Annotated in this window: 55 protein-coding genes, 5 tRNA genes and 1 riboswitch (2 of these 61 cut by a window edge); of the genes, 30 read left to right on the forward strand and 30 right to left on the reverse strand. The window is 71.3% G+C overall.

Going from position 1 to position 54,942, the window contains the following annotated elements:
- Positions 1 to 106 carry the 3' end of a M1 family metallopeptidase gene (locus tag ACTOQ2_RS26605; RefSeq protein WP_440103097.1) on the forward strand. It extends 1,187 nt beyond the left edge of the window, so 106 of the gene's 1,293 nt are visible here — the last part of the coding sequence; its start codon lies beyond the left edge, outside the window; it ends in the stop codon at positions 104 to 106.
- Between the two features lie 54 nt (positions 107 to 160).
- Positions 161 to 475 carry an L-rhamnose mutarotase gene (locus ACTOQ2_RS26610; RefSeq protein WP_440103099.1) on the forward strand — a complete coding sequence of 105 codons (315 nt, stop codon included), beginning with the start codon at positions 161 to 163 and terminating at the stop codon, positions 473 to 475.
- A 165-nt stretch (positions 476 to 640) separates the two neighbouring features.
- On the opposite strand, the gene ACTOQ2_RS26615 is transcribed toward ACTOQ2_RS26610, so the two are convergent.
- Positions 641 to 1,072 (reverse strand): ester cyclase, encoded by a 432-nt coding sequence (locus ACTOQ2_RS26615; protein ID WP_440103100.1) that lies wholly within the window; start codon positions 1,070 to 1,072, stop codon positions 641 to 643.
- A 540-nt stretch (positions 1,073 to 1,612) separates the two neighbouring features.
- Between ACTOQ2_RS26615 and ACTOQ2_RS26620 the strand changes: the two genes are divergently transcribed.
- The 4 genes from ACTOQ2_RS26620 to ACTOQ2_RS26635 all read left to right on the forward strand — a co-directional run bounded on the left by ACTOQ2_RS26620 (position 1,613) and on the right by ACTOQ2_RS26635 (position 4,893).
- Positions 1,613 to 2,257, forward strand: coding sequence for an SRPBCC family protein (locus ACTOQ2_RS26620; protein WP_440103102.1), 645 nt, complete (start codon positions 1,613 to 1,615; stop codon positions 2,255 to 2,257).
- A 23-nt stretch (positions 2,258 to 2,280) separates the two neighbouring features.
- On the forward strand, positions 2,281 to 3,450 hold the full coding sequence (locus ACTOQ2_RS26625) for a zinc-dependent alcohol dehydrogenase (RefSeq protein ID WP_440103104.1): 1,170 nt from the start codon (positions 2,281 to 2,283) through the stop codon (positions 3,448 to 3,450).
- A gap of 138 nt (positions 3,451 to 3,588) precedes the next feature.
- On the forward strand, positions 3,589 to 4,050 hold the full coding sequence (locus tag ACTOQ2_RS26630; protein WP_440103106.1) for a DUF2809 domain-containing protein: 462 nt from the start codon (positions 3,589 to 3,591) through the stop codon (positions 4,048 to 4,050).
- 33 nt (positions 4,051 to 4,083) lie between these two features.
- Complete coding sequence (locus ACTOQ2_RS26635; protein ID WP_440103107.1) at positions 4,084 to 4,893, forward strand: Fpg/Nei family DNA glycosylase; 810 nt, start codon at positions 4,084 to 4,086, stop codon at positions 4,891 to 4,893.
- Positions 4,894 to 4,957: 64 nt separating this feature from the next.
- Here the strand turns inward: ACTOQ2_RS26635 and ACTOQ2_RS26640 are convergent, their stop codons facing one another.
- Positions 4,958 to 5,812, reverse strand: a complete 855-nt coding sequence (locus tag ACTOQ2_RS26640; protein WP_440103109.1) for a tryptophan 2,3-dioxygenase — start codon at positions 5,810 to 5,812, stop codon at positions 4,958 to 4,960.
- A 149-nt stretch (positions 5,813 to 5,961) separates the two neighbouring features.
- On the opposite strand from ACTOQ2_RS26640, the gene ACTOQ2_RS26645 reads away from it, so the two are divergent.
- On the forward strand, positions 5,962 to 6,387 hold the full coding sequence (locus ACTOQ2_RS26645) for an Lrp/AsnC family transcriptional regulator (protein ID WP_440064739.1): 426 nt from the start codon (positions 5,962 to 5,964) through the stop codon (positions 6,385 to 6,387).
- A 79-nt stretch (positions 6,388 to 6,466) separates the two neighbouring features.
- On the opposite strand, the gene ACTOQ2_RS26650 is transcribed toward ACTOQ2_RS26645, so the two are convergent.
- Positions 6,467 to 7,756, reverse strand: coding sequence for an alpha/beta hydrolase (locus ACTOQ2_RS26650; RefSeq protein ID WP_440103111.1), 1,290 nt, complete (start codon positions 7,754 to 7,756; stop codon positions 6,467 to 6,469).
- Between the two features lie 28 nt (positions 7,757 to 7,784).
- Positions 7,785 to 8,471 (reverse strand): GntR family transcriptional regulator, encoded by a 687-nt coding sequence (locus tag ACTOQ2_RS26655; RefSeq protein ID WP_440103113.1) that lies wholly within the window; start codon positions 8,469 to 8,471, stop codon positions 7,785 to 7,787.
- 134 nt (positions 8,472 to 8,605) lie between these two features.
- Between ACTOQ2_RS26655 and ACTOQ2_RS26660 the strand changes: the two genes are divergently transcribed.
- From ACTOQ2_RS26660 to ACTOQ2_RS26680, 5 genes are all read left to right on the forward strand, one after another.
- Positions 8,606 to 9,991: an MFS transporter gene (locus ACTOQ2_RS26660; RefSeq protein ID WP_440103115.1), complete on the forward strand. Its 1,386-nt coding sequence runs from the start codon at positions 8,606 to 8,608 to the stop codon at positions 9,989 to 9,991.
- Between the two features lie 233 nt (positions 9,992 to 10,224).
- Positions 10,225 to 11,244 carry an SPFH domain-containing protein gene (locus ACTOQ2_RS26665; protein WP_440103117.1) on the forward strand — a complete coding sequence of 340 codons (1,020 nt, stop codon included), beginning with the start codon at positions 10,225 to 10,227 and terminating at the stop codon, positions 11,242 to 11,244.
- A gap of 237 nt (positions 11,245 to 11,481) precedes the next feature.
- Positions 11,482 to 12,039 carry a GNAT family N-acetyltransferase gene (locus tag ACTOQ2_RS26670; RefSeq protein WP_440103118.1) on the forward strand — a complete coding sequence of 186 codons (558 nt, stop codon included), beginning with the start codon at positions 11,482 to 11,484 and terminating at the stop codon, positions 12,037 to 12,039.
- A 260-nt stretch (positions 12,040 to 12,299) separates the two neighbouring features.
- The gene (locus ACTOQ2_RS26675) at positions 12,300 to 13,115 is read left to right on the forward strand and encodes a sirohydrochlorin chelatase (protein WP_440103119.1); all 816 of its coding nucleotides are present in this window, start codon (positions 12,300 to 12,302) and stop codon (positions 13,113 to 13,115) included.
- A gap of 66 nt (positions 13,116 to 13,181) precedes the next feature.
- A complete protein-coding gene (locus ACTOQ2_RS26680) occupies positions 13,182 to 13,589 on the forward strand; it encodes a nitroreductase family deazaflavin-dependent oxidoreductase (protein ID WP_440063518.1) in 408 nt (135 codons plus the stop codon).
- A gap of 78 nt (positions 13,590 to 13,667) precedes the next feature.
- Here ACTOQ2_RS26680 and pgeF read toward each other — a convergent pair whose 3' ends face one another.
- Entirely contained in the window at positions 13,668 to 14,354 is a 687-nt protein-coding gene (gene pgeF / locus ACTOQ2_RS26685) for a peptidoglycan editing factor PgeF (RefSeq protein ID WP_362843411.1), read from the reverse strand.
- Positions 14,355 to 14,449: 95 nt separating this feature from the next.
- Here pgeF and ACTOQ2_RS26690 point away from each other — a divergent pair, with 95 nt between their 5' ends.
- Positions 14,450 to 14,815: a PH domain-containing protein gene (locus ACTOQ2_RS26690; RefSeq protein WP_440063519.1), complete on the forward strand. Its 366-nt coding sequence runs from the start codon at positions 14,450 to 14,452 to the stop codon at positions 14,813 to 14,815.
- A gap of 38 nt (positions 14,816 to 14,853) precedes the next feature.
- Here ACTOQ2_RS26690 and glgA read toward each other — a convergent pair whose 3' ends face one another.
- Positions 14,854 to 16,044 (reverse strand): glycogen synthase, encoded by a 1,191-nt coding sequence (gene glgA, locus ACTOQ2_RS26695; protein WP_440103121.1) that lies wholly within the window; start codon positions 16,042 to 16,044, stop codon positions 14,854 to 14,856.
- A 48-nt stretch (positions 16,045 to 16,092) separates the two neighbouring features.
- Between glgA and glgC the strand changes: the two genes are divergently transcribed.
- Complete coding sequence (gene glgC / locus ACTOQ2_RS26700) at positions 16,093 to 17,319, forward strand: glucose-1-phosphate adenylyltransferase (protein WP_350966885.1); 1,227 nt, start codon at positions 16,093 to 16,095, stop codon at positions 17,317 to 17,319.
- Between the two features lie 273 nt (positions 17,320 to 17,592).
- On the forward strand, positions 17,593 to 18,678 hold the full coding sequence (locus tag ACTOQ2_RS26705; protein ID WP_440103123.1) for a DUF5685 family protein: 1,086 nt from the start codon (positions 17,593 to 17,595) through the stop codon (positions 18,676 to 18,678).
- Between the two features lie 30 nt (positions 18,679 to 18,708).
- Here the strand turns inward: ACTOQ2_RS26705 and ACTOQ2_RS26710 are convergent, their stop codons facing one another.
- The 6 genes from ACTOQ2_RS26710 to ACTOQ2_RS26735 all read right to left on the reverse strand — a co-directional run bounded on the left by ACTOQ2_RS26710 (position 18,709) and on the right by ACTOQ2_RS26735 (position 26,908).
- Positions 18,709 to 19,857 carry a mechanosensitive ion channel family protein gene (locus tag ACTOQ2_RS26710; RefSeq protein WP_440103125.1) on the reverse strand — a complete coding sequence of 383 codons (1,149 nt, stop codon included), beginning with the start codon at positions 19,855 to 19,857 and terminating at the stop codon, positions 18,709 to 18,711.
- Between the two features lie 61 nt (positions 19,858 to 19,918).
- Positions 19,919 to 20,914 carry a ribonucleotide-diphosphate reductase subunit beta gene (locus tag ACTOQ2_RS26715; RefSeq protein ID WP_440082478.1) on the reverse strand — a complete coding sequence of 332 codons (996 nt, stop codon included), beginning with the start codon at positions 20,912 to 20,914 and terminating at the stop codon, positions 19,919 to 19,921.
- A gap of 56 nt (positions 20,915 to 20,970) precedes the next feature.
- Complete coding sequence (locus ACTOQ2_RS26720; RefSeq protein ID WP_440103126.1) at positions 20,971 to 23,181, reverse strand: ribonucleoside-diphosphate reductase subunit alpha; 2,211 nt, start codon at positions 23,179 to 23,181, stop codon at positions 20,971 to 20,973.
- Between the two features lie 116 nt (positions 23,182 to 23,297).
- Positions 23,298 to 23,498: riboswitch (cobalamin riboswitch) on the reverse strand.
- A 4-nt stretch (positions 23,499 to 23,502) separates the two neighbouring features.
- Positions 23,503 to 24,522 (reverse strand): tripartite tricarboxylate transporter substrate-binding protein, encoded by a 1,020-nt coding sequence (locus tag ACTOQ2_RS26725; RefSeq protein WP_440103128.1) that lies wholly within the window; start codon positions 24,520 to 24,522, stop codon positions 23,503 to 23,505.
- Positions 24,523 to 24,767: 245 nt separating this feature from the next.
- Positions 24,768 to 26,588 (reverse strand): glutamine--fructose-6-phosphate transaminase (isomerizing), encoded by a 1,821-nt coding sequence (gene glmS / locus ACTOQ2_RS26730; RefSeq protein ID WP_362683654.1) that lies wholly within the window; start codon positions 26,586 to 26,588, stop codon positions 24,768 to 24,770.
- A 44-nt stretch (positions 26,589 to 26,632) separates the two neighbouring features.
- On the reverse strand, positions 26,633 to 26,908 hold the full coding sequence (locus tag ACTOQ2_RS26735; protein WP_440103130.1) for a hypothetical protein: 276 nt from the start codon (positions 26,906 to 26,908) through the stop codon (positions 26,633 to 26,635).
- Between the two features lie 153 nt (positions 26,909 to 27,061).
- Here ACTOQ2_RS26735 and ACTOQ2_RS26740 point away from each other — a divergent pair, with 153 nt between their 5' ends.
- The 5 genes from ACTOQ2_RS26740 (at position 27,062) to ACTOQ2_RS26760 (ending at position 29,842) form a co-directional block, all read left to right on the forward strand.
- Complete coding sequence (locus ACTOQ2_RS26740) at positions 27,062 to 29,353, forward strand: N-acetylmuramoyl-L-alanine amidase (RefSeq protein ID WP_440103132.1); 2,292 nt, start codon at positions 27,062 to 27,064, stop codon at positions 29,351 to 29,353.
- An 87-nt stretch (positions 29,354 to 29,440) separates the two neighbouring features.
- Positions 29,441 to 29,512: transfer RNA gene (locus tag ACTOQ2_RS26745), tRNA-Gly, on the forward strand.
- Positions 29,513 to 29,537: 25 nt separating this feature from the next.
- Positions 29,538 to 29,608, forward strand: a tRNA-Cys gene (locus ACTOQ2_RS26750).
- Between the two features lie 74 nt (positions 29,609 to 29,682).
- Positions 29,683 to 29,754 (forward strand) — tRNA-Gly (locus tag ACTOQ2_RS26755).
- A 13-nt stretch (positions 29,755 to 29,767) separates the two neighbouring features.
- Positions 29,768 to 29,842: transfer RNA gene (locus tag ACTOQ2_RS26760), tRNA-Val, on the forward strand.
- A gap of 35 nt (positions 29,843 to 29,877) precedes the next feature.
- Here ACTOQ2_RS26760 and ACTOQ2_RS26765 read toward each other — a convergent pair.
- The 12 genes from ACTOQ2_RS26765 to ACTOQ2_RS26820 form a co-directional block, all read right to left on the reverse strand.
- Entirely contained in the window at positions 29,878 to 30,411 is a 534-nt protein-coding gene (locus ACTOQ2_RS26765) for a hypothetical protein (protein ID WP_440103134.1), read from the reverse strand.
- Complete coding sequence (locus ACTOQ2_RS26770) at positions 30,408 to 30,899, reverse strand: MauE/DoxX family redox-associated membrane protein (protein ID WP_440103136.1); 492 nt, start codon at positions 30,897 to 30,899, stop codon at positions 30,408 to 30,410. Before ACTOQ2_RS26770 ends, ACTOQ2_RS26765 begins: the two co-directional genes overlap by 4 nt.
- Before the next feature lie 3 nt (positions 30,900 to 30,902).
- Positions 30,903 to 31,415: a hypothetical protein gene (locus ACTOQ2_RS26775; RefSeq protein ID WP_440103138.1), complete on the reverse strand. Its 513-nt coding sequence runs from the start codon at positions 31,413 to 31,415 to the stop codon at positions 30,903 to 30,905.
- A gap of 48 nt (positions 31,416 to 31,463) precedes the next feature.
- Entirely contained in the window at positions 31,464 to 31,616 is a 153-nt protein-coding gene (locus ACTOQ2_RS26780; protein ID WP_440082470.1) for a hypothetical protein, read from the reverse strand.
- The gene (locus ACTOQ2_RS26785; protein WP_440082469.1) at positions 31,613 to 32,110 is read right to left on the reverse strand and encodes a hypothetical protein; all 498 of its coding nucleotides are present in this window, start codon (positions 32,108 to 32,110) and stop codon (positions 31,613 to 31,615) included. The genes ACTOQ2_RS26780 and ACTOQ2_RS26785 overlap by 4 nt, the downstream gene beginning before the upstream one ends.
- 5 nt (positions 32,111 to 32,115) lie before the next feature.
- On the reverse strand, positions 32,116 to 32,643 hold the full coding sequence (locus ACTOQ2_RS26790; protein WP_440103139.1) for a hypothetical protein: 528 nt from the start codon (positions 32,641 to 32,643) through the stop codon (positions 32,116 to 32,118).
- The gene (locus tag ACTOQ2_RS26795; protein WP_440103141.1) at positions 32,628 to 33,299 is read right to left on the reverse strand and encodes a hypothetical protein; all 672 of its coding nucleotides are present in this window, start codon (positions 33,297 to 33,299) and stop codon (positions 32,628 to 32,630) included. The genes ACTOQ2_RS26790 and ACTOQ2_RS26795 overlap by 16 nt, the downstream gene beginning before the upstream one ends.
- A gap of 66 nt (positions 33,300 to 33,365) precedes the next feature.
- Positions 33,366 to 34,115, reverse strand: coding sequence for an AfsR/SARP family transcriptional regulator (locus ACTOQ2_RS26800; RefSeq protein ID WP_440103143.1), 750 nt, complete (start codon positions 34,113 to 34,115; stop codon positions 33,366 to 33,368).
- Between the two features lie 23 nt (positions 34,116 to 34,138).
- Positions 34,139 to 34,234: transfer RNA gene (locus ACTOQ2_RS26805), tRNA-Sec, on the reverse strand.
- A 13-nt stretch (positions 34,235 to 34,247) separates the two neighbouring features.
- Positions 34,248 to 34,418, reverse strand: a complete 171-nt coding sequence (locus ACTOQ2_RS26810; protein ID WP_440103145.1) for a SelB domain-containing protein — start codon at positions 34,416 to 34,418, stop codon at positions 34,248 to 34,250.
- Positions 34,409 to 35,695, reverse strand: coding sequence for an L-seryl-tRNA(Sec) selenium transferase (gene selA, locus ACTOQ2_RS26815; RefSeq protein WP_440103147.1), 1,287 nt, complete (start codon positions 35,693 to 35,695; stop codon positions 34,409 to 34,411). The genes ACTOQ2_RS26810 and selA overlap by 10 nt, the downstream gene beginning before the upstream one ends.
- Positions 35,692 to 35,859: a hypothetical protein gene (locus tag ACTOQ2_RS26820; RefSeq protein WP_440103148.1), complete on the reverse strand. Its 168-nt coding sequence runs from the start codon at positions 35,857 to 35,859 to the stop codon at positions 35,692 to 35,694. The genes selA and ACTOQ2_RS26820 overlap by 4 nt, the downstream gene beginning before the upstream one ends.
- Before the next feature lie 76 nt (positions 35,860 to 35,935).
- Here ACTOQ2_RS26820 and ACTOQ2_RS26825 point away from each other — a divergent pair, with 76 nt between their 5' ends.
- From ACTOQ2_RS26825 to pcp, 8 genes are all read left to right on the forward strand, one after another.
- Positions 35,936 to 36,961 carry a LacI family DNA-binding transcriptional regulator gene (locus ACTOQ2_RS26825; RefSeq protein ID WP_440103149.1) on the forward strand — a complete coding sequence of 342 codons (1,026 nt, stop codon included), beginning with the start codon at positions 35,936 to 35,938 and terminating at the stop codon, positions 36,959 to 36,961.
- Between the two features lie 1,026 nt (positions 36,962 to 37,987).
- On the forward strand, positions 37,988 to 39,436 hold the full coding sequence (locus ACTOQ2_RS26830) for an arabinofuranosidase catalytic domain-containing protein (RefSeq protein ID WP_440103151.1): 1,449 nt from the start codon (positions 37,988 to 37,990) through the stop codon (positions 39,434 to 39,436).
- Between the two features lie 142 nt (positions 39,437 to 39,578).
- Entirely contained in the window at positions 39,579 to 40,850 is a 1,272-nt protein-coding gene (locus ACTOQ2_RS26835) for a YibE/F family protein (protein WP_440103152.1), read from the forward strand.
- A gap of 138 nt (positions 40,851 to 40,988) precedes the next feature.
- Positions 40,989 to 41,909, forward strand: coding sequence for a hypothetical protein (locus ACTOQ2_RS26840; protein ID WP_440103153.1), 921 nt, complete (start codon positions 40,989 to 40,991; stop codon positions 41,907 to 41,909).
- Between the two features lie 31 nt (positions 41,910 to 41,940).
- On the forward strand, positions 41,941 to 43,035 hold the full coding sequence (locus ACTOQ2_RS26845) for a hypothetical protein (protein ID WP_440103155.1): 1,095 nt from the start codon (positions 41,941 to 41,943) through the stop codon (positions 43,033 to 43,035).
- A gap of 106 nt (positions 43,036 to 43,141) precedes the next feature.
- Positions 43,142 to 44,995: an endonuclease/exonuclease/phosphatase family protein gene (locus ACTOQ2_RS26850; RefSeq protein ID WP_440103157.1), complete on the forward strand. Its 1,854-nt coding sequence runs from the start codon at positions 43,142 to 43,144 to the stop codon at positions 44,993 to 44,995.
- A 28-nt stretch (positions 44,996 to 45,023) separates the two neighbouring features.
- Complete coding sequence (locus tag ACTOQ2_RS26855; protein WP_440103158.1) at positions 45,024 to 45,461, forward strand: thiol-disulfide oxidoreductase DCC family protein; 438 nt, start codon at positions 45,024 to 45,026, stop codon at positions 45,459 to 45,461.
- Positions 45,458 to 46,084: a pyroglutamyl-peptidase I gene (gene pcp / locus ACTOQ2_RS26860; protein WP_440103159.1), complete on the forward strand. Its 627-nt coding sequence runs from the start codon at positions 45,458 to 45,460 to the stop codon at positions 46,082 to 46,084. The genes ACTOQ2_RS26855 and pcp overlap by 4 nt, the downstream gene beginning before the upstream one ends.
- A 151-nt stretch (positions 46,085 to 46,235) precedes the next feature.
- On the opposite strand, the gene ACTOQ2_RS26865 is transcribed toward pcp, so the two are convergent.
- Both ACTOQ2_RS26865 and ACTOQ2_RS26870 read right to left on the reverse strand, forming a co-directional pair.
- The gene (locus ACTOQ2_RS26865) at positions 46,236 to 47,282 is read right to left on the reverse strand and encodes a hypothetical protein (RefSeq protein WP_440103160.1); all 1,047 of its coding nucleotides are present in this window, start codon (positions 47,280 to 47,282) and stop codon (positions 46,236 to 46,238) included.
- An 89-nt stretch (positions 47,283 to 47,371) separates the two neighbouring features.
- Positions 47,372 to 48,805, reverse strand: coding sequence for a glutamate--cysteine ligase (locus ACTOQ2_RS26870; RefSeq protein ID WP_440063546.1), 1,434 nt, complete (start codon positions 48,803 to 48,805; stop codon positions 47,372 to 47,374).
- Positions 48,806 to 49,033: 228 nt separating this feature from the next.
- Between ACTOQ2_RS26870 and ACTOQ2_RS26875 the strand changes: the two genes are divergently transcribed.
- Positions 49,034 to 50,071 carry an alcohol dehydrogenase catalytic domain-containing protein gene (locus ACTOQ2_RS26875; RefSeq protein ID WP_440103162.1) on the forward strand — a complete coding sequence of 346 codons (1,038 nt, stop codon included), beginning with the start codon at positions 49,034 to 49,036 and terminating at the stop codon, positions 50,069 to 50,071.
- 32 nt (positions 50,072 to 50,103) lie between these two features.
- Here ACTOQ2_RS26875 and ACTOQ2_RS26880 read toward each other — a convergent pair whose 3' ends face one another.
- The gene (locus tag ACTOQ2_RS26880; protein WP_440103163.1) at positions 50,104 to 51,177 is read right to left on the reverse strand and encodes a class I SAM-dependent methyltransferase; all 1,074 of its coding nucleotides are present in this window, start codon (positions 51,175 to 51,177) and stop codon (positions 50,104 to 50,106) included.
- 239 nt (positions 51,178 to 51,416) lie between these two features.
- On the opposite strand from ACTOQ2_RS26880, the gene ACTOQ2_RS26885 reads away from it, so the two are divergent.
- Entirely contained in the window at positions 51,417 to 53,348 is a 1,932-nt protein-coding gene (locus ACTOQ2_RS26885; protein ID WP_440103164.1) for a S9 family peptidase, read from the forward strand.
- 80 nt (positions 53,349 to 53,428) lie between these two features.
- On the opposite strand, the gene ACTOQ2_RS26890 is transcribed toward ACTOQ2_RS26885, so the two are convergent.
- From ACTOQ2_RS26890 to ACTOQ2_RS26900, 3 genes are all read right to left on the reverse strand, one after another.
- Complete coding sequence (locus ACTOQ2_RS26890) at positions 53,429 to 54,367, reverse strand: MBL fold metallo-hydrolase (protein WP_440103166.1); 939 nt, start codon at positions 54,365 to 54,367, stop codon at positions 53,429 to 53,431.
- 111 nt (positions 54,368 to 54,478) lie between these two features.
- Entirely contained in the window at positions 54,479 to 54,925 is a 447-nt protein-coding gene (locus tag ACTOQ2_RS26895; RefSeq protein ID WP_440103168.1) for a MerR family transcriptional regulator, read from the reverse strand.
- Positions 54,922 to 54,942, reverse strand: partial view of a hypothetical protein gene (locus tag ACTOQ2_RS26900; protein ID WP_440103169.1) — the final stretch only. The gene runs 342 nt beyond the window's last position; 21 of the gene's 363 nt are visible here — the last part of the coding sequence; the start codon falls outside the window, past its right edge; the stop codon is at positions 54,922 to 54,924. The genes ACTOQ2_RS26895 and ACTOQ2_RS26900 overlap by 4 nt, the downstream gene beginning before the upstream one ends.

Raw genomic sequence — 54,942 nt, forward strand, 5'->3', positions numbered from 1 at the left:
CACCACCGGCGCCTTCACCGCGCTGGCCGCGGGCCGCACCACGCGGCCGCTGGACGAGCTGTTCGCCGGCTGGCTGCAGGACCGCCGTCTGCCCGCCCTCCCCTGAGCCTCACACATCGGATGACTGCTATAACGGTCTACAACTTCGTGGAGGTACGGCATGCGCGTCGCGTTGCACACCCGGGTCAAGCCGGGCAGGGAGCCGGAGTACGACCAGGCGCACCGGGAGGTGCCCGCCGAGCTGACCGAGGCCATCAGGAGGGGCGGCGCGCACCAGTGGACGATCTGGCGCAGCGGCCAGGACCTGTTCCACGTGATCGACTGTGACGACTACGAGGCGCTGCTGTCGTCGCTGGCGGACCTGCCGGTGAACATCGCCTGGCAGGCCAGGATGGCCGAGCTGCTGGAGGTCGTGCACGACTACTCCGGGGAGGGCGCGGGCAAGGGCCTCCCGGCGGTGTGGCGGCTGCCCTGACGCCTCTCCGGAAAGCCCGGGTTTCCGGAAAGCCCGAGGCTTCCCCTCGGGAAGGCCGGAGGCGCCCCGGGAATACCCGAGACCCTTCCGGATTCCCGGGAGGACCTGAGGCCTGTCCGCTCTGGATTCCCGGGAGGACCTGAGACCCTGGCCAGGGAAACGAGGTCAGGCCGGCGCGGTCGCGAGACAGAAGCCCAGCTGGTCGTACAGCTCCAGCTGGTCGTAGTAATCCCGGTGAGTGACGACCTTGTCGTCCTCGATCGCGCATAGGCCGCAACCCCGGAAGATGATCTTGCGGCCGGTTCCCTCCGCCACGTGACCGTCGGGCAGGAGGAAGGGCCCCGCGTGAGTGCCCGTGAACGTCCACTCGGTGACGGCGGGGTCGTCGCAGCACACCTTGTACCAGGGGGTGACGTGCATGTCCGGGAAACCTTCCAGCAAGTGCTGGTAGTACCAGAAGATCTGTTCACGACCTTCGGCGATGCCCGCCGGCGTAACGAAGACGGCGTCCTCGCTGTAGAACTCCATCAGCTTGTCGATTTTATGCTCGTTGAGCGCGTCGAACAGCCTGTCTTTGATATCGCGAGCATCGGACATGCCATACCTCCCTGGCCGTCAGGACCACGGTATAACCGATTTTTTGGCAGCGGAAGGGCGACGGCGGCGTCCGCCACGAAACCAGAACATGCGCGCTGAGCAGCGACGATGTGAAGAAATTCAGGGGATCGCGGCGGGCCACGATACCCCTGAAGCCTGAAGCCTTTCAAGGCACGGTCACCCCCGAATCGGCAAAAAAATACCCGCGGAACCCGCGGGGAATTTCCAGAGGATCTCCCATCGGCCACACCGGGCGGGCGGCCGCGACGGTCCTTCATGGAATTCACCGGAGTGGTCGCAGAACGATTTTTTGACGATGATGGCCTGCCGGTGACCCGGACTGATTCGGCGGCAAGGAACTTGAACAGATATCTCCCCCCGCCTCTTTTCCGTGCCCGGCATTGATGACAGCCTGAAAAGGCCGGATTTCCCACCGCACGCCGGGCACGGTCGCGGCGGGCCGAACGCCGGAGAGGCCCCGGGCGGCCGGAACGGCCCCGGTGGGTGGGGCCGAGGGGCGGCCAACCCTACGGAGGCGAAATGAGCGGAAAGAACGATCGCACGACCAACCGGCTCGCCCGCGCACTGGGCTGGACCGGCCTGGGGCTGGGGCTGGGATACGCCGCGGTACGGATGAACCGGCACCGCTCGGATCGAGGGCGCGAGGGCCCGATGAGCCTGCACGCGGCCATCACGATCAACCGTCCTCGCCCGGAGGTGTACCGGTACTGGCACGACTTCGAGAACCTTCCTCGCTTCATGACGCACCTGGACTCGGTGGAGACGACCGGTGACGGGCACTCGCACTGGAAGGCGAGGGGCCCCCTGAAGCCCGTCGAGTGGGACGCGGAGATCGTCGAGGACAGGTCCGACGAGCTGATCTCCTGGCGGTCCATGCCGGGCGCCCTCGTCGGCAACAGCGGTTCCGTGCGCTTCTCCGACGCCCCCGGCGGGCGCGGCACGGAGGTGCGGGTGAACCTCGCGTACGACCCGCCGGGCGGCAGGGCCGGCCTGGCCTTCGCCAGGCTGCTCGGCGAGCACCCCGAGCAGCAGGTGCGCGACGACCTGCGCCGGTTCAAGCAGGTCCTGGAGACCGGTGAGGTGGTCCGCTCGGAAGGCAGCCCGGAGGGCACCCGCGCGCTGCGGCAGGCCATGCAGCGTCCCGCCCAGCCCGTGCCGCTCTGAAGCCGTGACGTGAGGAGAATCCCATGAAGGCCAACTGCTGGATGGGCCGCAACACCGTCGAGGTACGGGAGGTTCCGGATCCCAGGATCCTGAACTCCCGCGACGCCGTCGTCCGTATCACCTCGACCGCGATCTGCGGCTCCGACCTGCACCTCTACGACGGCTACATCCCGACCATGAAGAAGGGCGACATCATCGGCCACGAGTTCATGGGCGAGGTGGTGGAGGTGGGCCCGAAGGTGGCGACCCTGAAGGTCGGCGACCGGGTGGTCGTGCCCTTCCCGATCGCCTGCGGCAACTGCACCTCCTGCGAGCACGGCATGTTCTCGGTGTGCGAGAACTCCAACCCCAACGCGGGCATGGCCGAGAAGCTCATGGGTCACACCCCCTCGGGCATCTTCGGCTACTCCCACATGCTCGGCGGCTACCCGGGGGGCCAGGCCGAGTACGCGCGCGTGCCCTTCGCCGACGTGGGACCGATCAAGATCGAGGACGACCTGCCGGACGAGAAGGTGCTGTTCCTGTCCGACATCCTGCCCACCGGCTGGATGGGCGCGGAGATGTGCGACATCAAGCCGGGCGACACGATCGCCGTGTGGGGAGCCGGCCCCGTCGGCCAGTTCGCGGTCGCCAGCGCCTACCTGATGGGCGCCGAACGGGTCATCTGCATCGACCGCTTCCCCAACCGGCTGAGGATCGCCGAGCGCGCGGGCGCGGAAACGCTCAACTACGAGGAGGTCGACGTCCTCGACGCGCTGCGGGACATGACCGCCGGCCGCGGCCCGGACGCGTGCATCGACGCCGTGGGGATGGAGGCCCACCACCCCACCACCGCCATGTACGCCTACGACCGGGTCAAGCAGGCGGCCCGGCTGGAGACCGAACGGCCGTACGCCCTGCGCGAGGCGATCATGGCCTGCCGCAACGGTGGGATCGTGTCCGTGATCGGCGTCTACGGCGGCGTGCTCGACAAGTTCCCGATGGGCTCCCTGATGAACCGGTCACTGACCCTCAGGAGCGGTCAGTGCCACGTCCAGCGCTACCTGAAGCCCCTGCTGAAAAAGATCCGCGACGGCGACATCGACCCCAGCTTCGTGATCACCCACCGCATGCGGCTCGGGGACGCCCCGCGCGGCTACGAGATGTTCAAGAACAAGCAGGACGACTGCAACAAGATCGTCCTGACCCCGTAGCCGGCGCTCCGTCACCCGGCCGGCGGCCGGCCGGGTGACGGAGCGGAACCGGCGGTGACGAGGGCGACGGGAGCGGGTGCGGGGTACGGGCGGCCGGGAGCACGGCTCGCGGAGCGGCGCGGTCGCTATCGTGGGCGGGTGCCTCCCGTCCCCCGTGCCCGCCCGCCCCTCTCCCACCGCGTCTCCCATCGCGTCTCCCACCGCACCCGACTGCTCGCCGCGCTCGCGGCGCTGGTGACCGTCGCCGCCGGGCTGACCGTCCGCGCGGTCACCGGCGGCTGGTTCGGCAAGTACGCGGGCGACGCCCTCTACACCGTGCTCGTCCACGCGCTGGTGGTGCTGGTGTGGCCCCGGGTCACCCCGGTGCGGGCCGCGATCGGCGCGCTGGCGTTCAGCTGGGCGGTCGAGCTGGCCCAGTTGACGCCCGTTCCCGCCGCGCTCTCCGAGGCGAGCGTCGTGGCCAGGCTGGTGCTCGGCAGCACGTTCGGCGCGGCCGACCTCGTGGCGTACGCGGCCGGGGCCGTCCTCGCCGCGTCGGCCCACACCCTGGCCGGGCACCGCTCCCGGCAGCGGCGGGAACGGGCGTCCGCGGCGCCCTGAGCATCGCCGGGCGGATCATATGATTTTCAGACCATGCCTGAAGGACACACCATCCATCGCCTGGCCAAAGAGCACCGGCGGGCGTTCGGCGGGCGGGCCGTGCACGCGGAGAGCCCGCAGGGGCGGTTCGCCGCCGGGGCCCTGCGGATCGACGGCCGGGTGCTCACCGAGGCCGACGCCCACGGCAAGCACCTGCTGCTGGGCTTCGACGACGAGCGCTGGCTGCACGTCCACCTCGGCATCTACGGCAAGTACACCTTCGGCCAGGCCCCCACGCCCGCGCCGACGGGGCTGGTGCGCCTGCGGCTGAGCAACGCGGGCGAGTACGCCGACCTGCGCGGCCCCAACACCTGCGAGCTGCTCGACCCGGCGGGCAAGGCGGCGCTGCACGCCAGACTCGGGCCCGACCCGCTACGGGCGGACGCCGATCCCGAGGTCGCCTGGCGGCGGATCAGCCGCAGCCGCGTCTCGGTCGGGGTCCTGCTGATGGACCAGTCGGTCGTCGCGGGCGTGGGCAACATCTACCGGGCCGAGGCGCTGTTCCGCCAGGGGATCGACCCGTCACGGCCCGGCCGCGACCTCACCCACGGTCAGTGGGAGGCGATCTGGGCGGATCTGGTGCTCCTGATGGCCGAGGGCGTCCGGGTGGGCCACATCGACACGGTCAGGCCAGAGCACACGCCGGAGGCGATGGGCCGCCCGCCCCGCGTCGACGGCCACGGCGGCGAGGTCTACGTCTACCGGCGCTCCACCATGCCCTGCTTCCTGTGCGGCACCGAGGTCCGTACGGAGGTGCTCGCCGGGCGCAACCTCTTCTGGTGCCCGGTCTGCCAGGTCGGCTGACCTCCGCGCAGGCCCGGGACATCGGAGCGAGGCGAGATCCCCGAAACCGGCACCGGGGAGTGCCTCACATCAGCGTCCTGGCCGTCCAGAGCTCGGGGAAGATCTCCCGCCGCATGCTCCGCTCGAGCCAGCTCAGGCCGCTCGACCCGCCGGAGCCCGGCTTGGCGCCCATCGAGCGCCGTACCGCCATCAGGTGCCGGTAGCGCCAGTCGGAGAACTGCTCGGCCAGGTCGGTCAGCGCCTCGGCCAGCGGCGCGAGCGGGCCGCCGTAGACCTCGACCCAGACCGCCTCGACCTCGGGGTCGGGCCCGTACTCGGCGGCCGGGTCGCGATCGAGCACCGAGCGGGGAACCGCGTGGCCCGCGCGGGCGAGGAAGGCCAGGACCGAGTCGTAGAGGCTCGGCCGGTGCAGCGCCTCCACGAGTTCCTCGTACGCCTCGGGGTTGCGGCGGTGCGGCCGGATGAGCGCCTCGGACTTGTTGCCGAGCAGGAACTCCACGTGGCGGTAGAAGGCCGACTGGAAGCCGGACCCCTCGCCGAGGGCGTCGCGGAAGGAGTTGAACTGCGCGGGGGTCAGCCAGCTCAGCGCGGCCCAGGCGGCGTTGAGCGCCTCGAAGTGCCGGACGGTACGCCTGATCGTCAGGGTCGCGGCGGTGACGTCGTCCGCGTCGAGCTGCCGCTGGGCGAGGCGCCACTCGGCGCGGAGCAGTCCGAAATAGAGCTCCATCACCTGGGTGGTGACCAGGAACGGCAATTCTTCCGGGACGTCGGTGACGGTGCGCTGGAGCCCGTGCAGGGTGGCGGTGCCCACGTAGTCGTCGTAGGGCGTACCGGTTTCGAAGCCCAGCGTCGGCAGCCCTTCGTTGGCCTCGGCGCGCGCCTTACGGTCCTGCTCCGTGAGCTGCTTGATGCCGGTCATCACTCCTCCTTCGTCGGTCTACCTCCATGGTGGTCTGTATCGGTCTGTACGGAAATAATAGAAGAAAGGCAATTATTGGACTGGGCCTTCGGAACGGAAGGCATCGAGCAGATCAAGTTACGACGTGACGGAGCGTGACCGTGGACGCGATGGACTGGGCGTTGCTGGCCGAACTGCAGGGCGATGCGCGACTGTCGTACAGCGAGCTCTCGCGCCGGGTGCACCTGTCGGCTCCGGCGGTGGCGGAGCGGGTGCGGCGGCTGGAGGAGACCGGGGTGATCACCGGCTACCACGCCCGGATCGACGCGGCGCGGGCCGGGCGCGGGGTCGCCGCCCTGATCAGGATGTCGTGCTACGGGCCCCGCTGCGTGCTCCGCGACGAGCAGGCGCTGGCCTGGCCGGAGATCCTGGAGGTGCACCGGGTGACCGGCGACGCGTGCTGCCTGCTGCGGGTGGCCGCCTCCTCGATGACGGCCTTCGAGGAGATGATCGACCGGCTCGCTCCGTACGGTCACCCGTCGAGCATGATGGTGCTGTCCAGCCCCGTCCCCTGGCGCCCGCTGTCCCCCACCTGAGAAACCTCCCGGAGGGCCTTCCCCCGGCGAACCCGCCTCCACCGGCGGAGGACCCGCCGGTGGAGGCGGGTCAGGAGGGTCAGGAGGGTCCGCGGTGCTCGGCGACCGCCCCGGCGGTGGCCCGCCAGATCGGTGACGCGGGATCGATGACGTCGAAATGATCGCCCGACATCTCGAGATATGTCACCCGGTCGCCTGACTCCTGGGCGGCTCGCGCGTAGCGGCGCCCGAAGTCGACCAGGTCCAGGTCGTCCCCGCCGCCCTGCACGATGAGCTGGGGCACCCCGAGGGGGAGCCGTTCCAGCGGCCCGGAACGCCGGTAGGCCGCGGGCGCCTCGGCGGCGGATCCGCCCAGCGCGACGGCGACCGCGCCGGAGCTCATGTGCCTGCGGTCCCCCTCGGCCAGGTCGAGCACCCCCGCCAGCGAGACGGCCAGGGTGATCCGGTGGTCGTCGGCGGCGGCGCGGAGGGCGAGCTGCCCGCCCGCCGAGTGGCCGATCACCACGAGCGGCCCCCAGGCGCTCTCCGCCGCGAGGGCGACGCCCCGGGCGACGTCCGAGGTGGTCGCGTCCCAGCCGTGCAGGTCGGGGCGGCGGTATTCGAGGTTCCAGGCGGCGAACCCGCGCTCGGCGAGGTCGATGGCGAGCGCGTCCATCAGGTCCGCCCCCCAGATGGACCGCCAGAAACCACCGTGCAGCAGCACCACGGTGGGCGTCCGTTCCCCGGTCCCGCGTACCGCCGTCACCGTGGGCGCCTGCCCTTCGGTCTCGTACGGCGGCGCCCCTGCGGGCATCTCACGCGGCGGAACCGGGGCGGGCGCCTGACCGGCGGCCCCGTACGGGAGGCGCACCTCCGCCCACTGGTCGGGGTGGTCGCCATAGGCGACCCGGTGCGCGGGCCGGCGCAGGCGGTGCACGGCGTGCCTGATCGCCCAGGTCAGCCCCCAGACCCCCCGCCCGTGTATGTGGGTTCCCGCCGTGCCCGTCGTGCTCCTCGCACCGCCCGGGGACCCCGCACCGCCCGTGTCCACCGCACCGCCCGGGGACCCCGCACCGCCCGCGGAGCCCGTGCCGCCCGCGCCGTCCACGGAGGCGGGAAGCGGGGCGTCGGCCTTCGTCAGGTCGAGCCAGACCGCGTCTGGACGCTCGGCGAACAGGGCGCGGGCCTCCGGATCCGGGCCGGGCAGGACGACCAGGACGTCCGGTGACCCCAGCCCCGCCCGGAAGCCGGACAGGTCCGAGGCCGCCGACACCATCCCGCTGACACCGAGAGCCGCGAACTCGCGATCGGCCACCTCGGTGAGCAGGCGAAGGTCCGCGACCAGCCCGGGACCGGTGAGCACCAGCACATGCGAATTCGGAGGAAACATCCGATTATTCTGCCCCATTACGTCGTGTTTACGGCTCGGGGATATATGCCTGCATCAGCAGTTTCTCGGCGTCGTCCAGATAGCTCTCCAGGGCCCGCTCGGCCTCGGCCGCGCGTCCGGCCTCCATGAGCTCGACCAGCTCCAGGTTGCGGGCCACGAACGGCTCGTGGAAGGCGCGGGGGTTCTTCATGACGTGGAAGACCAGGCGGAGCTCGGCCAGCAGCTGGCGCATCGCCTCGTCCAGGCGGGGACTGCCGTTCAGGGCGGCGAGGCTCTGGTGGAAGCGGATGTTGGCCGTGCCGACGTCCTGCCAGCGTCCCTCGGCGGCGGCGCGGGACGCCTCGGCGACGGCCTCCTTGATGGCGACCAGGGCCTCCCGGGGGGCGTGCGCGCCGTTCCGCACCGCGGCACCCTCGATCACCCGGCGCACCCGGTAGAGGTCGGCCACGTCCTCGGCCGACAGCACGCGTACGAACACCCCCCGGTTGAGCCGATGCTCCAGCAGACGTTCGTGACCGAGCAGCCGGAACGCCTCGCGCAGGGTGTTGCGCGAGACCTCCAGCGCCGCGCCGATGCTCTCCTCCGACAGGCGCTGACCTGGGACGAAGAGCCCTTCGGCGATCCGGTCCCTGAGGATGTCGGCGACCACCTCGGCCGCGCTGCTGCGTCCGAGGCGGCCGCGGTCGCGCTGTAGCGCCGCGGTGACGTTTTCCACGTCTCCAAGAAATCATCAAACAAACCTATTGTCGAATTGTTCAACGATTCTTATGTTGATAGGAACTCATCACGAAGCTAGCTCACGGGACATCCCCCTACAAGAAGCTCACAAGAAGCTAAGGAGCGCACGCGATGGCAAGCTCCCAGACCAGGCGGGTCATTGTGGCCGGACTGGTCGGCACCTCCCTGGAGTGGTACGACTTCTTCCTCTACGGCTCGGCCGCCGCGCTGGTCTTCAACAAGCTCTTCTTCCCCACCTTCGAGCCGCTGACCGGGACCCTGCTGGCGTTCCTCACCTACGCGATCGGGTTCGTCGCGCGACCGCTCGGCGGGATCGTGTTCGGCCACTTCGGCGACCGGGTCGGCCGCAAGAACGTGCTGGTGGTGACGCTGCTGCTGATGGGCGTCGCCACCTTCCTGATCGGCCTGCTGCCCGGCTACGCCACCATCGGCGTGGCCGCCCCGCTGCTGCTCGTCACCCTGCGCTTCGTGCAAGGCCTCGGCCTGGGCGGCGAGTGGGGCGGGGCCGTGCTGATGTCCATCGAGCACGGCGATCCCCGGCGGCGCGGGTTCAACGCGAGCTGGCCGCAGGTCGGGGTGCCCGCGGGAAACCTGCTGGCGGCGGGCGTGCTCGGGATCATGTCCGCGGCGCTTCCTGAGGAGGCGTTCCTGTCCTGGGGATGGCGGGTGCCGTTCCTGCTGTCGGGCGCGCTGGTGGTCGTGGGCCTGTGGATCCGCCTGCGGATCGTGGAGTCACCGCTGTTCGCCCAGGTCGAACGGGCCGGCGCGAAGGCCCGGATGCCGCTGGTGGAGGTGCTGCGCACGCACCCGCGCGCGCTGATCTCCGCGGGCTTCGCGCGCATCGGCGTGGACGTCGCCTTCTACATCTTCGTGACCTACATCCTGGCCTACGTCACCGGCCCCCTCGGGCTCGAACGCGGGGTCGCGCTGAACGCGGTGCTGATCGGATCCGCCTTCCAGCTCTTCCTGATCCCGCTGTTCGGCGCGCTGTCGGACAGGGTCGGCCGCCGGCCGGTCTATCTGGCGGGCGTGATCGGGGCCGCGGTCTGGGTGTTCGCCTTCTTCCCCCTGCTCGACACCGGATCCTTCCCGGTGATCGCGCTGGCCTCGATCGTGGCCCTGGCCTGCCACGCCGCGATGTACGGGCCCCAGGCGGCCTTCATCGCCGAGCTGTTCAGCACCCGCCTGCGCTACAGCGGCGCCTCGATGGGCTACCAGGTCGCCGGGATCTTCGGGGGCGCCCTCGCCCCGATCATCGCGCTGTGGCTGTTCGACCGGTTCGACAGCACCCTCGCCGTCTCGCTCTACGTGGTCGCCGCGCTGGCCGTCACCGCGGTGGGCCTGGCCATGGCCCCCGGGGCGCACGACGACGACCTGCCCGCCCCTCTCGACGGCACGCCCGGCGACGTCCCCGCCGGAAACCACGCCGGAAACCCCGGCGGCCTCCCCGACGGCGACCCGGGAACGCGCACGGGGACCGCTTCCCGGGACGCCTGACCTCCCGGCCGCGGTCACCGGCCCTCCCCGGTGGCCGCGGTTCTCCCCGAAGCCGGAAACCGCCCGATTTTTCGGATATTTCCCGAACTCACCGGCCCACCGGCTCGTCCAACCCGGTTGGAGCACGTGAGGAACCCTCAGAGCCCGCCACGAAGGGAAGCCGGTCAGGCCGGCGGCCGGGGACGGCCATCCCCGGCCGCCGCCCTCCGGTGCCCGCCCAAAGGAGGATCGGCATGCCCATCGGAAAAAGCGTCGCCGCCGTGGTGTTCGCGGTCATCGCGGTGATCGTCCTGATCAGCGTCGGAGGTGGCTTCGCACGCACCGAACCGGGCCAGGTGGCCGTCGTCAGGGACGGCGGCCCGCTGGACGACTCCGGGATCCGGCAGGTCATCCCGCCCGACTCGGGGCTCACCTGGGTCGGCCTGTGGTCGTCGGTGCACTCCTACCCCGCCCAGCAGCGGATCTACACCATCACCACCGACGCCAAGCGGGCCAGTTCCAGCGGCGTGGACGAGGTGACCGTGCCGAGCTCCGACGGGGTGAACCTCGGCATCGAGGGCACGCTCTACTTCACGCTCAACCTCGACCAGGAGATGCTCAAGCGCTTCGACGACAGGTACGGCACCCGTACCTACCTGGGCCAGGACGGCGAGTCGCACTCCGCCTGGGACGGGGACGAGGGATGGAACGCGTTCTTCATCCAGTCCGTGCGACCGGTGATCTACAACGCCCTGCGCAGCCAGATCGGCGCCGCCGAGTGCGCCGAGCTGCTCTCCTCCTGCTCGCTGGTGCAGACGACCTCGAACAAGAAGGCCCTGCCGGCCGTCATCGACAGCAACGCCTCCATCATCCGCGCCCAGAACGGCATCAACCAGATCCTGGAGCGCGACCTGGAGCAGCTGCTCGGCGGTCGTTTCTTCACCGGCCTGCGGTTCACGCTGGTCCGGGTGACGCTGCCGTCCGAGATCCAGGCGGCGGTGAACAAGACCCAGGTCGCCCAGGCGGGGATCGCCGAGGCGAAGGCGAAGGCGTCGCAGGCCGACGTCGAGGCCGAGGCGAAGATCAGGCAGGCCGAGGCGGACGCGAAGGCGTCGGTCGCGCTGGCCAAGGGTGAGGCCGAGGCGAACAAGCAGCTCCAGGAGAGCTACCGCAAGTGCCGTGCCTGCGTCGAGATCGACAAGCTGAACGCCCTCCCCGAGGGCATCACCGTCTACGCTCCGGGCAACTCCGACATCGTCGTCCCCGCGAAGTGAGCCCGGCCCCTCGACGCGGCTTCTCCCCGGATCGCAGGCCCCCCAGGACGACCGGCTCGTCCCGGCGAGGCGAACCCGGCCCCCGCACGCGAGGCCGGGTTCGCCTGAGTCCGGGCACAGGCCTTTCCAGGCCTGGGCACGCACGAAGCCGTGCATATAAGATCACTAAAATGATGGTATGTCCGCTTACCGGAAAGATCTCTAGCCGTGGAACCTCCGAGACGTTAACGTCTGCGCATGCGCCACGTTGAGATCTCGGGCAAGCGACTCCGGCTCAGGGAGATCACCCTCGGCGACGTGGACGCCCTGCATGCCGTGTACGGCGACCCGACGGCCACCGAGCACCTGCCGTTCGACCCCCGCACCCGCGAGGAGGTCGAAGAGACGATCATCGAGGCGATCAAGGGCTCGGAGGTCGAGCCCCGGCGTCTCTACGTGCTGGCGGTGACCGACCTCGACGACGGCGAGGCCTTCGGCGTCGCCCGGCTGCACATCGAGGCCGACCACCCGCACAGCGCCGAGATCGGCCTCGGACTCCGTCCCGACCACTGGGGCCGGGGCATCGGCACCGACCTGATCCGGCTGATCCTGACGTTCGGCTTCCGCGACCTGCGCCTGCACCGCATCTGGGGCGCCCGCTCCCCCGCCAACACCGCCGCCCAGCTGGCGATGCTGGTCGCCGGGATGGTCGAGGAGGGCAGGATCAGGCACCACGTACGGGCCCGCGGGGTCTGGCGCGACTCCATCGTGCACTCGGCGCTGGAGGACGAGTGGGAGGGCCACCGTGACGTCTGACCCGAGGCGTCCCCCAGCCACGAACCAGCCACGAACCAGACGCGCACCGGCCGCGAGCCAGACGTGAACCGGCCATGAACCGGCCGTGAACTGGCCACGAGCCCGGCACGAGCCAGACCCGAACCGCCCGCGCACCGGCCGTGAACCGGCCGCGGGCGCGGGAGAACCCACCCCTGAGCCTCCCCTTTTCAGAATGTTGTGACGGGAATGCTGCCGTTTCCGGTCACAGGAAGTGTCAAATGGCCCTAGAGTCCGCGCATGTGAGCGAAAGTCCCATCCTCCCCGTACGAGGGCGCCCGGTGCGCCCCTCCGGAAGGCACCGCAGGCCGGTACCCTCCCAGCTCCCGCCCGAGGCACCAGCGCTGGTGCTGGCCGCGCTCGGCGACGCCTCCGGCACCGCCGCGGAGCTCGCGGCCCTCATACGGGGGGACAACCCACAGATCCAGGTCCGCCTGGCCGCGCTCGGTGAGGACGGCAAGGAGCTGACCTCCGAGCTGGAGGCGGCGGCCAGAGAACGGCCGCAGGACGCCACGGCCGCCGTCGTGGTGCCGCTGCTGACCGGCCCGCACCCGGTCGCGGACCGGCTGATCGCCGACGCCGTGGCCTCCAGCAAGGTCTCGGTGACGGTCACCGACCCCCTGGGGCCGCATCCGCTGCTCGCCGAGGCCCTGCACATCCGCCTGTCGGAGAGAAGCCTGGCGCGGGCCGACCGGATGCGGCTGCTCAACGTCTCCAGCCCGGTGGACGCGGTCATCCTCGCCACCGTCGGCGGCGAGAACGCGGCGGTGGAGGCTCAGCCGACGGCGGTGTTGCTGGCCTCGCGGCTGACCCTGCCCGTCCTGGTCGCCTCCCTCGACAGCGCGCCCGCCGTGGCCGACGCGGCCGGGCGGCTGCGCGGCATCGGCGCCCAGCGCATCGCCCTGTCGCCCTGCGTACTGGGCCCGGAGGCGGCCCCCGGGCTCGCGGACGCGGCGGCCGAGGAGATCGGTGCCGAGTGCGCCGGCGTCCTCGGGGCGCACGATCTGATCGCGGACCTGGCCGCCCGCGCCTACGGAAGCGTCCTGTCGGCGGACTGAGCGACCCGATGTGATCTGTCCCCTCTGACGGGTAATGACCCGGGTAGTTGTCAGAGGGGATAGATCATGCTGTTCGGAAAAGAGCACGTCGACCGATACCGCGCGACCGACGGAGCCGAGGGACACGAGTGGCAGGGCACCACCGCCCTGCTCCTCACCACCACCGGCCGCAAGTCCGGCGAGCCGCGGACCACTCCGCTCATCTACCAGCGCCATGGCGACGACCTCCTCCTCGTGGCCTCCAAGGGAGGCGCCGACGAGCCGCCGCTGTGGTACCTCAACCTCCAGGAGAATCCCGAGGTCGAGGTGCAGGTGCTGGGTGACCGGTTCAGGGCCAGGGCCCGCACCGCCACGCCCGAGGAGAAGCCGGAGATGTGGTCGATCATGACCGCGGCCTGGCCCGCCTACGACGAGTACACCAAGAAGACCGAGCGGGAGATCCCCGTGGTCGTGCTGGAGCGGATCACGTCATGATCGGCGCCATGCCGGCCGGAGGGATCCCACCATGATCGGAAACCGGCACGGCCGGGTCCGGCGAGCGGTGCGGGCCGGTCAGGGCTCCAGCCAGACGTAGCCCGCGAACCGGCCGGTCGTGCCCTCCCTGCGGTGGGAGAACAGGTCGGCGCTCTCGATGGTGCAGCGGGTGTCGTGGGTGATCTCCCCGACGCCCGCCTTGCCCAGCTGCGAGGTGATCGCGGCCCGCAGGTCGAGGGCCGGGGTGTCCTGGCGGGTGATCGACCAGGCCTCGGGAAGCATCACCGCGACCTCGTCACGCATCTCGGCGGGGACCTCGTAGCAGGTGCCGCAGGCCATCGGCCCGATCAGGGCGGTCATCCTCGCCGGGTCCGCGCCGCGCCCGGCCATCTCCTCGACCAGGGCCGTGACCACGCCGGACATGGTGCCGACCCGCCCCGAGTGCGCGGCACCGACCAGTCCGGCCTCCGGCTCAGCCAGCAGGACCGGCGCGCAGTCGGCGCAGAGCGCCGCCAGGCCGAGACCGGGCACGTCGGTGCAGACCCCGTCCAGCGGCGGCGGGTCGTCGCCGAACGGCTCCCTGACGTATCGGACGTCGGCGCTGTGGACCTGCCGCATGAACACGACCCGCTCCAGGCCGAACTCCGCGGCCGTCCTGGCCCTGTTCGCCGCGACCGCGTCCGGCTCGTCGCCGCACATGCCCCCGAGGTTGCGGCTGCCGTACGGATCGGCGCTGACACCACCGTGACGATCGGTGATCCTCATCTGAAAGTTCACGGGCCGACCTTACCCGCCCAGGAACCCGGTCCCCCGGACGTTCGTTTCACAAGGACACAGACCTCCTGGAGATTGCGAGCGTCATGGCACAGGTTGTGTACGACCGCAAGGAGCAGTACCAGCAGATCGAGAGCGGCCTGATGCCCGGCGAGCAGATCATCGCCGTCTACGACGCCATCGGCACGGGCACCGGCTTCCTGGGGCTCACCGACAGGCGCGTGATCGTGCAGGACAAGTCGTTCGTCGGGAAAAGGATCGCCATCACGAGCATCCCCTACAACAAGGTCTCGGCGGTGAGCGTGGTGAGCAACAAGTCGATCGCGGGCTCGTTCTTCTCCTCGGGCGCCATCGCCATCCACGTGGGCACCCACACGTACGAGGTGGAGTTCCGGGGCGACAACAAGGCGCACCACGTGCACAACGTGATCCTGCACTTCATCACCGCCTAGGAACTCCCTCTCGGAGAGATCCGCGGGAGCGGGAACCGTCAGGAGACCGGCGCCTCCCCGGCGGCGACCCGCCGGTAGAGCTCCATCGTCCGCTCGGCGATGCGCTCCCAGGAGAAGTGCTCCACCGCGCGGACCCGCCCGGCCTCGCCCATCCGGGTCGCGAGGGCGGGGTCGGCCAGCAGCCGGTTGACCCGCTCGGCGAGGTCGGCGGCGAAGGCGTCGGGGTCGTGCGGGGTGCCGTCGGCGGCCTGGTCGATCGGGACCAGCAGGCCGGTCGAGCCGTCGGCCACGACCTCGGGGATGCCGCCGGTGGCGGTGGCCACGACGGCGGTCTCGCAGGCCATGGCCTCCAGGTTCACGATGCCCATCGGCTCGTAGACGGAGGGGCAGACGAACACGGTCGCGTGGGTGAGGATCTGGATCACCTCGGGACGGGGAAGCATCTCCGAGATCCAGACGACGCCCTCGCGGTCGAGCCCGCGCACCAGCGCGGTCACCTCGGCGGCGATCTCGGGCGTGTCGGGCGCGCCCGCGCAGAGCACCAGCTGGGCGTCGGGGTGGAAGTCGCGCGCCGCGTGCAGCAGGTGGACCAGGCCCTTCTGCCGGGTGATGCGCCCCACGAAGACGACGTACGGCCTGCTCGGGTCGATGCCGTGCCGCTCCAGCACGCCGGTGTCCCGGTCGGGGGCGTACTCGCCGGTGTCGATCCCGTTGTGGATCACCGTGACCCTCTCCGGCGAGATCTCCGGATAGCTCGCCAGCACGTCGCGGCGCATCCCCTCGGAGACCGCGATGATCGCGTCGGCGGTGGCCAGCGCGCCGCGCTCGGCCCACGATGACAGCGTGTAACCGCCACCCAGCTGCTCCGCCTTCCACGGCCGCAGCGGCTCCAGGCTGTGGGTGGTCACCACGTGGGGCGTCCCGTACAGCATCTTGGCGACGTGGCCGGCGAAATTGGCGTACCAGGTGTGGCTGTGGACCAGATCGGCGCCCTCGCACCCGGCGGCCATCTCCAGATCGACGCCGAGCACCTGGAGCGCGGCGTTGGCCGTCTCCAGGCCGCCGGGCACCCGGTAGGCCGCGACGCCCTCCTCCGGTCGTGACGCTCCGAAGCAGCGGACCCGGGTGTCGGCGAGCCTGCGCAGCTCCCGGGCGAGGTATTCGACGTGAACTCCCGCCCCTCCGTACACGTCGGGGGGATATTCACGGGTCAGCAGATCCACTCGCATACGATCAGCCTAGTGTTTCATCCCTGTTCATCAGGTTAGGGTCCATCTATGAGAGTCCTCGCGATCGTGCTCGCCGGTGGAGAAGGTAAGAGGCTCATGCCTCTGACAGCTGATCGAGCAAAGCCCGCGGTGCCTTTCGGGGGGATATACCGTCTCGTCGACTTCGTACTGTCCAATCTCGCCAACGGTCACTACCTCCAGATCGTCGTGCTGACGCAGTACAAGAACCACAGTCTCGACCGGCACATCTCCCGGACATGGCGCCTGTCGGCGATGCTCGGCAACTACGTCACGCCGGTTCCCGCCCAGCAGCGCCTCGGACCGCACTGGTTCTCCGGCTCCGCCGACGCGCTGTTCCAGAACCTGAACCTCATCTACGACGAGATGCCCGACCACGTCATCGTGTTCGGCGCCGACCACATCTACCGGATGGATCCCCGGCAGATGGTCGAGCAGCACATAGAGTCCGGGGCCGAGGTGACGGTGGCCGCGATCCGGCAGCCGCTCTCGCTCGCCGACCAGTTCGGGGTCATCGAGGCCGACCCGGCCGGGCGTCGGATCGTCGCCTTCCGCGAGAAGCCGAAGGACGCGGTGGGCCTGCCTGACGCTCCCGACCAGGTGTACGCGTCGATGGGCAACTACGTCTTCAAGACCCAGTCGATGATCGACGCGCTCAGGGAGGACGCGCTCGACCCGACGAGCAAGCACGACCTGGGCGGCAACATCATCCCGATGATGGTGAAGTCGGGCAGCGCGGAGGTCTACGACTTCGCCGACAACATCGTGCCCGGCTCCACCGAGCGCGACCGGGGCTACTGGAGGGACGTCGGGACGCTCGACGCCTACTACGAGGCCCACATGGACCTCATCTCGGCGCACCCGGTCTTCAACCTCTACAACAGCCGGTGGCCCATCTACACCGGTCACGACCCGCTTCCCCCGGCCAAGTTCGTGCACAACGACGGCGACCGGGTGGGCAGGGCGATCGACTCCCTGGTCTCCGCGGGCGCGATCGTCTCCGGCGGGCTGGCGGAGCGCTCGATCCTCTCCCCCGGCGTGGTGCTGCACTCCCACTCCCAGGTCGAGGACTCGGTCCTGATGGGCAACGTGAAGGTGGGCCGCGGCGCCATCGTCCGCAAGGCCATCATCGACAAGAACGTGATCATCCCGGACGGTGCCAGGATCGGCTTCGACCTGGAGTACGACCGCAGCCGCTTCGCGGTGACCAGCGGCGGCATCGTCGTCATCGGCAAGAACGAGATCGTCGAACGCTGACAAGGGGACCTGTCCCCGCCGGTTCTCCGGCCCCGCCGTCACGGCGGGGCCGGAGACCACCGCGGCCACCGGCTCGTTGTCCCTGGCTCTCGCCGAACAGGGCCATCGAGGACGAGAGATACGCCGTTGTCGCGTTCGCGTGACCGTCCGGACGTACCTGCCCCTCTCCGCGCGACTTCTTGATCTGTACGGGATAGATTCTCCCGATACGTTGACGCCTTCCTGGGGAGCCCCAAGGATCTCCCGGACAGACCCCCAAGTACGAGAGATCACATGTTCGGCATCATTCGTCCCTGCGGCGAGCACTCCTGCCCGACGCTGCACCGGGCCTGGATGGCACACCTGTGCGGGCTGTGCCTGACCCTCAGGGACGGGCAGGGGCACGCGGCCCGGCTGGCCACCAACTACGACGGACTGATCATCTCGGTGCTGGCCGAGGCGCAGGGCCCGGCGGGCTCCCCGCACCGGACCGCGGGCCCCTGCGCGCTGCGCGGGTTCCGGCCGGCGGACGTGGTGGACGCGCGGGCCGCGGGCGTACGGCTGGCCGCCACGGTGTCGCTGGTCCTCGCGGCGGGCAAGCTGCGCGACCACGTGGCCGACGGCGACTCCGCGCCGGGCACCGGCACGGCGCGCAGGGTGCTGGCGGCCCGCTGGGAGGCGGCCGGGGCCCGGATGGGGGCCGGGATCGGGTTCGACACCGCCTCGCTGGCCTCGACGGCCGAACGCCAGATCGAGCTGGAGAGCGGCTCGGGAGTGACGCTGCTGGAGCTGACCGCTCCCACCGAGGAGGCCGTCGCCGCCGCGTTCGCCTACACCGCGACGCTCGCGGGCACCCCGGGCAACGCGGCGGCGCTGGCCGAGGCGGGCCGGTTCTTCGGCCGGATCGCCCACCTGCTGGACGCCGTGGAGGACCGGGCGGACGACGCCGCCCGGGGGGCGTTCAACCCGCTGACCGCCACCGGCACCTCCGTACGGGAGGCACGGCGGCTGTGCGACGACGCCGCGCACGGCCTGGAGCTGGCGTTGCTGGAGCTGGAGCTGGCCGACCGGCACCTGGTGGACGTGCTGCTGGGCACCGAGGTGCGGCGGGCGGTGGACCGGACGTTCCGCCACGCCTCCGAGTCGGGGCACTCCTACGAGCGGCCCGGAGTCGTCCGCAAGTCCGCCGCCGGGGTGGGGACCCTGCTGACCTGCGGACTCTGGCGGCCCCGGTGGAGCTCCCGCAGGCGGAACGCCTGGGACGACCGCTGCTACCTGACACGCTGCGACGGCTGCGGCTGTGACGGGTGTGACGGCTGCTGCGACTGCTGCAAGTGCTGCACCAAGTGCGACGGGTGCTGCTGCGACTGCGGCGCCTGAGATCCCTGGGGCGCGGGCGGGCCCGTCGCCTCAGACCGGATCCCGCCGGTCGCCGTCCCGATCGCGAGAACCGTCCTCACGGGAGTCTCCCCCCAGGCCCCGTGACATCAGGCCCGCGCCCATCAGCCCGGTGAGCGTCCCGGGAACGGTCGCGGACGGGGGCGGGGTCTCGACCCGGAAGCGGGGCAGCGCCTCGGGGTACCTCTCGCGGACGAAGGTCACCATGTGCTCGCGCATGTCGCACTTGAGATCCCAGGCGCTGGCGGAGTCGGCGGCGCTCATCAGGGCGCGCAGCTCCAGCAGCCCGTTGGGAAGGGTGTCGGTGACCTGGAGGGTCCAGTCCTTCTGGTCCCAGAGCGGGTGCTCGCGCAGCGCCCGGTAGAGCTCGGCGCGCAGCTCCTCCACCGGCACCGACCAGTCGACCCGGAACATCACGTGGCCGATCACCCGGCTGCTGTGCCGGGTCCAGTTCTCGAACGGGTTGGCCGTGAAGTAGGAGACCGGCAGGACGAGCCGCCGCTCGTCCCACAGCCGCAGCACCACGTAGGTCAGGCTGAGCTCCTCGATCCGTCCCCACTCCCCCTTCACCACGACGACGTCGTCCAGCCGGAGCGCGTCGCTGAAGGCCAGCTGGAGCCCGGCGAGCATGTTGCCCAGGGTCGACTGGGCGGCGATACCGACGACGACACCGGCGATCCCGGCCGAGGCCAGCAGCCCGGCCCCGAGCGCCCGCACCTGCGGGAAGGTGAAGAGCATCGCGCCCAGCGCGACCACGATGATCACCGCCGAGGCGACCCGGCGGACCAGGGTGATCTGGGTGCGGATGCGGCGGGCCCGGCGGTTGGCCTCGCCCTCGACGGTGATCAGGCGTTCCAGGACCACGTCGGTGACCGCGTAGGCGGCCTGGATGACCAGCCAGGTGGCGCACCCGATCATCGCCAGGCTGAGACCGCGATCGATCACCTGGCCGACCGAGGCCGTCGCCATATCCGGTTCGTAGATGGTGCGGGCCGTCGCCACGGCGGCCGTGGCGAACCCCGGCCAGGTGCAGCGGCGCACGAGCGGACCGGCGAGAACCCATTTCTCACCGATCAGCCGCGAGCGCAGCACCCGTCGCACCACCTCCACCGCCACGACGGCGGCCGCCACGGAGACAATCATCATGATCCAGCCGGACACTTGAGGCGTCCTCCTCGACGTCTTCCATCCTCGTCGTGCTCTTACCTGGATCACCAGCTAATCAGAAGGATTCATCGAATGTGACATTCCCCTCGACGGCTATCTGGTAGGCCGAAACCCGCCGTTCGAAGAAGTTGGCCAGCTCCTGCACGTCCTGCAACTCCATGAACGCGAACGGGTTGGCCGTGCCGTACCTGGCGGGCATCCTCAGCCTGACCAGGCGCTGGTCGGCCACGTACTCCAGGTACCGGCGCATCTGGTCCACGCTCATCCCGAGCAGGCCGTCGCCGCACAGGTCGGCCGCGAAGGCCAGCTCGGCGGCCACCGCCTCCTCGATCATCTGGGTGACCTGCTCGGCGAGCTTGTCGTCGAACAGGTCCGGCTCCTCGGCCCGTACGGTCTCCACGACGCCGAAGGCGAACTCCATGTGCATGGACTCGTCGCGGAACACCCAGTTCGTCCCGGTGGCCAGGCCGCTGAGCAGGCCCCTGGAGCGGAACCAGTAGACGTAGGCGAAGGCCCCGTAGAAGAACAGCCCCTCGATGCACGCCGCGAAGCAGATCAGGTTGAGCAGGAACGCCCGCCGGTCCTCCCGCGTCTCCAGCCGGGTCAGCCCGCCGAGCGAGTCGATCCAGCGGAAGCAGAACTCCGCCTTGTCCCGGATCGAGGGGATGTGCTCGACCGCGGCGAAGGCCTTGACCCGCTCGTCCGGATCGGGCAGGTAGGTGTCCAGCAGGGTCAGGTAGAACTGGACGTGCACCGCCTCCTCGAACAGCTGCCTGCTGAGATACAGGCGCGCCTCGGGGGCGTTGAGGTGCTGGTAGAGGTTGAGGACGAGGTTGTTGGCCACGATCGAGTCGCCGGTGGCGAAGAACGCCACGAGGCGGTTGATCAGGTGGCGCTCCTCGGGCGTCATCCTCGCCAGGTCGGCCAGGTCGGAGGTGAGGTCCACCTCCTCGACGGTCCAGGTGTTGCGGATCGCGGCCCGGTAGCGCTCGTAGAACTCGGGGTAGCGCATCGGCCGCAGGGTGAGATCCATGCCGGGGTCGAGCAACATCGGGTGAATGCCTTTCTGGGAGCTTTCTGGAGACTCTTTTCGAGGAGCCGGGACGGCTACTGGCAGGCGTCGCAGTACTCGGGGTTCTCCAGGGAGCAGGCGATCGCCTCGGGGTCGGGGACGGCCCGCGCGACCGGCGCCGCCACGGTGGCCTGCGCGATCCGGGTGGCCGGGCGCGAGCGCAGGTAGTAGGTGGTCTTGAGGCCCGACTTCCACGCGTAGGCGTACATCGAGGAGAGCTTGCCGATGGTCGGCGTGGCCATGAAGAGGTTCAGCGACTGCGACTGGTCGATGTACGGGGTGCGCGCGGCGGCCAGGTCGATCAGCGCCTTCTGCGGCAGCTCCCAGGCCGTACGGTAGAGCGCCTTCAGGTCGGCGGGGATCTCCGGGATGTCCTGGACGGAGCCGTCGGCGCGCTTGATCGCGTCGCGGATCAGCGGGGTCCACAGGCCGCGGGCCTGGAGGTCGCGGACGAGATAGCGGTTGACCTGGAGGAACTCCCCCGAGAGGGTCTCGCGCTTGAAGACGTTGGAGACCTGCGGCTCGATGCACTCGTAGCAGCCCGCGATGGAGGCGATCGTGGCCGTCGGCGCGATCGCGATCATCAGCGAGTTGCGCAGGCCGGTCCCGGCGATCCGCTCCCTGAGCTCGGCCCACTCCGCGGACCCCGCCGCCCCGTAGTGGTCGGGGTGCAGCACCCCGGCGGCGGCCCTGGTCTCCTCGTACGACGGGTGGCGGCCCCGCTCCACGGCCAGGTCGGAGGAGGTCCGGTAGGCGGCGAGCGCGATCTCCTCGGAGATCCTGGTGGACAGCTCCAGGGCGCGCGGCGAGTCGAAGGGCAGCCGCAGCGTGAACAGCACATCGGCCAGGCCCATCACGCCGAGCCCGATCGGGCGCCACTTCCGGTTGGCCGCCTCCGCCTCGGGGGTCGGGTAGAAGCCCAGGTCGATGGTGCGGTCGAGGAACCGCACGGCGGTACCGACGGTCGCGCGCAGCCGCGCCCAGTCGACGGCCTCCCCGGCGTCCGCCGACAGGTGGGCGGCGAGGTTGATCGAGCCGAGGTTGCAGACGGCGGTCTCCGCGTCGCCGGTGACCTCGAGGATCTCGGTGCAGAGGTTCGACAGGTGGATGACGTTCTGGGGCCTGGCCGTCTGGTTGGAGGTCCGGTTGGCCGCGTCCTTGAAGGTCATCCAGCCGTTGCCGGTCTGGGCGAGCGTGCGCATCATCCGCCCGTACAGGGTGCGGGCGGGGATCTGCCGGGTGAAGCGGCCCTCGGCCTCGGCGGCCCGGTAGGCGTCGTCGAACGCGGCGCCGTACAGATCGGTGAGGTGCGGGACCTCCTTGGGGTCGAACAGCGACCAGACGCCGTCGGCCTCGACCCGGCGCATGAACTCGTCGGGGATCCAGTTGGCCAGGTTCAGGTTGTGCGTGCGGCGGGCCTCCTCGCCGGTGTTGTCGCGCAGTTCCAGGAACTCCTCGACGTCGGCGTGCCAGGGCTCCAGGTAGACGCAGGCCGCGCCCTTGCGCCGGCCGCCCTGGTTGACCGCGGCCACGCTGGAGTCGAGCGTGCGCAGCCAGGGCACGATGCCGTTGGAGTGGCCGTTGGTGCCGCGGATCAGCGAGCCCCGCGAGCGGACCCTGGTCCAGGCGATCCCGATGCCCCCCGCGTACTTCGACAGCCGCGCGACCTGCCCGTAGCGCTCGTAGATGGACTCCAGCTCGTCGCGGGGCGAGTCGAGCAGGAAGCACGAGGAGAGCTGGGGCCTGCGGGAGCCGGAGTTGAACAGCGTGGGCGAGCTGGGCAGGTAGGACAAGGTGGCCATGAGCGCGTACAGCTCGGCGGCCTCCTCGACGGTCTCGGACAGGCCGCAGGCCACCCGGAGGAAGAAGTGCTGCGGGCGCTCCAGGACCTTGCGGGTCCTCGGGTGACGCAGCAGGTAGCGGTCGTAGACGGTGCGCAGCCCGAAGTACTCGAACCTGGCGTCGGCCTCCGGGTCGGCCAGCGCGTCCAGGACCCCGGCGTGGGCGGCCACGAACTCCGCGAGCCTGTCCTGGATCAGCCCCGCCTCGTGGGTCGCGGCGATGGACTCGGAGAAGTCGCGGACGCCGTGCTCGGCGGCCTCGTCGGCGATCAGCTCGGCCAGCATCGCGGCGGCGACCCTGGAGTTCTCGGGATCGGTGATCACCCGGGCGGCCGCCTCGTCGATCGCCAGCCTGCGGTCGTCCGCCGCGGTCCCCGCCGCGGTCCCCGCCAATGCCTGTGTCACGTAGTGCCCCTCGCTCGATCGGACTTCCCCGTACGGCTCCGCCGGATGGGCACGCGTCCGCGAGCGATCCCGGGCACGCCGGATCGCCTCGTTCCGCGGACCCTCCCACGAGGCCCTGGACGTTCACGTCACCGGCAGGTCTTCGGACTCACGGGCGCATCGCACACACCTACCGGCCGTCGCTTCCCAGGCATGGTTCACCCAGTGCTCGATAACGGCTTTCGTTCCCGTTCACCGCTGCGGGGCAGTCCCGGAATCTCACCGGGTTCCCTCTTGCCTCGCCCCTCGCGGGGCGAACCAGCAACGAGCAGGATCCTACATCTAGGGGCGCCGGACGCAACTGCCCCAACAGGTTGTGTCGGAGGACTTCAACAGTCCGAGCTCGTGGAGCACGCCGCGAGTGCGGCCCGTCTCGGTGGAAAGCCACTGGCGGAACTCGTCGCCGCTGAGGTAGACCCGGCTCCATCCGTGGGACGCGCACAGGGCACGCCAGCGCGGCGCGGCGTCGATCCTGTCACACAGGGCGATAGCGGCGCCCCGGTCCCCCTGGCTCATGCCCTTGGGGCCCAGCAGGCCGCACCAGTCGCTGTACTCCAGGCGGACGTCGACCTCCATGAGCGTCGGCGCGTCGATCCCGTCGATCCGGCCGCCGGAGGAGACCACCAGGGGCCGCAGGCGGCCCGCGGCGATCTCGGGCCGCAGGGCGCGCGCCGATCCCAGCAGGGCCGCCACCCGGCCGACGTGGAGCGCCTCGGCGGCGTCCTCGGGGGCGAGGTATCCGGCGTACTCCAGCAGCCGGGCGTCCACCCCCAGGCACTTGCCGATCATGCCGTAGAGCACGTGGTCGGAGCCGCCCTCCGACCGGCCGCCGACCGTCAGCCCCGCCGGGTCGTGCCGCAGCCGCGCGACGAAGTCCTCGAAGGTGCGCAGGCGGGAGCCGGAGGGGACCACCAGGACCGCCCAGTCGCCGACCAGGCGGGCGATGGGGGTGGCGGCGTTCACCACGGCCGCGGTGTTGGCGATCTCCGCGGCGGCCACCATCGGCATCGCGGTGACGAGCAGCCTGCCCTCGCGCGCGAAGGGTCCGCGGAAGGCGCCGAACGCGTCGCGCGGGGCGGAGCCCAGCGCCCCCGCCCGCTCGACGGCCATGGCGGTGCGCGCCAGTCCCGACTGGACAAGGACGGTCGCCAGCCTGCCCGCGATCCTGTCCCAGCCGTGGCCGTCGGCGGTCGGCTCGAGAAGGAACAGGCGCTTCACCTCCGGATCGGCGCCGCCGTCCGCGCCGCACCCCGCGGCCACCACGGCCCCCGCCGCCAGTGCGAAAAACCCCCTACGGCGCATAAGCGCCCCTTCCCCCAAGAACCCCCTATACCATAGGTTACTTTCCCCTCACTTTCTGTGATGAAGTGGGGTATGCCGGAACTTCCAGTGATCCGCATTCGGGCACGGATCACCGGAAAAACACTGGAAATCCGGATATCGGAGACGACCGTCTCGCGGGGGTTCGGGAAAGCGCGCCCCCGTCCCCGGCCGGCCGGGGACGGGGGCGCGAAAGCAGGGGGCGAGGGGCAGAGAGGTAGAGGGTCTCACTCCACCGTGACGCTCTTGGCCAGGTTCCTGGGCTTGTCGACGTCCCTGCCCAGCGCCACGGCGGCGTGGTAGGCGAAGAGCTGGAGCGGGATCGACAGCAGGATCGGGTCCAGCTCGGTCTCGTTCTTGGGCACCACGACGCAGTCGTCGGCCAGCTTGGGGTCGGCCGTGCGGTGGCCCACCATGAGCACCCGGCCGCCCCGGGCGCGGATCTCGCCCAGCGTGGTGAGGTTCTTGTCCAGCAGCTCGTCGTCGGGGACGATCGCCACCGTCGGCATGTCCGGGCCGATCAGCGCCAGCGGCCCGTGCTTGAGCTCGCTCGCCGGGTACGCCTCGGCGTGCACGTACGAGATCTCCTTGAGCTTCTGCGCGCCCTCGCGGGCCACCGGGTAACCCCTGACCCGGCCCACGAACATCATGCTCGGCGACTCGGCGTACTTGCCCGCCAGCTCCTTGATCTGCGGCTCCAGCGCCAGGATCTCTTTGATCTGGTCCGGCAGCCTCCGCAGGCCGTCGCAGATCCTGCGGCCGTCGGCGGGAGACAGGTCACGCACCCGGCCCAGGTGCAGCGCGAGCAGCGCGAAGGCCACGGCGGTCGAGGTGAACGCCTTGGTGCTCGCCACCGAGACCTCCGGACCCGCGTGCAGGTAGACGCCGCCGTCGCACTCGCGGGCGATCGCGCTGCCCACGGTGTTGACGATGCCGAGCACCCTGCCGCCCTTGCGCTTGAGCTCCTGCACGGCGGCGAGGGTGTCGTAGGTCTCCCCCGACTGGCTGATCGCCACGTACAGGGTGTCGGCCTCCACCACCGGGCTGCGGTAGCGGAACTCGCTGGCCGGCTCCGCGTCGGCCGGGATGCGCGCCAGCTCCTCGATGAGCTGCGCGCCGATCTGGCCCGAGTAGTACGCGGAACCGCAGCCGATGATCTTCACCCGGCGGAACGAGCGGGTCTCCCGCGCGTCCATGTTGAGACCGCCCAGGTGGGCGATGTGGAAGCGGTCGTCCAGCCGCCCGCGCAGCGTCCTGGCCACTGTGTCGGGCTGCTCGGAGATCTCCTTGAGCAGGTAGTGCTCGTAGCCGCCGGTGTCGTAGTGCCCGGCCTCCCAGTCGACGGTCAGCGTCTCCTTGGCCGTCTCCCGCGCGTCGCTGGCGAAGGTGTTGAACCCGTCGGCCCGCAGCACGGCGATCTCGCCGTCCTCCAGGTGCACCACCTGGCGGGTGTAGCGGACCAGCGCGGCGACGTCGGACGCGGCGAACATCTCCTTCTCCCCGATGCCCAGCACGATGGGGCTGCCGTTGCGCGCCACGACCACCTCGCCGGGACGCTCGGAGTCGATCACCGCGATCCCGTACGTGCCGACGACCCGCTTGAGCGCGGTCCGCACGGCCTCCTCCAGCGAGTCGGCCTCCTTGACCGTGCGGGCGATCAGGTGCGACAGCACCTCGGTGTCGGTCTCCGACAGGAAGATCGCCCCGTCGGCCTCCAGCTTGGCGCGCAGCTCGTCGGCGTTCTCGATGATGCCGTTGTGCACGACGCCGATGCGCTCGTCGGTGGACAGGTGTGGGTGGGCGTTGACGTCGCTGGGCGCGCCGTGGGTGGCCCAGCGGGTGTGGCCGATGCCCAGGCCGCCCTTGAACCGCGCGGGCACGACCGCGGCCAGGTCGGCCACCCGGCCCTTGACCTTGCGCATCTTGAGGCCCTTGTTGGACACCACCACCCCGGCCGAGTCGTAGCCTCGGTACTCAAGACGCTGCAGGCCCTCCAGCAGGATGGGTGCCGCGTCCTTGGGCCCTACGTAGGCCACGATTCCGCACATGTATCCGCTCCTTTGTCCATAAACGATCGGGGTGCCGCCGTCCGCTACCCGTAGACGATCCGGCGAAGCTGTCGCAGGGAGAGTTCGGGTGCCGCGACACGGCGTACCGCCAGCTCGGCGGCGACCTTGGGGAAGATCTTGTCGTTGACCAGCCCCCTGGCCTTGAGCTCCGCGTGGCGCCGCCGGACGAACTCGTCGACGGGCTCGGAGAAGTAGGCCAGCACGTCCGCGACGACCCGCGCCGCCTCGCCCGGACCGAGCGCGCTCGTCCGGGTCAGGTGGGTGATCAGATCCTCGTGCGGATTCCGTGCCGTGGACACAGAGCAGGACCATACGCATCCGGGAGAGAACACACCAAGTTTCCTGCCCGATTTCGGGCAGAGAATCTCTTCAACATCTCAACCCCGCCGCAATGCGCGACAGTCGGTAATCTCTGATAACTCTAGGTAGTTACCAGAGGGGGAGGAACCGCTATGCGCCGCCTGCCGGGGACCACCGTCGTCGCCGCTCTCACCGTCCTGGCCTCGGTCGCCCTGGCCTCGGTCGTCCCGGCGCAGGCGGCACGCCCCGGGGACCGGCCCACCCGGCTCCAGACCCACCCGGCCCCCGCCGGGACCACGACGCCGGCCGCCAGGGCGACGGGAGCGGTGGCACGGTCCGGCAGGCAGGCCGCCTTCACCGAGGCGGCACGGAGATACGGGGTGCCGGAGAGCGTGCTGCTCGCGGTCTCCTACCTGGAGTCCCGCTGGGAGGGCCACGACGGGCTGCCCAGCGTCTCCGCCGGGTACGGCCCGATGCACCTGATCGACGGCCGGGCCGAACCCGGGCACCCCCACGGCGCCGGGGAGGACCCGCGCGGCGACGAGACCCGGCCGCGCGTGATCGCCCTTCCCCCCATGGCGGCGGACCCGCCGGAGGACACCCTGCGGCGGGCCTCGGAGCTCACCGGCCTGTCCCCCGACCGGCTGCGCGAGGACGCCTCCGCCAACATCATGGGCGGTGCCGCGCTGCTCGCCGACTACCGGCGCCGCACCGGCGGCGAGGGCTCCGGCGACGATCCGGCGAGCTGGTACGACGCCGTGGCCCGCTACCCCGGCGCCCCGCAAAGGGGCGCGGCGGCCGAGGAGGCGGCGCTGTCCTTCGCCGACGAGGTCTACGCGACGATCCGGGCCGGTGCCGCGCGGGTGACCGGCGACGGCGAGCGGGTGACCCTCCCCGCCACGCCGGCCCTGTCCGCACCCCCCGCCCCGCCCGCCCCCGCGGCGCAGCGCCGCGCCCCCGCGCCCACCCTGGCACCCGCCACCGTGCGCGCCGTACGCGCCGCGAGGCCCGCCGCGAAACCCGCCACCAAACCCACCGCGAAGCCCGCGAAACCTACCGCGAAGCCCGCGACGCCCGCCACCAAGCCCACCGCGGTGCCCGCCACAGTGCCCGCCACAGTGCCCGCCACAGTGCCCGCCACAGGGTCCGCCAAAGTGCCCGCCGCAGGGTCCGCCCCCACCCCCACCCCGGCGCCCGCCCCCACTCCCGCCACGAAGATCGCCATGATGCTCGCCCAGCGGCCCGCCCCCGCTCCCGCGCCGGGACCCGACTGCCCGAAGAGCGTCTCCTGCGAGTGGCTCCCGGCCGCCTACAAGCGGCTCCCCGGCGGCGGGTACGGCAACCACGACCGCTCCGCCGGCCCCCGGAGGATCGACTACATCGTGATCCACGACGGGGAGACGAGCTACGACGCGATGACCCGCCTGGTCAAGAACCCCGCCTACTTGAGCTGGCACTTCACCATCCGCTCCGCCGACGGCCACATCGCCCAGCACCTGCGGGCCAGGGACATCGGCTGGCACGCGGGAAACTGGTACGTCAACTCCCGCTCCATCGGCCTGGAGCACGAGGGCTACCTGGCCAGGGGCGGCGCCTGGTTCACCGAGGCGATGTACCGGGCGTCGGCCAGGCTGGTCCGCCACCTCGCCGCCAAGTACGACGTCCCCCTCGACCGGGCGCACATCCTGGGGCACGACAATGTGCCGGGCACCACCCCGGAGACCGTGGGCGGCATGCACGACGACCCCGGCCCCTACTGGGACTGGGCCCACTACTTCGAGCTGCTCGGCAGGCCGCTGCGTGCCTCGGGCGGCGACGACGCGCGCTCGGTGCTGATCAGGCCCGACTACGACACCAACAGCCCGGGATTCACCGGCTGCGCCGGGGGGTGCCGCGGCCTGGGCGCCGCCTCGGTCTGGCTGCGCACGCGCCCCTCCGCCACCGCGCCACTGGTCAGGGACATCGGCAAGCACCCCACCGGCGGCTCCACGTACAGCGTCTACGACCACGCCGCCCGCGCCTCCACCGGCCAGCGGTACGCGCTCGCCGAGCGCAGGGGCGACTGGACCGCGATCTGGTACCTCGGCCAGAAGGCCTGGTTCCACGATCCGGCCGGAGCTCCCACCTCCGTACGCGCGTCCGGCCCCCTGGTGACGCCCCGGCCGGGCCGCTCCCCGGTCAGGGTGTACGGCAGGGCCTACCCGAAGGCGCCCGCCTACCCGGGGGGCGTTCCCGTACAGACCCTGACCCCGCTGCAGTACTCGATACCCGCCGGGCAGGCGTACAGCTCCGACGCGACGGCGCGGGCCTCCTACCTCAGGGCGGCCGCCTTCGACCCGTCCGAGCACCATGTCGTCACAGGCAGGATCCGCTACCGGCAGATCCAGTTCGGGCACCGGATCATGTTCGTCCGGGCCTCCGACGTCCAGCCGGTCACCAGGTGAGGATCTCGGCAGCCCGCCTGGTTGCGCACATCCGCCCTGCGGAGGCGCTAGAGTTTTCACGTGCCCCGGAACGTTTCCGGGGGTCACGCGGAAGTGGCTCAGTGGTAGAGCATCACCTTGCCAAGGTGAGGGTCGCGGGTTCGAATCCCGTCTTCCGCTCCGGCGGGTCCTCAGGGGCCCGGCCGGTGGAGTGGCCGAGAGGCGAGGCAACGGCCTGCAAAGCCGTCTACACGGGTTCAAATCCCGTCTCCACCTCAACGCACGACCATCGGACCCCCAGGGATCCGGTAAAGTAGTGCGAGCGCGGAGGGGAAACCCGAAGCGGATACGCGGAAGTGGCTCAGTGGTAGAGCATCACCTTGCCAAGGTGAGGGTCGCGGGTTCGAATCCCGTCTTCCGCTCTGGTTCGCCCGAGGACGATTAGCTCAGCGGGAGAGCGCTTCCCTGACACGGAAGAGGTCACAGGTTCAATCCCTGTATCGTCCACCATATCTTCGTAGTTCAGATGGGGCTTCAAAGCTTCATCATCCCGCTTTCGCGGCCTGGTCGCGCGCGGCGTCGGCGATCGCCCCGAGGTCGTCCATGGCGCTGGGACCGTTGACGACGACCAGGTGGTCGTCCGTGAAGTTGGCGATCTCCGTCGTGTCGCCGCGCCGCACCACGTTGGTCGGGCCGGGACGCCCCTCGACCTTTCCCACGGAGCCGCATTCGGCGTAGAAGCGCTTGAAGGCCTGGACGGTCTCGATCCCGGAGACGACGAGCTCCGAGACCGACACCCCGTCCGCCGAGGCGAACACCCGGAACCGCACCCGGGCCTCCCCCGGGGCGATGACCCGCTTCCCGCACGGCACCAGCGCCCTGTCGAGGTCGGCCCAGCGCACCTCGCCGGTCCTCTCGGCCGTCCACGGGCCACCGGGCAGTTGCGAGGCGTCGAGCAGCACCTGCGCCGTCGGCTTGGCGGTGACGGGCCCCCCTCCCGCGGTGACGGGCCCCCCTTCCGCGGCGCAGGCGGACAACCCGGTCACGGCGACGGCGACGATCAGCGTCCATCGGGTCATCTGATCCTCCTTCGAGGGGACACGGACGACACCGACGCCGCGACGACCACCAGCAGGGTCACGAACCCGGCGACGGCCAGGTGCGTGAGGCGGACGACCACGTCTTCCGGAAGGGAGACCGTGCCCGCCGCCATCATGGCACTCGCGGCGGCCCACAGACCACCGATGACGATCTTCAACGGGGACACGGGGCTCACCCCGTCCAGGCAGCCGCACGGCACCCGGCCCCGCGCCCGCAACAGGACCGCGAGATACCCGGCCAAGGCGGTGTGCCACACCGCCGCGGCCCCCCAGACGTGGCGGCCGGGATCGCCCACGACCCAGGCGGCGATCACCGCGGCGCCGACCACCGGCTCGGCCAGGCCGGCGGCGCGGATCATCCAGGCGGGCAGCAGGCCGTGCCCGCGCGTGACGTCGTCCTCTCGTACGAAGCCCGCCATCACGAGGAGCAGCGCGCCGGCCAGCGCGACGTCGGCGAGCAGGATCATCCTTCACCGGCCCAGGAGGAGAACCAGCAGCACGAGCAGGAAGCCGGCCGCGCACCATCGGCCCACCCGGGCCGACCGCCCCAGCAGGTGACGGTCCCACCTCTGGGGGTCGCCGCTCAGCGACCGGGTGAGCGGCATCAGCACCCGGCCCAGGCCGAACCCGAGCCCGGCCAGCACCCCGGGGAGGATGCCTCCGACGAGCACGACTGTGAGGACCAGGGCGTGCGGGAGCGCGGTCGGAGTGAAGGTGCGCACCCCGGTGCCCATCTCGAAGCCGAACTGGAACGGGCCCTCGAACCGGGCGCGCGGAATGATCTCCTGTGGCACGAGCCTGCGGTTCTGGATCAGCTGGAGCGGCCGTCCGGCGAGTTCGAACACCAGCAGCACCGCAACCACCGGGACCAGTACCCAGGTCCGCCCGGCTTCGGGCACCACCGACACGAGGCCTCCGAAGGCCCCCACGACCGTCCCCGACACCAGCCCGCCCAGCACGAGCCCGGACGAGAACGCCGTCATCTGTCCCCGCCAGACCGACGAGGTGAGCAGATCCGCCGAGTTGAGGCTTCAAACCGAGCCGGACAGCGAGAACCCGGCGACGATCCCCATCAACGTCCAGGCGATGAGGTCCAGCCGGCCCGGCCATACCGCGCCGGCCACGGCCATCGCGGCGGCCACGGCGAACAGGAGCCCCGCGGTGCGGGTGGCGGCCATGGTCACGGGTTCGCCTTGGAGCAGATGTAGAACGTGCTGCCCGCGCCGTACACCACGAAGCGGCCGTCGGCGCAGCGGTAGGGGGTGCCGCTGTGCGTCCAGCGCCAGGCGTTCTTCTTCGTGACCCCGCTCGCGCCGCAGTTGACGATCGGCGTGTAGTACGAGTAGGCGTTGCCGTCGGTGCGGAACCAGCCGTCGCTGCCGCAGTAGCTGCTGGAGTACGCCGCGCCCACGCACACCCGCTGGGTGGTGCCGTCCCGGTAACCGTCGAAACTGGCGTAGCCGGAGTTGGAGCAGCCGGACCACTCAGAACCGACGGTCGCGGAGGCGCTCCTGATACGCGCGGGCGGCAGGGCGCCCACCACGTTCAGCGCCAGCGCGCCGCCGAGGACACCGACCGACTTGACCATCGTGCGCCGGGACACCCTCTGCCGTACCGAGGGGCGCGCCTCGGTCTCCTCCTCCGCCGTCGGCACGTCGGCCCAGTAGTCGCCGGTCATGTCACTCACCTCACGTTCGACGATTCGGGCTGATTCACCCCGAGGAGCCGGTCCAGGTCCGGGTCGGACCCGACCGCGCGGCGCCACTCCTCGGCGCCGTCCGGGGCGTACTTGACGAGAGAGGGGGTCGCGCCGACCGCGACCGACCCCAGCAGTTCGGCGTCGGCGACGGCGCTGACGTGCGGGGCCCGCTCGACCCACGCCGCGCAGGCCTCGGTCGCGCTCAGCTGGATCAGGTGGCCGTCGATCGCACCGGGCGGGATCGCGGCCAGGTGGCCCACGCGATCCCGGCAACTCAGGCAGTGCTCGGACACCACGAGCACGAAGGTCGGCCGCCCGTCGGCGGAGGCGAACCGGGCGAGGCGCCGGACCGCGGCCGGGCCGGGGGCGGGGGTGGCGAGCACCGCCTGCTGCAGCTCGCGCACGGTCCTCAGCAGGGCGGAGATGGCGAACAGCGCGACCACCATGCCGAGGAAGGCGAACACGGCCAGCGAGTTGACGACGTTCTGCACGGCCGTCAGACCAGCCCGCACGTGAGGGAGTCGGCCACGGCCGCGAACCGGGGGTCGTCGGCCTCCCGCGCCGTGAGGATCGCGGTCGTCGTCGCGTTGACCAGGATCGCCGAACGGAGCACCCGCCCGTCGGCGGCCCTCTCGTCGCGTTTCCACAGCGCGCCGCCGCGCACCCGCTTGCCAGAGCCACCCGGGGTGGGCAGCGACCCGGCCGGGTTCACCTGGATAGAGCAGACGCCCTCCAGGCTGTTGACGGCCAGCAGGTCGCCGAGGCGTACGCGCGCGCCGGGCCTCGGCGCCAGGACGACCCCCTCCGGGGCGTCGTGGACGTCGAAGAGGGAGAGGTAGCCGATGAACACCTCGAAGGGCACGTTCGCCCCCGGGACGAACGTGTAGACCTCGTGGTGCGGCCCGATCCACAGCATCGTCGTGCCGCCGTTCTCCAGGTCCTCGTGGGAGACCAGCCGGGCCCCGTTCCAGGAGACCTCGCGGACGGTGAACCGCTCGTACTCACCGAGGTGGCGGGCGATCAGCTCGCGCGAGCCGGCCGCGCCGGTATGGAAACGCAGGGCGCCGTTGTCGCTCTGCGCCCAGATCATGTAGCTCCAGCCCATGGTGAACGGCTGAGGACTGCCGTCGACGGTGAGGGTCCGACCATCGGGTGTTCGCGCTAACATCGCCACCGCCCCAGAGTGAGCGATCCGTCTCCACGGGCGCCACACGGCGGCCACACGACCGCCACATCACAGGTCGCCGTCCTCCATGAGGATGCGGTCGTGCAGGATCGTCAACGTGTGCGAGGGCCCGACACCGATGCGCTCGACCAGGGCCGCCCGGCAGTCGTGGTAGGCGAGCAGCGCGTCGGCCCTCCGCCCGCTCTTGTGCAGGGCCAGCATGAGCTGCGCTCGCAGGTCCTCCCGCAGCGGGGCCCAGGCGACCGCGATCCGGAGCTGGTCGATGGCCTCCTCGTACGCCCCCAGCCGGACGCACGCGCCCGCGAAGTCGCTTACCGCGGCCATCCGGCGTTCGTTGAGCTGGGTGGCGGCGTTCCGCAGCACTTGGGAGCTGTCGGCGAGGTCCTGGAGAGCGGCGCCGCGCCAGAGGCCGAGCGCGTCCCTGAGCAGGCGGGCCGCCGAGGTGTCGTCGCGCGCGCTCAGGGCGGCGGCCGCGGCCGACCGCGTCGACTCGAAGTCGGAAAGGTCGAGCCGGTCGGCGACGTCGGTCACCCGGTACCCGCCGGGCACGGTCTGGATCGAGACCCCCGAGCAGGCCAGGCACTTGCGCAGATCCGCGACGTACGTCTGCAGGTTCCTTCGCGCCGACGGCGGGGCGTCCTCCCCCCAGAGGGCGGCGACGCAGCGGTCGGTCGAGACCGCATGCGGCGAGTCGAGCAGCAGGAGGGCGAGGAGCTGGCGATGTTTGATCCGGGTCACGGCGAGATGGCCGCCGTCCGGTCGATGGATCTCGAAGTGCCCGAGCAGGAGAAATCTCATGAAGCTCCAGCCGACTCTGGGAGTGGCGGAGACGGACGGGAATCGAACCCGCCGCGCCGAGATCCTCGGCGCCACCGGTTTTGAAGACCGGGAGGGCCACCAGGCACCTGCACGTCCCCGATGGTAACGCTATCAAATAAATGTTCTGGAACCAGTGTTGTCCTGGCGTCTGGTGGTGCCCAGCCGGTCGAGATGTTCGGGCAGCGGGATGACGACCCGGCGGCTGGTGTTCGGCGCGATTCGCGCCTCGGCCGCGGTGAAGGGCCGGGGCAACCTGGCGAGCGCGGTGGCGATCACGAGCACGCGGCCACCACCGCGCGGAAGAGGTCCCCGTCGCGTTCCGGCGCGACCGCCCGCAGGTCGAGCAGGCAGCGCCCGCCCTCCACCCGGCCGGCCACCGCCGGGTTCCCCGTCCGCAGGGTTCCGGCCAGGGCGGCGGCCACGGCCACCGCCGCGCTGGGCAGCACGACGCCGGGTGCTCCCCCGCCCCCGACGGCCGCCTCGGTGTCCACGGCCTCGGCCCCCACGCCCGCTTCTGCCAGCCGTGCCGCGAGGACCTCGGCACGGCGGCGCAGTACGGCCGGGTCCGCGCGCAGGGCGTCACGGGCCGGGTTGGCCGCGTGGGTGAGCGTGGCCTCCACGGCCGCCAGGGTCAGCTTGTCCACCCGCAACGCGCGGGCCAGCGGATGGCGGCGCAGCCGCTCCACCACATCGGCCCGCCCGAGCAGCAGCCCGCACTGCGGGCCGCCGAGCAGCTTGTCCCCGCTGGCCGTGACCAGGTCCGCGCCCGCGCGCAACCAGGTCGCCGCGTCGGGTTCGTCCGGCAGCAGCGGTTCCGGCTCCAGCAACCCGGAGCCGATGTCGGCGATCAACGGCACCCCCAGCCCGGCCAGATCGCCGACGGACGGTGTCGCCGCGAAGCCCTCGATCCGGTAGTTCGAGGGGTGCACCTTGAGCACGAAGCCGGTCGCGGGCCCGATCGCACCGGCGTAGTCGGCCACGGACGTGCGGTTGGTGGTGCCGACCTCGCGCAGCCGGGCGCCAGTGGACGCCAGCAGCTCGGGCAGCCGGAAACCGTCGCCGATCTCGACCAGCTCCCCCCGGCTGATCACGATCTCCCGCCCCTGGGCCAGCGCGGTCGCGGCCAGCACCAGCGCCGCGGCGTTGTTGTTGACCACGTGTGCCGCCTCCGCGTCCGGGACGGCCCGCGCGAGCGCGGCCAGCGCCGCCCGGCCGCGCCGCGCCCGGCGGCCGGTCTCGAGGTCGAACTCGACGTCGGTGTTCCCGCCCGCGGTACGGATCGCCTCCAGGGCGGCCGCCGAGAGCGGGGCCCGGCCGAGGTTGGTGTGCAGGAGCACCCCGGTGGCGTTGATCACCTCACGGGGCCCGTCACCCGGCAACGACCGCATCACCTCGTCGGGGACGTCAGACGGACTGATCTCTCCGTCCCTCGCACGTCGCTGGGCCGCGTGGACGGCCCCCTTCACTCGATCACGGCCCATGCGCGCGACGAACGGCGCGAGGCGGGGATCGTCCAGGACCGCATCGGTCCGGGGAATGTAGCGACGCGAGTCGATCACAATGAATCGGGATATCGCACTACGCCGATCCGCGCAATGATGTCGACCGTCGAATCGATTCCTCGAATCGATTCGACCCAGGGTAAACCGGCCCTGCGGCCCGTGTCACCGGGGCCGGTGAAGTCGCATGGCGAGCAGGTGTTCACCGAACCCTCGCCGGTCATCCTCACGGCTCCTCACGGTGAACCGGTTCGATCTAATATGTGGAAGCGTCGTGGTCGATCCATCTGAGGAGTGCCGGTGAACATCGGGGAGATCGCCAAGCGGTCCGGCGTGTCACGCAGCACGGTGTCGTACGCGCTGAGCGGCAAGCGGCCGGTGGCGGAAGGGACCCGGCAGCGCATCCAGGCGGTCATCGACGAGCTCGGCTACCGCCCCAACGCCGCGGCCAGGGCGCTCAAGGAGGGCAGGACGCGCACGATCGGCCTGGTCATCCCCCCGGCCAGCCGGCGTCTCACCGACGTCCAGCTGGGCTTCGTGGCCAGCGTGGTCGACGCGGCCGCACGCGCCGACCTCGACATCCTGCTCTCACCGTCCGGCGGCGAGCACGACCGCTCGTTCGAGCGCGTCGTCACCGGCAGCCGGGTCGACGGGGTCATCCTCATGGAGATCCGGCTGGAGGACGACCGGGTCACCCGCCTGCGGCAGACCGGACTGCCGTTCGTCGGCATCGGCCACACCAGCAGGCCCGACGAGATGACCTGGGTGGACATCGACTACGAGACGCTGATAGGTCGCTGTGTCCGCCATCTCGCCGACCTGGGTCATCGTCACATCGCCCTGGTCAACCGCTCGGCCGAGCTCGTCGCCGCCGGGTACGGCCCCGGCCACCGGGCACAGCTCGGCTTCACCCGCGCCATCGCCGAGCGCGGCCTGGAGGGCGTGCAGGTCTGCTGCGCCGACGACGCCCAGGCGGGGAGATCATGCGTCGAGCGGCTCCTGGCCGCGCACCCCGAGCTGACCGCCATCGCCACCGTCAACGAGGCCGCCATCCCCGGGATGTACCGCGCGCTGACCCGCGCGCGCCTGACCGTACCCGGCGATTTCTCGATCACCGGGGTCGCGGCCCGGCACTGGGCGGAGAACCTGCACCCGCCGCTCACCGCCGCCGACATCCTGGCCGACGAGCTCGGGGCGCACGCCGTCGACCTGCTGATCCAGCGCATCGCCGATCCCGGCCTCCCGCATCGCCACCTGCTCGTCGCGCCGCCGATCTCGCTGCGGGAGACGACCGGGCCGGCGCGCTCCCGAACCGGCGGCGCCTGAGCCGCGGGCACGGCCGCGACGTGCCGTCGCGGGCCGTGTGGAGGACCGATCGGTTCGGCAGCACGGCCGGTGACGTGGCGGGCGAAGGTGGTTGCACGGCGGTTCCTTCGGGGGGTGGGGGGTGGATCAGGCCACGCCCTCCTCAGGTGGGTGCCGCCCTCCCGAGGTGGAGACCGTCGTCGAACGGGGAGATGCACGACGGCGGCCGGCTGCGCGGATCCGGCCACGAACGCGAAGCGCCTCCACATCCCGCTCATGTGATCCAGCCGCGGAGGCACCGGAAGGAGCACTCCCGGGACCTCGCTACCAAATTACGTTCTGGCCGCTCGTGCTCGTCAAGGCCTTAAGCCTGCTTATTTCACAACGAGCACATCGAGATTCCGGCCGCGGTGAGCCGCCCTTCGCTTTCACCTGCGATGATGTCCGCCAGCTGCCGTCCGCGCCGAAACCTCCCGAATGAAACGTTCATATGTGTCGTACTGATCGGGCATCGCCCGATCCGCCGTGAAGGCGACCTCGACGACCACCGCGGCGAGATCCGGCAGCGCCTCCCCTCCTGCCCCCGGCCGGTCATCGGCCGCAACAGAATCCGAACCGGTTCGCTCCCAAGGCGTTCGGACGGGTTGTGAGCAGGCGAGCGAGACGGACGAACGTTTCTTCCGGGCCCGGCTCCCGGCGAAAACGCGAGCATCGCCGACGAGAGCCCCGGAAGGGAATCCGGCAGGCAGCCGGGCAGAACTGAGTCTTGACAAGCGGTCCGACCGTCGTATGTGCTTCGCTGTGCACCACTGCCTCCTCCTCCCCCGGTGGATTCAGAACCCTATCGAATCGATTCGTATTCGTAGTGGCGACCGACTTCCCGACGAGCCCCGTGGTCTTCCGAGCGCGTCTGTCTCCGCCAGGCCCTACTGCCAGGCCCTACTCCCAAGGAGCACGACAATGCAGGTTTCCCCCATTCCCTTACCGGGCCGCATGACGCGTGGACGGCACTCTCGAACGGCCGTCATCGCCTCTGTCGTAGCGGTGGTGACGGCCCTCCTGGCCACCGGCCTGACCTGGTGGGCGCCGGCCTCGGCGGCGACCACGCCGCTGATAGGCACGGCGTCGGGCCGGTGCCTGGACGTCAACGGCGCCTCGCAGGCCAACGGCGCCGCGGTGAACATCTGGGACTGCAACGGGCAGCCCAACCAGCAGTGGACCACGACCGACGCCGGTGAGCTGCGGGTGTACGGCGGCAAGTGCCTCGACGTCTACGGCGCGGGCACCGCCGACGGCACCGCGGTGATCATCTGGGACTGCAACGGGCAGAACAACCAGAAGTGGCGCCTGAACGCCGACAACAGCATCACCGCGATCGGCAGCGGCAAGTGCCTGGACGTGTCCGGCTACGGCACCGCCAACGGCACCAAGGTGCACATCTGGAGCTGCCATGGCGGCACCAACCAGAAATGGAGCACCGGGACCCAGCCCAGCCCGACGCCGACCGTGACCCCGACGCCGCCCCCGCCCGGCGCGCGCCCGTGTGACATCTACGCCTCGGGCGGCACGCCGTGCGTGGCCGCGCACAGCACGACACGGGCGCTCTACGGCGCCTACGCCGGCAACCTTTACCAGGTCAGGCGCTCCTCCGACAGCACGACCCGGAACATCGGCGTCCTGACCGCGGGCGGCGTCGCCAACGCTGCGGCGCAGGACTCGTTCTGCACCGGCACCACATGCGTCATCACGGTCCTGTACGACCAGTCCGGGCGGGGCAACGACCTGTGGTACCAGGGATCCACCGTGGTCCCCGGCTCCCCTCAGAGCAGGCCCGCGATCGCGACCACCGAGTCGCTCACCGTCGGCGGCAACAAGGCCTACTCCCTCTACATCAACCCCGGCAACAGCTACTGGCGGGACGGCCACCTGACCGGCGTCCCCACGGGCAGCGCGCCCGAGGGCATGTACATGGTGACCAGCGGCACCCACGTCAACAACGGCTGCTGCTTCGACTACGGCAACAGCGAGACCACCAGGAAGGCCGACGCCGCCGGCGCCATGGACGCCATCAACTTCAGCACCCAGTGCTGGTTCGGCGGCTGCTCGGGGACCGGCCCCTGGGTCCAGGCCGACCTGGAATGGGGTCTGTTCCCCGGCGGCAGCCAGGCGTGGAACCCCAACCAGCGGGCCTTCCCCCACAAGTTCGTCACCGCCACGCTGAAGAACAACGGCACGACCCGGTTCGCGATCAAGGGCAGCAACGCCCAGTCCGGAAGCCTGTACACCCTGTACGACGGCCAGCTCCCCAACGGCTACAGCCCGATGAAGAAGCAGGGGGCGATCATCTTGGGCAGCGGCGGCGACTGCTGCAAGCCCGACGGTGGCGCCAACCTCAGCGCGGGCACCTTCTACGAAGGAGCCATGGTCGCCGGCTACCCCACCGACGCCACCGAGAACGCCGTCCAGGCCAACGTGATCACCGCCGGCTACCGCTGACCCGTCCCTGGAAAAGACCCTCACCCGGCCCGCACGCCGGCCCCCCTCCCCAGCGGTGGCGGGGTGGCCGGCGTACGGCCACACGATCACCTTCGCGGTGCGGTACTTTCTCCTTTCCCGTCCAAGGAGAGCTCTTTCGACCATGGGTGCCAACCACTCACACGGCCCGGCCGCCCCCAGTTCCCGTGGCACGGTGTGGGCGACACTGGCCGTCATCGTTCCCCTGGCGCTGGCCACGCTGACCGCCCTGATCTGGTTGTGGCCCCCTGAGCTCACCTCCACCGGCCAGCCGCCGGCCGGCCTGCAGCGGGTGACCGGGACGATCACCGCCGTCACCCTCACCCCGTGCCCGCAGGAGCCGCCCGCGGACGGGCAACCCCCCGGCCGGCAGCCGCCGGCCGACCCCGCCACCTGTGGCGACGCCAAGGTCGAGCTGACCAGCGGGCCACGGACCGGCCATTTCATCACCAGTGGCCTGCCCAGCGGGCCCGGCTCGCAGAAGTTCGCCGCGGGCGACGACGTGATCCTGATCCACACCCCCGGCGGTGAGCTGGAGGTGTCGCCGTACCAGATCTCCGACCACGACCGGTCCTCCCCGCTGTGGCTGGCCGGTGTCGCGTTCGCGGCGGCGGTGATCGCCTTCGGCCGCTGGCGCGGGGTGATGGCGCTGGTCGGGCTGGCCATCACGTTCGTGCTGCTTCTCCTGTTCGTCATCCCGGCGATCCTGACCGGACAGCAGCCGCTGCTGGTCGCCATCGTCGGCGCCGCGGCGATCATGCTCGCGGTGCTCTACCTCACCCACGGCTTCACCATCCCCACCTCGATGGCCGTGGTCGGCACCCTGATCAGCCTCAGCCTGACCGGTGTGCTCTCGTACGCGGCCATCGGCATCGCCCAGCTCAACGGGATCACCGACGAGAGCTCGTTCTACCTGGACGTCAGCTACCGGATCAACACCGAGGGTCTGCTGCTGGCCAGCATCATCATCGGCTCGCTCGGCGTGCTGGACGACGTCACCGTCACCCAGGCCGCCACCGTCACCGAACTCGCGCACGCCAATCCCGGCTACACCTTCGCCCAGCTGTACCGGGCCGCCGCCCGGGTCGGCCGTGCCCACATCGCCTCGGTGATCAACACGATCATCCTCGCCTACGCGGGCGCGTCCCTGCCGCTGCTCCTGCTGGTCAGCGTCGGCGACCAGCCCATCGGCGAGGTGGTGACCAATCCGGTCATCGCCACCGAGATCGTCCGCAGCGTCGTGGGCACGCTGGGGCTCATCGCGGCCGTCCCGATCACCACCGCCCTGGCCGCGCTGGCCAGCGCCCGGCGGGCCACCCCCGACCACCAGTCACTCGCCACGGCGCGCCACCGGCGGCGGACGGACCCCCTGACCGACTCCGTCACCCGTTCCTAGCGGCCGGCCTCCGGAGCCCGCCCCCTCCCACCTGGGACGATCTCCGGGCAATCATCAGGATCATCTTTTGGGCACGCGATACTCGATGATGGAGAGGCACCATGTAAGGACGCATGACCTGAAACATGGTTAATCGCTATGCTCGTGAAACACGGCAAAGGGGGCGAGCCTGTGCAGCGCGTGGTGGTCGATCCTGAGGTGCCCAGGGATGTCGCCGAGCTCTTCCGCCGGAACGGTCCGCTGCTCTACCGCCTCCGCACCGCTCGCCCGCCCAGGGGCCAGGACGACCCCAGGATCCCCGGAGTGCTCATAGGGATATTCGGCGGGACGGTGGCTCTCGCGGCGGGCGGCCTCTTCGCCCTCGGCGCTCCGCTCTCGGCGGCCGTCCTGCTGCTCACCCCGCTGATCGGCCTGTACCTCTTCATCCTCGGGGTGGTCTACCTCGTGAGGAAGCCCTCGCCCGCCGACTCCGTCGAACGGATCCTGTACGCGCACGCGCGGCACTGGCAGGGGCGCTTCCTGATCCTGGAGGACTTCGACCACAACGCCAGGCACCTGCTCGGCCGGGTCCAGCGGGCGATCGACTTCGTCGTGCACTCGCGGGTCAACGCGATGGGCATGCTCGACAGCGTGCGCAACTCGGTGATGCTTCCCGCCGAGGAGTGGGAGATCGCCCGGCTGCTGACCAAGCTCTCCGTGCTGCGGGCCAAGCACCACAACCTCGCCAGGGGAGGCAGGAGCCCCGAGGTGGTCGCGGCCATGGCACCGCTGGAGCGCGCGCTGGCCGCCAGCGAGGCCGCCGTCCTCGCCCGGGTGGAGGCCCTGGAACGCTACGCGGGCCACGTGGCCGACGCCGAGCGGGCACTGCGCGCCCAGGGACAGATCGAGGTCCTGCGAGCGCACCTGCCCGAGTACGAGCAGCTCGTCGCCGAGACGGGCGCGGCCAGATTCTCCGGACCGGAGATCGGGCATCTCAGCGACGACGCCGACATGCTTCGGCGAGCGCTCCGCGAGAGCGTACGCTCGGCGCACGAGGCGTTCCGCCATCTCGACGGCTGACGTGAATGTGATCGAACGGAGGGCCGAGCCTGTGCGGCGAGTGGTGGTCGATCCTGAAGTCCCTCCCAAGACCGCCGACCTGTTCCGCCGGCACGCGTCGATGCTGTCGCGCATCCGCGCCGGTTGGAGCCCCGAGCCTCCGCCGCCCAACTCGCGCCTGCCCGGACGGTTCCTGAACGTCGGCGGAGGGGTGGCCGCGCTCTTCCTGGTGTGCCTGATGTTCCTCGCCGATGTCGGGCAGCTGCTGTTCTTCATGCTCGCGCTGCTCGTCTTCGTGGTCTTCGTCGGCCTGCTGGCCGCCCGCGAGCCGGCGGAGCCGGAGACGATCGAGCACGAGCTCTACCGCGAGGCCCGCTGGTACGAGGGCCGCTACCTGCTGCCCGCCGAGGACTTCGACCACAACGCCGGGCAGCTGCTCGACCGGACCCAGCAGGCGATCGACTACATCCTGCGCTCGCGGGTCAACGCGATGGGCATGCTCGACAGCGTGCGCAACTCGGTGATGCTTCCCGCCCAGGAGTGGGAGATCGCCCGGCTGCTGACCAAGCTCTCCGCACTGCGCAACGAGCACCACGAGTTCGTGTACGGCGGCAGCACGCCCGAGGTGGCCGCGGCCATGGCGCCGCTGGAGCGGGCGCTGGCCGCCAGCGAGGCCGCCGTCCTCGCCCGGGTGGAGGCCCTGGAACGCTACGCGGGCCACGTGGCCGACGCCGAGCGGGCACTGCGCGCCCACGAGCAGATCGAGGCGCTTCGCGCGCGGCTTCCCCGCTACGAGGAACTGCTGGCGGAGTCCGGGGCGGACGCCTTCGCCGTACCGGAGATAGGGAGGCTGGCCGAGGACGCCGGTCATCTCGAGCAGGCGCTTCGCGACAGCGTCAGCTCGGCGCACGAGGCGTTCCGCCACCTCGACGGCCATCCCGCCACTCCCCCCGGCGGTCCCGCGCCCTTCGCGAGCGGGTTCCCCACCCCTTCCGACCGGTCTCAGGGCCGGGGGGACGGATCTCCCGCCCCCTTCCCCCGCGAGCCCGCCGATCCTTCCGGCGAGCCTCCGCCCCCCGGAGACGCGCCTTCTCCTGGAAATGCGCCTTCTCCCGGAGACGCGGCGGAGGAACCCCCGGGCCGCTGAGACACCGCGGTGGGGCCTTTCCTGGCCCGGTGCCGGTCCGGGCGGGTCTCACCCTTGTCATGGATCGCGAAGAAGGCGAGGATAGCTCGCGTTCTTTGGAGGTAGCATGCGGATCCGCCTGGATGTGACCCTCGGCGTGGTCGTGCTCGTCGACGTGCTCCGGGTCTTCCTGCCGTCGCTGATCACACTCTTCGGCCGGGCGGGAAGCACCCCCGCGGAGATGATGGGCCTGTACGCCGTCTCCTGGTTCGTGCTGGCCTTCCTCGCCGTCCCGCTGGCCAGGTCCGTCCGGCCGCCGCTGATGGCCCTCGGCGCCGCGGGCCTGCTGCTCCTGTTCAGGCTCGCGCTCCAGCTGACCGGCGGCGGGGACGTTCAGCTGTACGTGGCAAGCCTGGGCCTGCTGGCCGGGCTGGTCTGGCTGGTGGCGATCGCGATGAGCGGCATCGACGCCCGGCCCGTGATGGGCGGGTTGATCGTCGGCCTGGCCGCCTCCACGGTGATCCACGCGGCGCTGGACGGCATCGACCTGATGTGGCGGCCTGGAGCGGTCCCGTGGATGCTGCTGCTGGTGGAGCTCCTGCTCTTCTGCGCGTTCACGGTCCGGGCCGAACCTCCCGACGAGGAGTACTCCGGGGCTCCCCGCGCCTGGCTGGCGGTCGGCCCCGCCCTGCTGCTCTGGGGTCTCTACACCGGCAACACCGCGCACGCCCAGGCGGCGACCGACTCCGCCCAGCAGGCCGCCGCTGTGATCGTGGCGGCGTTCGCGGTGGTGTCGGCGGCGCCCGCCGCGCTGCCGGTACTGCGCCGCCCGCTCCTGCCCGCGGTCGCCCTGGTGGCCTCGGCGGTGGCGTTCACGCTGGGCAGGGCCACCGTGGACGGCGTCCACGGCGTGGCGCCCGGCTGGACGATCGTCGCGCAGATCGTCGGCCAGGTCGCGCTGGGAGCCTGCCTGGCGCACGCCGCGGCGACCTTCGGCCGGGACCGGCCGGCCCGGCGGGGGCTGGCTGCGGCCGGGGGGATGCTGCTGTTCGTCGTGTTCGTCTTCGGCTACTACGCCGCCTACGACCTCTACCTGCCCAACGGGTGGGTGCCGGTCTGCGCGGCGCTCGTCGTCGCGCTCCTGGGCGTGGCGGGCAGCGCGGGCCTGCCGCGCCGTTCCTACGACCGGCGGTTCGCGGCGGTCGCCGTGGCCGCGGTCGCGCTGGTTGCGGCCGTTCCCCTGTGGCAGGGCACCCCGCCCCGCTGGGAGGCGCCGGGCGACGGGCTGCGGATCGCGGCGTACAACATCAGGATGGGCTACGGCGAGTCCGGCAGGCTCTCCCTGGAGCGGCAGGCCGACGCGATCAGGGAGCTGCGGCCGCACGTGGTGGTGCTGAGCGAGGCCGACAGGGGCTGGCTGCTCAACGGCGGCCACGACGGGGTACGGCTGATCGCCGAGCGGCTGGACATGCACTACATCTGGGCCCCGGCGACCGACGAGGTCTGGGGCGACGCCCTGCTCACCACGCTGCCGATCACCACGGTGAGAAACCACGTGCTGGTCCAGGGCGGCCCGACCGGCGCCCAGGCGCTGGAGGTCGGGTTGCGGTGGCAGGGCCGGGACATCACCGTGATCGGCACCCACCTGCAGCCTCCGCCGGGCCGGCGCGAGCTCGACCAGGTCGAGCAGCTCGGGGGGATCGTCAGGAACGCCGCGAAAGGCGGCACCCCGGTGGTCGTGGCCGGTGACCTCAACCTCCAGCCTGGTGACCCCGCCTGGCGGGCGCTGACCGGCGCGGGCCTGACCGACCCCTTCGCCCCGGTGAGGCCGTTCAACACCATCCCGTCCCTGAGCGGCCCGGCCGAGCAGATCGACCACGTACTCGTCACCCCGGGTTTCACCGGAAAGGACCAGGCCAACCCGGATGTCCCGTACTCCGACCACCGCCCGGTCGCGGTCACCCTGGTCGCCGGGCCTTGATCGAGTTCCGCTGGGTAATGTCAGTCGCATGACGGGACAACCTGTACTGGTCTTCGACGGCGACTGCGGTTTCTGCACGACGAGCGTCCGGTTCGCCGAGCGCCGCGTCGGGGTGCGCGCCCGGGTCGTCCCCTGGCAGCTCGCGGACCTCCGGGCGCTGGGCGTGACCCGCGAGCGGGCCGAGCGCGAGGTGCTCTGGGTCGAGAACGGCCGGGTGTACGGCGGCGCGCAGGCGGTGGCCAGGCTGCTGATCTCCGCGGGTCTCCCGTGGAGCCCTCTGGGGCACGTACTGCGGATCCCGCCGTTCCGGTGGGTGGCCCGGGGGATCTACCGGCTCGTCGCCGCCAACCGTCACCGCCTGCCGGGCGGCACCCCCGCCTGCGCCCTGTCCTCGAAGCCCCCGAAGCCCCCGAACTCCCCGGACTCCCCGGTGGTCTCCGGCCCCGCGACCTCGGAGCGCCGGTGAAGGGCGTCCTGCTCACCGGGTTCGAGCCGCTCGACGGCGTCGGCAACCCGTCGTGGGAGGCGATCAGGCTCGTGCCCGGGGTGCGTACCGCGCTGCTTCCCTGCGCGTTCGGCGGGGCGCTGGAACACCTGCGCGCGGCGGTGGCGGAGCACGATCCGGCGGTGGTCGTGTGCGTCGGGCAGGCCGGAGGGCGGCCGGACGTGACGGTGGAACGGGTGGCCGTCAACCTCGACGACGCCCGCATCCCCGACTGCACGGGACACCGGCCGATCGACGAACCGGTGGTGCGCGGCGGCCCCGCCGCCTACTTCTCCACCCTGCCGGTGAAGGCGTGCGTGGCGGCCGCGCGGGCCGTCGGGGTCCCGGCGAGCGTCTCGCAGAGCGCCGGGACGTTCCTGTGCAACCACCTCTTCTACGGCCTCATGCACATGATCGCCACCGAGAGGCCGGCGATCCGCGGGGGGTTCGTGCACGTGCCGTTCAGCCCCGAACAGGTCCTGGACGACGCCAGGCCCTCCATGCCCGTCACGGTGGTCGCCCAGGCGCTCACCGCGATCGTGACCACCGCCGTCTCGGTCTCCCTGGGCGGCGACCTCCGCCTGGTCGGCGGCTCCCTGCACTGAAGGCCCGTCGTGGTGGCCGGCCCCGGGGTCCGCGCCGAGGGCGGCCTCCGCCCGATCGCCGGCGCCCTCCGCCGGGAGTCGCCGACGGGGTGCCCGGTACCGGCTTTACGGCTCGGTTCGGTCGCACGGCCCGGTCCGGTCACACGACCCCTCAGAGCGGCACGCCGTACACCGTACGACGGCCCGCGAACTCGCTCACGCTCCACAGCGTCCTCCTGTCGCGAACGCAGGTCAGGTCCTCCGGGCCCACCGGGTAGGGCCGCCTGCGCACCGTGTCGCCGACCACGATCAGGGTGCCGTTCCCGGTGGAGCCCACGGTCTGGCTGAGATACCAGGTGCCCTCGTGGGAGAGCGCGCCCTGGATCTTGCCCCCCGGCAGCGCGTAGGCGTCCACGGCCTTCACGACGCCGCCGGCGGGGGCGTTCAGGATGCCCGCCTCGGTCAGCGGCCAGCGGGCCACCCGTCCGACCGTGCCCGCGGTGTCGACGTACTCGCCGGAGATCAGGGTGTCGGGGGCGGTGCTGCGGTCGACGGCGGCGAAGGAGAAGCGGACAGTGCCGCTGGTGGTGGTCCAGGCGTCGGTCTGCGGCATCACGTACCGGTAGCCGAACGCCTCGTACACGTCGCCCTTCCTGCCGATGGTCTCCGTGCCGTCCCCGTCGATCTCGAAGATCTGCCGGGTGTCGAAGACCCGCAGGCCCCGGGTGGTGTCGGCGACGTACAGCAGGTTGCCGTACCAGGCGACGCCGCCGGCGTGGATGTTGATCGGCGCGATGTTCCCGTCGGCGCCGGTCCGGACGAGCAGGACGTGCCGGTAGCGGAGCGTCGCGGTGTTCAGGAAGCTCAGGCGCACGCCCCGCTCGGCCCCCGACTCCGGCGTGTGGTACCAGCTCACCACGAACGCGCTCCCGCCGATCCCGGCGTCGGAGGCGCAGGTCAGGCCCTGCGGGTACCACTCCCTGGTGGCGTTGTCCCCGGCATCGAAGCTGTACCAGTCGACCGGTTTCGGCCTCATCGTGGCGAACGCCCCGGCGCCGGCCGACCCCTTCCTGACCATGACACGGTTGGCCTTGGCCAGGACGGTGTCGAGGGATACCCGCTTGAGCTCCTTCTCCAGGATCTTGATCCCGGCCGCGAGGCCGCCACCGTCCCGTTTCAGCCCGAACGGCTCCGCCGATACGGCCTTCATCTGACTCATGAGGGGTCTCTCCCTGTCCGGTTCCGCCAGGATCGGCGGATCAAGATACGGAGTTCATGAGTATGCCGGTACTCAAATCCCTTTTGTAGTTAGAAAGGCCAGGTGTGGACGGGCTCCCCGGCCAGCGACAGCTCCCGGTACCGGCTCACCATGCGCGCCGCCGCGGCCTGGTCGCCGCCCTCGCGGGCCAGCGCCTCCCGCTGCCAGATCGCGCCGGTACGGCGGCGGGAGACGCGTTCGCGCACGATGTCCAGCGCCCACCGGGTCTCGTCCGGGTCCACGCCCATCCTGTCGAGCCCGGCCTCGGCGACCGGGAGCAGGTCCAGGGCGAGCCGCTCGGCCGGTATCTCCTCGCTGCGGCCCGGCCAGCTCATCGGCGCGTCCAGGCCGTGGATCGCGGCGCGGTAGAAGTTGCGGTAGGCCCCGGCGAAAGGGAACTCCTCCACCGGCCGGACGGCCAGGGCGGCGGTCAGCCCGAGCAGGAACGCGCTGTTGGCCGCCATGTCCGGCGCGCTCGGCCCCGCGGGCAGGGCGCGCATCTCCACCCGCAGGTGGCCTCCGTCTCCGGGGTCGTAGACCGGCCGGTTCCACTGCCACACGGTGCCCTGGTGCAGCCGCAGCTCGGCCAGCGCGGGGACGCCGCCCGGCGCCTCCTGCACCGCCGAGGTCATCGGCAGCACCGGCTCGTAGTCGCGGACGCACGTCTCGAACATCTCCTCGATGCTCCGCACCCAGCCGGAACCGAACCCCACCCGGCGATCCCTGCGGTCGAGCCGCTCCACGTCCCGGTCGTCGGCGGCCTCCTCGAACAGCGCGATCCTCGTCTCCTCCCACAGCCGCCTGCCCAGGAAGCCGGGAGAGTTCCCGCTGACCGCGAGGACCGGGCCGATGGCCAGCTGGGCGGCGTTGTAGACGCGGGCGAAGTCGGCGGGGGTGGTGCGGAGATGGACCTGCCAGGAGGTGTTGGCGCTCTCCAGGATCACCCCCTCGACCTCCAGCTCCAGCAGCTCGACGCCCTCGACGCGCACCCGGAACGGCTCCGTGCGCAGCCGCCGCATGCCCCTGGCCAGCGCCCGGTAGCGGTCTTCACCGCTCAGCGCCTCGTGGGTGAAGTCGAACTCGCTCAGCGACGGCAGGATCCCGATCGCCACGGCCTGCCCGCCCTGCGTGGCGGCCGCCGCGTCCACCACGGCCATGATCTCCCGCATCTCGCGCACCAGGGCGCTGAACGGCCGCCCGGCAATCGGCAGCGGGGTCAGGTTGGCCTCCAGGTTGAACCTGCCCAGCTCCAGCGTGAGCCGGTCGTCGGCCGCGGCGGCCTGCACCTCGTGGTTACGGAGAAGCGGCCGCCCGTCGGGGGTTATGAGGAACATCTCAAGCTCGGCTCCGATGGTCGCGGGACCGGCGCCGAAGCCCGGCCTCGCGAGCACCTCGCGGAGGGTGTCGAGCTGCTCCGCCAGTTTCGCCCTGAAACGGAGGAACTCCGCCTCGGAGTAGCGGTCCTTGTCGACTTTCTGCCCCATCACACCGTCCGATCCGTTGACCCTTGTGCCCTCCCTCTCTCCCAGAGTGCCCGTTCTAATCAGAACGCACCGCCACCGGCGGCGCGCACGGGGGTGCCGGAGGTCGTACGGCCTCCGAGGCGGCCCGGGGCCGCCCGCCCGGACCGGCGCGTCGGCACAATAGGCTCACCGGCCAGACGGGCCTGCCGGCGGAAGGGGCCGGGGGCCGGAGCGAGGGAGTGTGCGCGGATGCGAGCGGTGGTCTTCGACGCCTTCGGGGCCGAGCCGGAGGTCCGGGAGGTGCCCGCCCCCGAGCCTCCGCCCGGCGGAGCGGTGATCCGCGTGGAGGCCACCGGGTTGTGCCGGAGCGACTGGCACGGCTGGCAGGGCCACGACGCCGACATCCGGGTCCTCCCCCACGTGCCGGGGCACGAGTTCGCCGGGGTCGTCGAGGCGGTGGGCTCCGGCGTCGCCTCGTGGCGGCCCGGCGACCGCGTGACCGTCCCGTTCGTCTGCGCCTGCGGGTCCTGCGCGGCCTGCCTGTCCGGCGACCAGCAGGTCTGCGAGCGCCAGACCCAGCCGGGGTTCACCCACTGGGGTTCCTTCGCCGAGTACGTGGCCGTCCACCACGCGGACGTGAACCTGGTGCGCCTCCCCGAGGAGATGGCCTTCACCACCGCCGCAGGCCTGGGCTGCCGCTTCGCCACCTCGTACCGCGCCGTGACCGCCGTGGGCCGGGTGCGGCCGGACGAGTGGGTGGCCGTGCACGGCTGCGGCGGCGTGGGACTGTCCGCCGTCATGATCGCCGCCGCGGCCGGGGCCCGGGTGATCGCCGTGGACGTCTCGGCGGGCGCCCTGGAGCTGGCCAGGCGGTTCGGTGCCGTCGCCTGCGTCGGCGCCGAACCGCCCGGGGCCGATGTCGCCGCGCGCGTCAGGGAGCTGACCTCGGGCGGCGCCCACGTCTCGATCGACGCCCTCGGCGATCCCGGGACGTGCGTGGCGTCGATCGAGAGCCTGCGCCGCCGGGGACGCCACGTCCAGATCGGCCTGCTGCCCGGGCTCACCCCGCTCCCGATGGGCCGGGTGATCGGCTACGAGCTCGAACTCCTCGGCAGCCACGGCATGGCCGCCCACGCCTACCCGGCGATGCTGGAGGCCGTCGCCGACGGCACCCTGAGCCCGGACGCCCTGGTCACCCGCTCCATCGGCCTGGACGAGGCGGGAGCCGCGCTCGCCTCGATCGGCTCCGTCCCCGGGGTCACGATGATCCTGCCGTCCCGGCGCTGACGGGTCCACCGGGTCCCCGGTTCTCCGGAGGATCAGGTCAGGCGGCGGACCCGGAGGCCGGCGCCCCACCTGCCGACGGCCTCGTCGTCGGCGAAGGCCAGGGCCCTGAGCATGTTCCCCCCGTCGCTGATCTCGACGTTGCGGCGCAGGCGCCGGCTCAGCGGCTCCGGCAGCCTGGTGGTGCTCGCCTCGATGGTGTCGCCGTAGAACGGGGCGAAGGTCACCCCGGCGAATCCGGTGCGGCGCAGCAGGGCCGGTACGGTCTCGGCCGAGTAGAACATCAGGTGGTTCTTCGTGAAGCCGTTCCAGCCGCTGCCGTACGCCTTGAGCTGCAGGGAGGCGGCGTTCACGGTGAGGACGAGCAGCACCCCGCCGGGGGCGAGCAGGGCGCGGAAGCGCCTGAAGTCGTCGAGCGGGCGGGGCAGGTGGGCCAGGACCGACCAGAGGGTGATGACGTCGAAGCCCCCCGCGGCGACCTCCGGGACGTCCTCGGGCGCCCCGAGGTGGGCTCTCGCGCCGGTGAGGCGCTCGTTGGCGGCGGCCACGGAGTCGGGTGAGAGGTCGATCCCGACCGCGTCGAAGCCGCGCTGCTCGGCGAGCTGCAGGAAGAGGCCGGTGCCGCAGCCGAAGTCGAGCAGCCTGCGCCCCTGCCCCGAGGAGAAGACGGGGCCGAAGGCGTCCATGGTCAGCCGGTAGCGCCGCTGCCGGTTGGCCGCGTACTTCCCGGTCAGGAAGCCGCTGTAGCCGGTGGCGTACAGGTCGCCCAGCCGGTCGGGCCGGATGTTGGGGTTGCGGTAGAGGAAGCCGCACGCCGGGCAGCGCACCACCCGGTAACTCCACCCCCGCCTGTCGCCGACCGGCTGGAACATCGGCTGCTGGCGTGTCTCCCCGCACAGGTGGCAGGCGACGAATTCCTCGATCTCCCCCAGGAGTGTCCGTTCCCGGTAGTCCTGGAACTTCATGACGGGGGCCCGGCGAATTCTCAGGCGCCACTGGATCTCGCGGGCGAGCCTTTCCCCGGGGCGGACATAAACCCGCTGCCCCCAGGGGACCTGGTCGTAGCGGGAGCCGTACACGACCCGCGAGAGCGTTCGTTTGACGGACACCACAGCCATCCCTTCACCAGGACCTTCCCAAAAGGAGGGTTCTTATCAAAAGTGACACGCCCCCATCAATGACTCAACCGTTGTTTCGTATCGGCGCCTTCAGATATTCGAATAGGCCGGACAGCGATTCCCCTTCCCGAAAAGGATATAAAGCAACACAGGCGCCATTCCCGCCAGAGCTCGATATAGCACTTTAAATGGCCTTATTAATGATTAAAGGGGTGATAGCGTGGTTGACCATGCGCCCAGAAGACCTCGCCCTGCTCAACGTCCCCGGCAGTGTCACGCTCCACGGCGACCTCCTCCTCGTCGACGTGGCCCGGCCCGACCCGGAATCCGACGCCTATCGGGAGAGCCTGTGGCGGGTGCCGCCGGACGGTCCGCCCGTCCGGTTCACCTTCGGCGAGCGCGACAGCGCGCCGCGCATCTCCCCCGACGGCGTATGGGTGGCCTTCCTGCGCGCCGACGCCGACGGCAATGGCGACGGCGCCCCGCAGCTGTACGTGATGCCCACCGGCGGCGGCGAGGCGAGGCCGGTCACCGGTCTGCCGCTGGGCGCGGGCGTCCCGGCCTGGGCGCCGGACTCGCGCCGGATCGCGTTCGTCGCCCGGGTCGCCGAGCCCGGCCGGTACGGCACCGAGGAGGGGGTGAGCGCCGCGGCCGAGGCGCCCCGCCGGATCACCGGGCTGCGTCACCGGACCGAGGGGGTCGGCTTCACCTTCGACCGGCCGCAGAGCCTGTTCGTGGTCAACGCCCTCGCCGACGTCCCGCGGCCGGTACGGCTGACCGAGGGACCCTACGACGTGGAGTCTCCCTCCTGGACGCGGGACGGCGAGCACGTGCTGGTCTCGGCCCCCCGCGACCTCGACGGCGAGAGCCTGCACACGGACGTGTACGCGGTCCCCTCCGGCGGGGGTGCCCCGATCCTCGCGGTGCGCAGCGACGGCTCCGCCGAGCATCCCGTCGCCCTGCCGGGAGGGGAGGTGCTCTACCTCGGCACGGAGTTCTCCGGCATCGACGCGGTCGCCCGCAACACGGGCCTCTACCGCGCGCCGCTGCGGATCGGCGGTTCCGGCGAGGGCGGGGAGGGCGGGGAGGCGGCGGCCGGGACCCGGCTGACCGAGGAGGAGTCGGTGGACTGCGAGCCGCTGCCCCCCGTACCCCGGGAGGACGGCGTCCTGGTCGCGGTGCGGGTGCGCGGCGCGGTCGAGCTGCGCCTGGTCCCCTCCGGTGCCGTCGGCGCGCCGCTGGAGAAGCTCGTCCTCGTCCTGGGTGAGCGGGCGTGCGTCAAGGCGTTCACCACCTGCGGAGAGCGGATCGTCGCGGTGCTGTCCACGCCCGCGAGCCCCGGCGAGGTGGTCACCCCCGACGGGGCGCTGACCGACTTCTCCGGCCCTCTCCCCGGGATCAGGCCGCTGCGCGAGATCACCGCCGTCTCCGCCGACGGCTACCCGGTCCACGGCTGGCTGGCCCTGCCCGAGGGCGACGGGCCGAACCCGGTCCTGCTGAACGTGCACGGCGGCCCGTTCCACCATCACGGGTGGGCGTTCCTGGACGAGACCCAGGTCTACGCGGGCGCCGGGTACGCGGTGGTTCTGCCCAACCCGCGCGGCTCCTGCGGGTACGGCCAGGCGCACGGCCGGTCGGTGGTCGGCGCGCTGGGCGGCGTGGACGCCGACGACGTGCTCGCCCTGCTGGACGCGGCGCTGGCCGATCCCGCGTGCGACGCCGAGCGGGTGGGCGTGATGGGCGGCTCCTACGGCGGCTTCATGACGAGCTGGCTGGCCGCCCGCCACGGGGACCGGTTCAGGGCCGCCTGGAGCGAGCGCGCGGTCAACGCCTGGGACTCCTTCACCGGCTCCTCCGACATCGGCTGGTACTTCGCCGAGGCCTACTGCGGCCCCGACCCGGAGGCCCAGCGGGCGATGAGCCCGCTCTACCAGGCCGGCCGGATCACCCTGCCGTTCGCGGTGGTCCACTCCGAGGACGACATCCGCTGCCCGGTCGAGCAGGCGCAGCGGATGTTCGTCGCGCTGCGCCGCAACGGCGTCCCCGCCGAGCTCCTGCTCTTCCCCGCCGGGGGGCACGAGCTCACGCGCGGCGGCCGCCCGAGGCACCGCCTGCAGCGCTTCGAGGCCGTCCTGGAGTGGTGGTCGCGCCACCTGTCCTGACGCCGGCGTACGAGAGCCGGCGAGCCCGGGCCGCCGGGACCCGTGGAGCCGGGTCCCGGCGCCGGCCGGGACGAACAGGGTCAGGCCAGGCAGGTGAGCGGCTTGCCCCCGTTGTAGTCGATCATCTCCAGCATCGCGGTGACCAGGTCGATCGGCGCGCCCGGGGGCAGCCCGTCCAGCTCGGCGTAGGCCCGGTGCAGGTTGCCGACGATGCGCTCGGGGTCGAGCAGTCCCGCGTACTCCCCGAGGTCGGTCTCGCGCGCGGTCTCCAGCGGGGATAGCCCGGCCTGCCTGCCGCGTTCGGCGGTGGCGAGCACGAACCGCAGATAGCCCTGCACGTGGTCGATGATCTCCGGGCCGCACACCCCGCCGTGTCCCGGGACGATCGTCTCCGCGCCCAGCGCCCGCAGCTCGTCGAGCGCCGCGATGGACCCGGTCACCGAACCCATCATCACGAACGGCGTGCCGCCGTTGAACACCAGGTCACCGGAGAACAGCAGCGACCGCTCGGGGATCCACACGATCGAGTCGTTGGTCGTGTGGGCCGGGACGCCGATGTGCCGTACCTCGCAGCGCAGCTCGTCGGAGTGGACGGTCACCCCGTCGATGTAGGTGAGGAACGGCGGACGGGCCTCCAGGTTGCCCCAGTCGACCTCGGTCCAGGCCAGCTTCAGGTAGTCGGGGATCCCCTCGGCGAGGATCATCTCCCTGGTCCGCTCGTGCCCGACGATCGTCGCCTCGGGGAAGGCGGAGTTGCCGAAGGTGTGGTCACCGTGGTGGTGGGTGTTGACCAGCGTCGTGACCGGCCGGTCGGTGACCGACCTGATGGCCTCGCGGTAGGCGAGCGTGCGGCGTTCGGTGGAGCAGGAGTCCACACTGATCACTCCGCGGCGGCCGACGAGGAAGCCCGTGTTGTTGATCCACCAGCTTCCGTCGGGCTGCAGGTAGGTGTAGATCCCGTCGGAGACCTCCTGGACGCGCGCCGGAGGCAGGGGATGGTCGTGTCGCGATGAACTCATACCTGGAATTGTCGGGCCTGCACCCACCACTAGTCATACCGAATGGGGTCTTTTGAGGCCTAAAGCCCGATTTCACAGGTAAAAATGCACGCCCGCCGCCCGCCGCCCGGCTCAGCCGGATCCGGCGTCCCCGCCCCCCGCCGCCGGGACGGAGAACGGCAGGGGGCAGCACGGGCTGGCCGCGCAGGCCACCAGGTCGTCACACCCGGCCTCCATCGCCCGGACCAGCGACTCGCGGATCGACAGGAGATCGGCGATCTTCCGCTCCACCTCGGCCAGCTTGTCCCCCGCCCGCGCCCGCAGGCCGGTGTCCGCCGCGCCGTGACGGCGCCCGGCCGCCTCGACGAGCTCCGACACCTCGTCCAGCGTGAACCCCAGGCGCTGCGCCACCTTGATCACCCGAAGCGCGGTCACCGTCTCCGGTGGATAGAGCCGGTGCCCGCCGTTGCTGCGCGGGGGCTCCTCCAGCAGCCCGCGCCGATGGTAGTAGCGCAGCGTCTGCGCGCCGACCCCCGCCGCCTCCGCCACCTCCCCGGTGCGGAGCCACCCCCCGCTCACGAGGACGCCCCCGGCGC

Source organism: Streptosporangium sp. H16, from assembly GCF_051918855.1.
In the GTDB taxonomy this organism is placed as follows: domain Bacteria; phylum Actinomycetota; class Actinomycetes; order Streptosporangiales; family Streptosporangiaceae; genus Streptosporangium.

Coding starts and splice junctions, on each gene's coding strand:
- ACTOQ2_RS26850 (WP_440103157.1), top strand. CDS start 43,142: ATGCGGATCCGCCTGGATGTGACCCTCGGCGTGGTCGTGCTCGTCGAC.
- ACTOQ2_RS26715 (WP_440082478.1), bottom strand. CDS start 20,914: ATGTTGCTCGACCCCGGCATGGATCTCACCCTGCGGCCGATGCGCTAC.
- glgA (WP_440103121.1), bottom strand. CDS start 16,044: ATGCGAGTGGATCTGCTGACCCGTGAATATCCCCCCGACGTGTACGGA.
- ACTOQ2_RS26795 (WP_440103141.1), bottom strand. CDS start 33,299: ATGTTAGCGCGAACACCCGATGGTCGGACCCTCACCGTCGACGGCAGT.
- ACTOQ2_RS26670 (WP_440103118.1), top strand. CDS start 11,482: ATGCGCCACGTTGAGATCTCGGGCAAGCGACTCCGGCTCAGGGAGATC.
- ACTOQ2_RS26785 (WP_440082469.1), bottom strand. CDS start 32,110: ATGACCGGCGACTACTGGGCCGACGTGCCGACGGCGGAGGAGGAGACC.
- ACTOQ2_RS26725 (WP_440103128.1), bottom strand. CDS start 24,522: ATGCGCCGTAGGGGGTTTTTCGCACTGGCGGCGGGGGCCGTGGTGGCC.
- ACTOQ2_RS26690 (WP_440063519.1), top strand. CDS start 14,450: ATGGCACAGGTTGTGTACGACCGCAAGGAGCAGTACCAGCAGATCGAG.
- ACTOQ2_RS26625 (WP_440103104.1), top strand. CDS start 2,281: ATGAAGGCCAACTGCTGGATGGGCCGCAACACCGTCGAGGTACGGGAG.
- ACTOQ2_RS26680 (WP_440063518.1), top strand. CDS start 13,182: ATGCTGTTCGGAAAAGAGCACGTCGACCGATACCGCGCGACCGACGGA.
- ACTOQ2_RS26820 (WP_440103148.1), bottom strand. CDS start 35,859: ATGACCGGCGAGGGTTCGGTGAACACCTGCTCGCCATGCGACTTCACC.
- ACTOQ2_RS26650 (WP_440103111.1), bottom strand. CDS start 7,756: ATGTTTCCTCCGAATTCGCATGTGCTGGTGCTCACCGGTCCCGGGCTG.
- ACTOQ2_RS26775 (WP_440103138.1), bottom strand. CDS start 31,415: ATGACGGCGTTCTCGTCCGGGCTCGTGCTGGGCGGGCTGGTGTCGGGG.
- ACTOQ2_RS26855 (WP_440103158.1), top strand. CDS start 45,024: ATGACGGGACAACCTGTACTGGTCTTCGACGGCGACTGCGGTTTCTGC.
- ACTOQ2_RS26610 (WP_440103099.1), top strand. CDS start 161: ATGCGCGTCGCGTTGCACACCCGGGTCAAGCCGGGCAGGGAGCCGGAG.
- ACTOQ2_RS26770 (WP_440103136.1), bottom strand. CDS start 30,899: ATGATCCTGCTCGCCGACGTCGCGCTGGCCGGCGCGCTGCTCCTCGTG.
- ACTOQ2_RS26615 (WP_440103100.1), bottom strand. CDS start 1,072: ATGTCCGATGCTCGCGATATCAAAGACAGGCTGTTCGACGCGCTCAAC.
- ACTOQ2_RS26835 (WP_440103152.1), top strand. CDS start 39,579: ATGGGTGCCAACCACTCACACGGCCCGGCCGCCCCCAGTTCCCGTGGC.
- ACTOQ2_RS26635 (WP_440103107.1), top strand. CDS start 4,084: ATGCCTGAAGGACACACCATCCATCGCCTGGCCAAAGAGCACCGGCGG.
- ACTOQ2_RS26765 (WP_440103134.1), bottom strand. CDS start 30,411: ATGACCCGATGGACGCTGATCGTCGCCGTCGCCGTGACCGGGTTGTCC.
- ACTOQ2_RS26800 (WP_440103143.1), bottom strand. CDS start 34,115: ATGAGATTTCTCCTGCTCGGGCACTTCGAGATCCATCGACCGGACGGC.
- ACTOQ2_RS26890 (WP_440103166.1), bottom strand. CDS start 54,367: ATGAGTTCATCGCGACACGACCATCCCCTGCCTCCGGCGCGCGTCCAG.
- ACTOQ2_RS26840 (WP_440103153.1), top strand. CDS start 40,989: ATGCTCGTGAAACACGGCAAAGGGGGCGAGCCTGTGCAGCGCGTGGTG.
- glgC (WP_350966885.1), top strand. CDS start 16,093: ATGAGAGTCCTCGCGATCGTGCTCGCCGGTGGAGAAGGTAAGAGGCTC.
- ACTOQ2_RS26870 (WP_440063546.1), bottom strand. CDS start 48,805: ATGGGGCAGAAAGTCGACAAGGACCGCTACTCCGAGGCGGAGTTCCTC.
- ACTOQ2_RS26645 (WP_440064739.1), top strand. CDS start 5,962: ATGGACTGGGCGTTGCTGGCCGAACTGCAGGGCGATGCGCGACTGTCG.
- ACTOQ2_RS26740 (WP_440103132.1), top strand. CDS start 27,062: ATGCGCCGCCTGCCGGGGACCACCGTCGTCGCCGCTCTCACCGTCCTG.
- ACTOQ2_RS26665 (WP_440103117.1), top strand. CDS start 10,225: ATGCCCATCGGAAAAAGCGTCGCCGCCGTGGTGTTCGCGGTCATCGCG.
- ACTOQ2_RS26660 (WP_440103115.1), top strand. CDS start 8,606: ATGGCAAGCTCCCAGACCAGGCGGGTCATTGTGGCCGGACTGGTCGGC.
- ACTOQ2_RS26620 (WP_440103102.1), top strand. CDS start 1,613: ATGAGCGGAAAGAACGATCGCACGACCAACCGGCTCGCCCGCGCACTG.
- ACTOQ2_RS26705 (WP_440103123.1), top strand. CDS start 17,593: ATGTTCGGCATCATTCGTCCCTGCGGCGAGCACTCCTGCCCGACGCTG.
- ACTOQ2_RS26865 (WP_440103160.1), bottom strand. CDS start 47,282: ATGAGTCAGATGAAGGCCGTATCGGCGGAGCCGTTCGGGCTGAAACGG.
- glmS (WP_362683654.1), bottom strand. CDS start 26,588: ATGTGCGGAATCGTGGCCTACGTAGGGCCCAAGGACGCGGCACCCATC.
- ACTOQ2_RS26640 (WP_440103109.1), bottom strand. CDS start 5,812: ATGACCGGCATCAAGCAGCTCACGGAGCAGGACCGTAAGGCGCGCGCC.
- ACTOQ2_RS26875 (WP_440103162.1), top strand. CDS start 49,034: ATGCGAGCGGTGGTCTTCGACGCCTTCGGGGCCGAGCCGGAGGTCCGG.
- ACTOQ2_RS26885 (WP_440103164.1), top strand. CDS start 51,417: ATGCGCCCAGAAGACCTCGCCCTGCTCAACGTCCCCGGCAGTGTCACG.
- pgeF (WP_362843411.1), bottom strand. CDS start 14,354: ATGAGGATCACCGATCGTCACGGTGGTGTCAGCGCCGATCCGTACGGC.